General features: G+C 55.6%; 51 protein-coding genes and 1 rRNA gene. 26 read left to right on the top strand and 26 right to left on the bottom strand.

What is annotated here, in order from left to right; genetic code table 11:
* The first annotated feature begins 31 nt into the window (after positions 1 to 31).
* Positions 32 to 147 (top strand): 5S ribosomal RNA (rrf, locus tag FHC48_RS20160).
* Positions 148 to 244: 97 nt separating this feature from the next.
* On the opposite strand, the gene mobB is transcribed toward rrf, so the two are convergent.
* Together mobB and mobA are read right to left on the bottom strand one after the other, a co-directional pair.
* Positions 245 to 748 carry a molybdopterin-guanine dinucleotide biosynthesis protein MobB gene (mobB, locus tag FHC48_RS20155; protein ID WP_220420575.1) on the bottom strand — a complete coding sequence of 168 codons (504 nt, stop codon included), beginning with the start codon at positions 746 to 748 and terminating at the stop codon, positions 245 to 247.
* Positions 745 to 1,329 carry a molybdenum cofactor guanylyltransferase MobA gene (mobA, locus tag FHC48_RS20150; protein ID WP_045408670.1) on the bottom strand — a complete coding sequence of 195 codons (585 nt, stop codon included), beginning with the start codon at positions 1,327 to 1,329 and terminating at the stop codon, positions 745 to 747. Before mobA ends, mobB begins: the two co-directional genes overlap by 4 nt.
* Positions 1,330 to 1,397: 68 nt before the next feature.
* Between mobA and FHC48_RS20145 the strand changes: the two genes are divergently transcribed.
* From FHC48_RS20145 to dsbA, 3 genes are all read left to right on the top strand, one after another.
* Positions 1,398 to 1,667, top strand: a complete 270-nt coding sequence (locus FHC48_RS20145; RefSeq protein WP_008501866.1) for a YihD family protein — start codon at positions 1,398 to 1,400, stop codon at positions 1,665 to 1,667.
* A 75-nt stretch (positions 1,668 to 1,742) separates the two neighbouring features.
* Positions 1,743 to 2,729 carry a serine/threonine protein kinase gene (locus FHC48_RS20140; RefSeq protein ID WP_023326350.1) on the top strand — a complete coding sequence of 329 codons (987 nt, stop codon included), beginning with the start codon at positions 1,743 to 1,745 and terminating at the stop codon, positions 2,727 to 2,729.
* A gap of 26 nt (positions 2,730 to 2,755) precedes the next feature.
* Positions 2,756 to 3,379, top strand: coding sequence for a thiol:disulfide interchange protein DsbA (dsbA, locus tag FHC48_RS20135; protein WP_008501864.1), 624 nt, complete (start codon positions 2,756 to 2,758; stop codon positions 3,377 to 3,379).
* A gap of 23 nt (positions 3,380 to 3,402) precedes the next feature.
* On the opposite strand, the gene FHC48_RS20130 is transcribed toward dsbA, so the two are convergent.
* Complete coding sequence (locus FHC48_RS20130; protein ID WP_261308048.1) at positions 3,403 to 4,254, bottom strand: acyltransferase; 852 nt, start codon at positions 4,252 to 4,254, stop codon at positions 3,403 to 3,405.
* Between FHC48_RS20130 and FHC48_RS23550 the strand changes: the two genes are divergently transcribed.
* Both FHC48_RS23550 and polA read left to right on the top strand, forming a co-directional pair.
* Positions 4,151 to 4,417, top strand: a complete 267-nt coding sequence (locus FHC48_RS23550; RefSeq protein ID WP_227028285.1) for a hypothetical protein — start codon at positions 4,151 to 4,153, stop codon at positions 4,415 to 4,417. The genes FHC48_RS20130 and FHC48_RS23550 overlap by 104 nt on opposite strands.
* A gap of 334 nt (positions 4,418 to 4,751) precedes the next feature.
* On the top strand, positions 4,752 to 7,544 hold the full coding sequence (polA, locus tag FHC48_RS20125; protein WP_220420574.1) for a DNA polymerase I: 2,793 nt from the start codon (positions 4,752 to 4,754) through the stop codon (positions 7,542 to 7,544).
* A gap of 311 nt (positions 7,545 to 7,855) precedes the next feature.
* Here polA and yihA read toward each other — a convergent pair whose 3' ends face one another.
* Entirely contained in the window at positions 7,856 to 8,485 is a 630-nt protein-coding gene (yihA, locus tag FHC48_RS20120) for a ribosome biogenesis GTP-binding protein YihA/YsxC (protein ID WP_008501861.1), read from the bottom strand.
* A 580-nt stretch (positions 8,486 to 9,065) separates the two neighbouring features.
* On the opposite strand from yihA, the gene yihI reads away from it, so the two are divergent.
* Positions 9,066 to 9,581 carry a Der GTPase-activating protein YihI gene (gene yihI, locus FHC48_RS20115; protein ID WP_059362757.1) on the top strand — a complete coding sequence of 172 codons (516 nt, stop codon included), beginning with the start codon at positions 9,066 to 9,068 and terminating at the stop codon, positions 9,579 to 9,581.
* 188 nt (positions 9,582 to 9,769) lie between these two features.
* Entirely contained in the window at positions 9,770 to 11,143 is a 1,374-nt protein-coding gene (gene hemN, locus FHC48_RS20110; protein WP_048962883.1) for an oxygen-independent coproporphyrinogen III oxidase, read from the top strand.
* Between the two features lie 100 nt (positions 11,144 to 11,243).
* Here hemN and FHC48_RS20105 read toward each other — a convergent pair whose 3' ends face one another.
* From FHC48_RS20105 to glnA, 4 genes are all read right to left on the bottom strand, one after another.
* Complete coding sequence (locus tag FHC48_RS20105; protein WP_059363897.1) at positions 11,244 to 11,354, bottom strand: YshB family small membrane protein; 111 nt, start codon at positions 11,352 to 11,354, stop codon at positions 11,244 to 11,246.
* 110 nt (positions 11,355 to 11,464) lie between these two features.
* Complete coding sequence (glnG, locus tag FHC48_RS20100) at positions 11,465 to 12,877, bottom strand: nitrogen regulation protein NR(I) (protein ID WP_008501858.1); 1,413 nt, start codon at positions 12,875 to 12,877, stop codon at positions 11,465 to 11,467.
* An 11-nt stretch (positions 12,878 to 12,888) separates the two neighbouring features.
* A complete protein-coding gene (gene glnL / locus FHC48_RS20095) occupies positions 12,889 to 13,938 on the bottom strand; it encodes a nitrogen regulation protein NR(II) (protein ID WP_008501857.1) in 1,050 nt (349 codons plus the stop codon).
* Between the two features lie 170 nt (positions 13,939 to 14,108).
* Positions 14,109 to 15,518, bottom strand: coding sequence for a glutamate--ammonia ligase (gene glnA / locus FHC48_RS20090; protein ID WP_008501856.1), 1,410 nt, complete (start codon positions 15,516 to 15,518; stop codon positions 14,109 to 14,111).
* A gap of 376 nt (positions 15,519 to 15,894) precedes the next feature.
* On the opposite strand from glnA, the gene typA reads away from it, so the two are divergent.
* On the top strand, positions 15,895 to 17,718 hold the full coding sequence (gene typA / locus FHC48_RS20085) for a ribosome-dependent GTPase TypA (protein ID WP_008501854.1): 1,824 nt from the start codon (positions 15,895 to 15,897) through the stop codon (positions 17,716 to 17,718).
* A gap of 80 nt (positions 17,719 to 17,798) precedes the next feature.
* Here the strand turns inward: typA and ompL are convergent, their stop codons facing one another.
* From ompL to yihU, 7 genes are all read right to left on the bottom strand, one after another.
* Positions 17,799 to 18,485 carry a porin OmpL gene (gene ompL / locus FHC48_RS20080; protein ID WP_032637905.1) on the bottom strand — a complete coding sequence of 229 codons (687 nt, stop codon included), beginning with the start codon at positions 18,483 to 18,485 and terminating at the stop codon, positions 17,799 to 17,801.
* Positions 18,486 to 18,559: 74 nt separating this feature from the next.
* Positions 18,560 to 19,984, bottom strand: coding sequence for an MFS transporter (locus tag FHC48_RS20075; RefSeq protein ID WP_059363872.1), 1,425 nt, complete (start codon positions 19,982 to 19,984; stop codon positions 18,560 to 18,562).
* A 43-nt stretch (positions 19,985 to 20,027) separates the two neighbouring features.
* A complete protein-coding gene (locus FHC48_RS20070) occupies positions 20,028 to 21,410 on the bottom strand; it encodes an MFS transporter (protein ID WP_059363874.1) in 1,383 nt (460 codons plus the stop codon).
* A 45-nt stretch (positions 21,411 to 21,455) separates the two neighbouring features.
* Positions 21,456 to 23,480, bottom strand: coding sequence for an alpha-glucosidase (locus tag FHC48_RS20065; RefSeq protein ID WP_059363877.1), 2,025 nt, complete (start codon positions 23,478 to 23,480; stop codon positions 21,456 to 21,458).
* Between the two features lie 16 nt (positions 23,481 to 23,496).
* The gene (gene yihS, locus FHC48_RS20060; RefSeq protein WP_021242782.1) at positions 23,497 to 24,738 is read right to left on the bottom strand and encodes a sulfoquinovose isomerase; all 1,242 of its coding nucleotides are present in this window, start codon (positions 24,736 to 24,738) and stop codon (positions 23,497 to 23,499) included.
* Between the two features lie 14 nt (positions 24,739 to 24,752).
* Positions 24,753 to 25,628: a sulfofructosephosphate aldolase gene (yihT, locus tag FHC48_RS20055; protein ID WP_008501848.1), complete on the bottom strand. Its 876-nt coding sequence runs from the start codon at positions 25,626 to 25,628 to the stop codon at positions 24,753 to 24,755.
* A 17-nt stretch (positions 25,629 to 25,645) separates the two neighbouring features.
* Positions 25,646 to 26,536, bottom strand: coding sequence for a sulfolactaldehyde 3-reductase (yihU, locus tag FHC48_RS20050; RefSeq protein WP_059363881.1), 891 nt, complete (start codon positions 26,534 to 26,536; stop codon positions 25,646 to 25,648).
* A 155-nt stretch (positions 26,537 to 26,691) separates the two neighbouring features.
* Between yihU and FHC48_RS20045 the strand changes: the two genes are divergently transcribed.
* Positions 26,692 to 27,588, top strand: coding sequence for a sugar kinase (locus FHC48_RS20045; RefSeq protein WP_023326340.1), 897 nt, complete (start codon positions 26,692 to 26,694; stop codon positions 27,586 to 27,588).
* Between the two features lie 34 nt (positions 27,589 to 27,622).
* Complete coding sequence (locus tag FHC48_RS20040; RefSeq protein WP_021242785.1) at positions 27,623 to 28,417, top strand: DeoR/GlpR family DNA-binding transcription regulator; 795 nt, start codon at positions 27,623 to 27,625, stop codon at positions 28,415 to 28,417.
* 40 nt (positions 28,418 to 28,457) lie between these two features.
* On the opposite strand, the gene FHC48_RS20035 is transcribed toward FHC48_RS20040, so the two are convergent.
* Positions 28,458 to 31,322 carry an autotransporter outer membrane beta-barrel domain-containing protein gene (locus FHC48_RS20035; RefSeq protein ID WP_119312266.1) on the bottom strand — a complete coding sequence of 955 codons (2,865 nt, stop codon included), beginning with the start codon at positions 31,320 to 31,322 and terminating at the stop codon, positions 28,458 to 28,460.
* A gap of 71 nt (positions 31,323 to 31,393) precedes the next feature.
* Positions 31,394 to 32,011, bottom strand: coding sequence for a hypothetical protein (locus FHC48_RS20030; RefSeq protein WP_023326338.1), 618 nt, complete (start codon positions 32,009 to 32,011; stop codon positions 31,394 to 31,396).
* Positions 32,012 to 32,558: 547 nt separating this feature from the next.
* Here FHC48_RS20030 and FHC48_RS20025 point away from each other — a divergent pair.
* The 6 genes from FHC48_RS20025 (at position 32,559) to fabY (ending at position 36,752) form a co-directional block, all read left to right on the top strand.
* On the top strand, positions 32,559 to 33,302 hold the full coding sequence (locus tag FHC48_RS20025) for a winged helix-turn-helix domain-containing protein (protein WP_059363885.1): 744 nt from the start codon (positions 32,559 to 32,561) through the stop codon (positions 33,300 to 33,302).
* Entirely contained in the window at positions 33,266 to 33,769 is a 504-nt protein-coding gene (locus tag FHC48_RS20020; RefSeq protein WP_227028236.1) for a hypothetical protein, read from the top strand. The genes FHC48_RS20025 and FHC48_RS20020 overlap by 37 nt, the downstream gene beginning before the upstream one ends.
* 88 nt (positions 33,770 to 33,857) lie before the next feature.
* The gene (yihX, locus tag FHC48_RS20015) at positions 33,858 to 34,457 is read left to right on the top strand and encodes a glucose-1-phosphatase (RefSeq protein ID WP_008501839.1); all 600 of its coding nucleotides are present in this window, start codon (positions 33,858 to 33,860) and stop codon (positions 34,455 to 34,457) included.
* Entirely contained in the window at positions 34,451 to 35,332 is an 882-nt protein-coding gene (locus FHC48_RS20010) for a virulence factor BrkB family protein (RefSeq protein ID WP_023326335.1), read from the top strand. The genes yihX and FHC48_RS20010 overlap by 7 nt, the downstream gene beginning before the upstream one ends.
* On the top strand, positions 35,329 to 35,766 hold the full coding sequence (gene dtd, locus FHC48_RS20005) for a D-aminoacyl-tRNA deacylase (protein ID WP_008501836.1): 438 nt from the start codon (positions 35,329 to 35,331) through the stop codon (positions 35,764 to 35,766). Before FHC48_RS20010 ends, dtd begins: the two co-directional genes overlap by 4 nt.
* A gap of 44 nt (positions 35,767 to 35,810) precedes the next feature.
* Positions 35,811 to 36,752: a fatty acid biosynthesis protein FabY gene (fabY, locus tag FHC48_RS20000; RefSeq protein WP_023326334.1), complete on the top strand. Its 942-nt coding sequence runs from the start codon at positions 35,811 to 35,813 to the stop codon at positions 36,750 to 36,752.
* An 8-nt stretch (positions 36,753 to 36,760) separates the two neighbouring features.
* Here fabY and FHC48_RS19995 read toward each other — a convergent pair whose 3' ends face one another.
* From FHC48_RS19995 to fdnG, 5 genes are all read right to left on the bottom strand, one after another.
* Positions 36,761 to 37,681: an alpha/beta hydrolase gene (locus FHC48_RS19995; RefSeq protein WP_059363888.1), complete on the bottom strand. Its 921-nt coding sequence runs from the start codon at positions 37,679 to 37,681 to the stop codon at positions 36,761 to 36,763.
* Between the two features lie 219 nt (positions 37,682 to 37,900).
* Positions 37,901 to 38,830: a formate dehydrogenase accessory protein FdhE gene (fdhE, locus tag FHC48_RS19990; protein WP_025912306.1), complete on the bottom strand. Its 930-nt coding sequence runs from the start codon at positions 38,828 to 38,830 to the stop codon at positions 37,901 to 37,903.
* Positions 38,827 to 39,462, bottom strand: coding sequence for a formate dehydrogenase cytochrome b556 subunit (gene fdoI, locus FHC48_RS19985; protein WP_008501832.1), 636 nt, complete (start codon positions 39,460 to 39,462; stop codon positions 38,827 to 38,829). The genes fdhE and fdoI overlap by 4 nt, the downstream gene beginning before the upstream one ends.
* Positions 39,459 to 40,361 carry a formate dehydrogenase subunit beta gene (gene fdxH / locus FHC48_RS19980; protein ID WP_008501831.1) on the bottom strand — a complete coding sequence of 301 codons (903 nt, stop codon included), beginning with the start codon at positions 40,359 to 40,361 and terminating at the stop codon, positions 39,459 to 39,461. The genes fdoI and fdxH overlap by 4 nt, the downstream gene beginning before the upstream one ends.
* 12 nt (positions 40,362 to 40,373) lie before the next feature.
* A complete protein-coding gene (fdnG, locus tag FHC48_RS19975; RefSeq protein WP_088728449.1) occupies positions 40,374 to 43,424 on the bottom strand; it encodes a formate dehydrogenase-N subunit alpha in 3,051 nt (1,016 codons plus the stop codon).
* A gap of 371 nt (positions 43,425 to 43,795) precedes the next feature.
* Here fdnG and fdhD point away from each other — a divergent pair, with 371 nt between their 5' ends.
* Together fdhD and FHC48_RS19965 are read left to right on the top strand one after the other, a co-directional pair.
* On the top strand, positions 43,796 to 44,632 hold the full coding sequence (gene fdhD, locus FHC48_RS19970; protein ID WP_023326326.1) for a formate dehydrogenase accessory sulfurtransferase FdhD: 837 nt from the start codon (positions 43,796 to 43,798) through the stop codon (positions 44,630 to 44,632).
* Between the two features lie 114 nt (positions 44,633 to 44,746).
* Positions 44,747 to 44,965 carry a YdgH/BhsA/McbA-like domain containing protein gene (locus FHC48_RS19965; RefSeq protein WP_220418926.1) on the top strand — a complete coding sequence of 73 codons (219 nt, stop codon included), beginning with the start codon at positions 44,747 to 44,749 and terminating at the stop codon, positions 44,963 to 44,965.
* A gap of 40 nt (positions 44,966 to 45,005) precedes the next feature.
* On the opposite strand, the gene FHC48_RS19960 is transcribed toward FHC48_RS19965, so the two are convergent.
* Both FHC48_RS19960 and FHC48_RS19955 read right to left on the bottom strand, forming a co-directional pair.
* Positions 45,006 to 45,329 carry an AzlD domain-containing protein gene (locus FHC48_RS19960; RefSeq protein WP_023618141.1) on the bottom strand — a complete coding sequence of 108 codons (324 nt, stop codon included), beginning with the start codon at positions 45,327 to 45,329 and terminating at the stop codon, positions 45,006 to 45,008.
* Positions 45,329 to 45,988 carry an AzlC family ABC transporter permease gene (locus tag FHC48_RS19955; protein WP_023293608.1) on the bottom strand — a complete coding sequence of 220 codons (660 nt, stop codon included), beginning with the start codon at positions 45,986 to 45,988 and terminating at the stop codon, positions 45,329 to 45,331. The genes FHC48_RS19960 and FHC48_RS19955 overlap by 1 nt, the downstream gene beginning before the upstream one ends.
* 102 nt (positions 45,989 to 46,090) lie before the next feature.
* On the opposite strand from FHC48_RS19955, the gene FHC48_RS19950 reads away from it, so the two are divergent.
* The 6 genes from FHC48_RS19950 (at position 46,091) to yiiM (ending at position 52,718) form a co-directional block, all read left to right on the top strand.
* Positions 46,091 to 46,639 (top strand): helix-turn-helix domain-containing protein, encoded by a 549-nt coding sequence (locus FHC48_RS19950; protein WP_059363890.1) that lies wholly within the window; start codon positions 46,091 to 46,093, stop codon positions 46,637 to 46,639.
* A 17-nt stretch (positions 46,640 to 46,656) separates the two neighbouring features.
* Complete coding sequence (locus FHC48_RS19945; protein WP_059363892.1) at positions 46,657 to 47,652, top strand: LacI family DNA-binding transcriptional regulator; 996 nt, start codon at positions 46,657 to 46,659, stop codon at positions 47,650 to 47,652.
* 103 nt (positions 47,653 to 47,755) lie between these two features.
* The gene (locus tag FHC48_RS19940; protein ID WP_059363894.1) at positions 47,756 to 49,879 is read left to right on the top strand and encodes an alpha-galactosidase; all 2,124 of its coding nucleotides are present in this window, start codon (positions 47,756 to 47,758) and stop codon (positions 49,877 to 49,879) included.
* Positions 49,880 to 49,923: 44 nt separating this feature from the next.
* Positions 49,924 to 51,189: an MFS transporter gene (locus tag FHC48_RS19935; RefSeq protein ID WP_044597445.1), complete on the top strand. Its 1,266-nt coding sequence runs from the start codon at positions 49,924 to 49,926 to the stop codon at positions 51,187 to 51,189.
* Between the two features lie 162 nt (positions 51,190 to 51,351).
* Positions 51,352 to 51,972: a superoxide dismutase [Mn] gene (gene sodA, locus FHC48_RS19930; RefSeq protein ID WP_003861999.1), complete on the top strand. Its 621-nt coding sequence runs from the start codon at positions 51,352 to 51,354 to the stop codon at positions 51,970 to 51,972.
* Between the two features lie 71 nt (positions 51,973 to 52,043).
* The gene (gene yiiM, locus FHC48_RS19925) at positions 52,044 to 52,718 is read left to right on the top strand and encodes a 6-hydroxyaminopurine reductase (protein ID WP_008501820.1); all 675 of its coding nucleotides are present in this window, start codon (positions 52,044 to 52,046) and stop codon (positions 52,716 to 52,718) included.
* Positions 52,719 to 52,771: 53 nt separating this feature from the next.
* On the opposite strand, the gene cpxA is transcribed toward yiiM, so the two are convergent.
* Both cpxA and cpxR read right to left on the bottom strand, forming a co-directional pair.
* Positions 52,772 to 54,145 (bottom strand): envelope stress sensor histidine kinase CpxA, encoded by a 1,374-nt coding sequence (cpxA, locus tag FHC48_RS19920; protein ID WP_003862003.1) that lies wholly within the window; start codon positions 54,143 to 54,145, stop codon positions 52,772 to 52,774.
* Positions 54,142 to 54,840: an envelope stress response regulator transcription factor CpxR gene (cpxR, locus tag FHC48_RS19915; RefSeq protein ID WP_006179159.1), complete on the bottom strand. Its 699-nt coding sequence runs from the start codon at positions 54,838 to 54,840 to the stop codon at positions 54,142 to 54,144. The genes cpxA and cpxR overlap by 4 nt, the downstream gene beginning before the upstream one ends.
* A 150-nt stretch (positions 54,841 to 54,990) precedes the next feature.
* On the opposite strand from cpxR, the gene cpxP reads away from it, so the two are divergent.
* Complete coding sequence (gene cpxP / locus FHC48_RS19910) at positions 54,991 to 55,497, top strand: cell-envelope stress modulator CpxP (RefSeq protein ID WP_059363895.1); 507 nt, start codon at positions 54,991 to 54,993, stop codon at positions 55,495 to 55,497.
* Positions 55,498 to 55,750 lie beyond the last annotated feature (253 nt).

Raw genomic sequence — 55,750 nt, 5'->3', positions numbered from 1 at the left:
TTTTCAGCCTGATACAGATTAACAGAATTTGCCTGGCGGCTTTAGCGCGGTGGTCCCACCTGACCCCATGCCGAACTCAGAAGTGAAACGCCGTAGCGCCGATGGTAGTGTGGGGACTCCCCATGTGAGAGTAGGGAACTGCCAGGCATCAAACAAGTGAAGAGGCCATCCGGAAGGATGGCCTTTTTGCGTTTCTGCGCCAAAAAACGGTAGGTCGGTTAAGGCAAAGCCGCCACCCGGCAAGTCAGACCGCACTCCACGCCACAATAAACTGCGCAATCCCGTCCACATCATTTAAATCCAGCATTGGAACCTCAAGTTCCACTGCCACATCGCTAGCCACCGCAATGACATGCTCATCCAGCGTTAACTCGCTCAAATCATGCCCGGCATCGCTTCTGAAAAGTAGGATCTTAGGCACAGCCTCATGCTTAAACCCCTCAACCAGCACCAGATCCAGCGTGGAGTGATCCATCCGGTTAACCAGATAAGCGAGATTCAGCGGCGCCTCATCCGGCGTTTCTGTCATTAACGCCCAGCGCTGAGGACTTGCTACCATCGTTTGTGCTGCTCCGGCCTTACGCAGCTCATAGCTGTCTTTTCCGGGCGTATCAATGTCCATGTTGTGATGACTATGCTTAATCAAACCAGGGCGAAGCCCTCTGGCACAAAGCGCAGGAATGAGCTTTTTCAGCAGCGTGGTTTTCCCGGTCCCACTCCATGCGGAAATGGCTAAAAGGGGTATCATTTTTTCTCCTGCATCATCTGCAAATCTTCACTCGTATTCACGTTCACAAACGCTGATTTCACATCGCTAAAATCAACGGAATGGCCGCCAGACTCACGCATAAAGACCATCACCCTGCGCTCTCCCGCAGCCAGGTAGGCCAGCAGAGCAGGTGCAAGCGATCGATGCATCAACGCGACAGCAGGATGGTCACGTTCGCCGTCATGCACCCAAACCACAGGCGCTGTACCACGAAGCAGGAACAGACGCTCGACAAGACAGGACGGAATAAACGGGGTATCGCAGGGGCAGAAGATAAACCACTCACCCTGCGACTGTTGCATGACCGAAAGCATACCGGCAAGCGGGCCCGGGTAATTCTCAAGGCTATCCTGATAAACGGCGTAGCCGCTGCGCCGGTAAGTGTCGATATGCCGGTTAGCGCTGATGGCTATAGTCGTCACCTGACCTGCGAGCGTATCGGCGACATGCTGCCACAAGGGTTTTCCATTAAGAAGCTGAAGCCCCTTATCTTTTCCGCCCATTCGCGTTGCTCTGCCGCCTGCCAGAACGACCCCGATGATTTCCTGGCTAACATTCACGAATATCGCCTCTTTTATTGTGGGATTGACCCTGCTAACGTGTCACTCTAAATGAAAGGAGCACCACCATGAAATGTAAACGTCTGAATGAAGTTATTGAACTCCTCCAGCCCGCCTGGCAAAAAGAGCCAGAGCTCAATCTGATGCAATTTTTACAGAAACTGGCAAAAGAGTCAGGTTTTGACGGCGATCTGGCGGACCTTTCTGACGACATCCTGATCTACCACCTTAAAATGCGCGACTCTGCCAAAGATGCTGTTATTCCTGGTATTCAGAAAGATTATGAGGAAGATTTTAAGACTGCATTGCTGCGCGCCCGAGGCGTAATTAAAGAGTAAAAGCTTGTAAGCGGCGGCACCGAAATCGCCACAAGATGATATCCTGAATCATTCGTATAATTTCCGGATGATCGGATGAACGACCAGGCTTTTACTTTCCAGACATTACACCCGGACACCATTATGGATGCCCTGTTTGAACAGGGTATTCGGGTGGATTCCGGGCTAACACCGTTAAACAGCTACGAAAACCGCGTCTATCAATTTCAGGACGAGGATCGTCAGCGCTATGTCGTAAAATTCTATCGTCCTGAACGCTGGTCCGCTGAACAAATTCAGGAAGAGCATCAGTTCGCTCACGATCTGCTGGATGACGATGTCCCCGTTGCCGCACCGCTGAAATTCAATAACCAAACGCTCCTTACGCACGAAGGGTATTACTACGCAGTATTCCCAAGTCTGGGTGGCCGTCAGTTTGAAGCGGATAATATCGATCAGATGGAGTGGGTTGCCCGCTATCTTGGGCGTATACACCAGACGGGACGCAAAAAAGCCTTTATTGCCCGCCCGACTATGGGGATTCAGGAATACCTTCTTGAACCGCGCACATTATTCGAAACGTCTGCAATGATCCCCGCAGCGCTAAAGGATGATTTCCTCAACGCCACCGATAAGCTTATTGCTGCAGTGAAAACCTGCTGGCGCGATGATATTTCCGTCCTGCGCCTGCATGGCGATTGTCACGCCGGGAATATTCTCTGGCGTGACGGCCCGCTGTTTGTCGATCTTGATGATGCGCGTATGGGGCCAGCGGTTCAGGACCTGTGGATGTTGCTCAATGGCGACAAAGCCGAGCAACGCATGCAGCTTGAAACCATTATTGAAGCTTATGAAGAATTTAGCCCGTTTAATTCAGACGAAATTGCCCTGATTGAGCCTTTACGTGCGATGCGTTTTGTTTATTATCTCGCATGGTTAATCAGGCGTTGGGACGATCCGGCATTTCCTCGTAATTTCCCGTGGCTTACCGGAGAGGATTACTGGCGTAGCCAGATATCTACATTTACTGAGCAGGTTAAGGTTCTTCAGGAGCCCCCTCTGCAATTAACGCCGATGTATTAATGGACACACCCAGGAGAGAGTTAATCATGAAAAAAATTTGGCTGGCGCTGGCAGGTATGATTCTGGCATTTAGCGCTTCTGCTGCACAGTTTACCGACGGCAAACAGTACATCACGCTGGAGAAGCCGGTCGCTGGCGAGCCACAGGTACTGGAGTTCTTCTCGTTCTATTGCCCACACTGTTACCAGTTCGAGCAGGTGCTGCATGTCTCTGACAACGTGAAGAAAAAGCTGCCGGAAGGCACCAAAATGACCAAGTACCACGTCGAGTTCCTGGGCCCATTGGGTAAAGACCTGACTCAGGCATGGGCGGTGGCGATGGCACTGGGCGTAGAAGATAAGATCACTTCGCCAATGTTTGAAGCCGTACAGAAAACCCAGACCGTTCAGACCACTGCGGATATCCGTAAAGTGTTCGTTGATGCCGGCGTGAAAGGTGAAGAGTACGATGCCGCATGGAACAGCTTCGTGGTGAAATCACTGGTTGCCCAGCAGGAAAAAGCGGCTGCTGACCTCCAGCTTCAGGGCGTTCCGGCGATGTTTGTTAACGGCAAATATCAGCTGAACATGCAGGGCATGGACACCAGCAGCATGGATATTTTCGTACAGCAGTATGCAGATACCGTGAAATACCTGGTTGAGAAGAAGTAATTTCGCTGATGTAAAAACGCCGGTCACTGACCGGCGTTTTTGTATGAAGATTTTATCTTGTCTATCTGTTCGTCTTTCTCTTTCCAGAGCGTATTAAGCCACTGCTGGAAACGACGTTTGAAGTTCTTATCGTTTACGTAATCACCGTGCAGTTCAGCGTCAATCGGAACCAGGTCGACGTGCACGACAATACGCGTCAGTTTGCCGCTGAGCATATCGAAGAACGGCGTCTTATCGTTTTCCGGATAGCAGAGCGTGACGTTAAGAAGTTTATCGAACTGTGCTCCCAGCACGTTAAGCGCCATCGCAATCCCCGCTGCCTTTGGCGGCAACAGATGCTGATACGGAGAGCGAGTTTGCTGGCGCTTCTCTTCCGTAAACCGGGAGCCTTCAACAAAGTTCACGATGGTCGTCGGATGCGCACGAAACTTTTCACAGGAGCGGCGCGTGGTCTCCACATCCTTACCGCGACGTTCCGGATGACGAATCAAATAGCTGCGCGAATAGCGTTTCATAAACGGCATATCGAGCGCCCAGCAGGCCAGCCCGATAAAAGGCACCCAGGCGAGCTGCTGTTTCAGGAAATATTTGTTCATCGGGATGTGTTTGCGAAAAAGAACGCATAACACCACGATGTCCGCCCAGCTGTGGTGATTGCAGATCAGCAGGTACCAGTTCTTTTTGTTAAGGTTCTCCAGCCCTTTGACATCCCACTCCAGGTGCGGGTTAAGGCGCAACAGGATCGCCAGTCCTTCGCACCAGCAATACATCATGAAATTACAAAATGCGGACACGGCTCGCCACACCACGGGTACAGGCAGCAGCAGTTTAATGATCCCGGCGAGAATGATCGGTACGGAACAGGCGATCGTCACCAGGATAGTTAAAATGATGCTTAGCAGTAATGTTATTGCAGCGAGCAATCTCGACATGATGAGCTTTTTCAGGTGGTTAGCTGTAAGTGAGCGACCGGATAGTCGACGCTGGGCGCTGATTTTACCAGAAAACAGTCAAATGAATGGCGCTTTCACAGGGTGATTTGGCGGCTTTTACCCCGGCGCAGAAGATTTCGCTGTTGTTCTGCGTAAATCAAGGCTTATATCCACATAGACTAAATTGCCATCAGTTGGCCATATAGAGGCGATCTCATAACATAACAATCTGATAATTAAGATCTAAATATTGCCTTATATGTATTTTTTACGTCTGTTATTCATATGAAGTGAAAATACTCACAAACTTATCCACAGTTTGATTTTTACGAGCGATCCTCACGATCGCAAAATCTTTTCCTGTATCGGGCCTGAATAACTGATGTTTTCATCCTTCTGTGGCATCCTTTACGCATAAATTGATTAAAGGCACGGACATTATGGTTCAGATCCCAGAAAACCCTCTTATTCTCGTCGATGGCTCTTCTTACCTGTATCGGGCGTACCATGCGTTTCCTCCTCTGACCAACAGCGCAGGGGAACCTACCGGCGCAATGTATGGCGTGCTGAATATGCTGCGCAGCCTGATCCTTCAGTATCAGCCAACCCATGCGGCCGTCGTGTTTGATGCGAAAGGCAAAACGTTCCGCGACGAGTTGTTTGAACATTACAAATCCCACCGTCCGCCAATGCCTGACGATCTGCGTGCGCAGATAGAGCCGCTGCATGCGATGGTGAAAGCGATGGGTCTGCCGCTGCTGGCCGTTTCTGGGGTTGAAGCGGATGACGTCATCGGTACGCTGGCGCGTGAAGCCGAAAAGATGGGTCGTCCGGTACTGATTAGCACCGGTGATAAAGATATGGCGCAGCTGGTGACGCCAGGGATTACCCTGATTAACACCATGACCAACACCATTCTTGGGCCGGAAGAGGTGGTCGCAAAATATGGCGTGCCGCCAGAGCTGATTATCGACTTCCTCGCGTTGATGGGCGACTCCTCGGATAACATTCCTGGTGTCCCTGGCGTCGGTGAGAAAACCGCGCAGGCGCTGCTTCAGGGGCTGGGCGGGCTGGATACGCTCTACGCGGAATCAGACAAAATCGCCAGTCTCTCCTTCCGTGGTGCCAAAACCATGGCTGGGAAGCTGGAAGAGAACAAAGAGGTGGCTTATCTCTCTTATAAGCTGGCCACAATCAAAACCGATGTCGAGCTCGAACTGGGCTGTGAACAGCTGGAAGTGCAGCAGCCTTCTGCGGACGAGCTTCTAAGCCTGTTTAAGAAATACGAATTTAAGCGCTGGACCACTGACGTGGAAGCCGGTAAATGGCTGCAGGCAAAAGGGGCAAAACCTTCCACAAAGCCGAAGGAGACGATTGTCGTTGATGCAGAAGAGCAGGCGGAAGAAGAAGCCGTGGCGCTTTCCTTCGACAATTATGAAACTCTTCTTGAAGAGTCACAGCTCATTGCCTGGATCGAGAAACTGAAAAAGGCGCCGGTCTTTGCCTTTGACACCGAAACGGACAGTCTCGATAACATCTCTGCCAATATGGTAGGCCTGTCATTTGCGACAGAGCCAGGTCATGCGGCCTATGTTCCCGTGGCGCACGATTACCTGGACGCGCCGGAACAGATCTCCCGTGAACGCGTGCTTGAGCTGCTGAAGCCGATTCTGGAAGATGAAAAGGCGCTTAAGGTTGGGCAAAACCTCAAGTACGACCGCGGCATTCTGCAAAACTACGGCATTGAACTGCGCGGGATCGCCTTCGACACCATGCTTGAATCTTACATTCTGGACAGCGTCGCGGGCCGCCATGATATGGATTCCTTATCTGACCGCTGGCTCAAGCACAAAACGATCACCTTCGAAGAGATTGCCGGCAAAGGGAAAAATCAGCTCTCCTTTAACCAGATTGCTCTCGAAGAGGCAGGACGCTACGCGGCGGAAGACGCTGACGTTACGCTGCAGCTCCACCTGAAGATGTGGCCAAAACTGCAAAAGCACGAAGGTCCGCTGAATGTGTTCCAGCATATTGAGATGCCGCTGGTACCCGTGCTGTCCCGCATTGAACGCAACGGCGTGAAAATCGATCCAACGGTGCTGCATAACCACTCCGGGGAGCTGGCGCAGCGCCTGACCGAGCTGGAGCAAAAAGCGCATGAGCTTGCAGGCGAGCCGTTTAACCTCTCTTCACCGAAGCAGCTGCAAACCATTTTGTTTGAAAAGCAGGGCATCAAGCCGCTGAAGAAAACCCCTGGCGGTGCGCCTTCCACCTCTGAAGAGGTGCTGGAAGAGCTGGCGCTGGACTACCCGCTGCCAAAAGTGATTCTGCAGTACCGTGGTCTCGCGAAGCTGAAGTCTACCTACACTGATAAGCTTCCGCTGATGATCAACCCGAAAACGGGCCGCGTGCACACCTCATATCATCAGGCTGTCGCGGCGACCGGTCGTCTCTCGTCAACCGATCCCAACCTGCAGAACATCCCGGTACGTAACGAAGAGGGCCGCCGTATTCGCCAGGCTTTCATCGCACCAGAGGATTATCTGATTGTCTCTGCTGACTACTCGCAAATTGAGCTGCGCATTATGGCGCATCTGTCCCGCGACAAAGGCCTGCTGACCGCGTTTGCCGAAGGGAAAGATATTCACCGGGCAACCGCGGCGGAAGTCTTCGGCTTGCCGCTGGACAGCGTGACCAACGAACAGCGCCGCAGTGCTAAAGCGATCAACTTCGGTCTGATCTACGGCATGAGCGCGTTCGGCCTTTCACGCCAGCTCAATATTCCACGTAAAGAGTCGCAGAAGTATATGGATCTCTACTTCGAGCGCTACCCGGGCGTGCTGGAATATATGGAACGTACCCGCGCGCAGGCGAAAGAGAAAGGCTACGTTGAAACGCTGGACGGCCGCCGTCTCTACTTACCGGACATCAAATCCAGCAACGCGGCGCGCCGCGCGGGCGCAGAACGTGCCGCGATCAACGCCCCCATGCAGGGGACCGCGGCGGACATTATTAAACGTGCAATGATCGCCGTGGATGCCTGGCTCGAGAAAGAGAAACCGCGTGTGAAAATGATCATGCAGGTACACGATGAACTGGTATTTGAAGTGCACAAGGACGACCTCGACGCCGTGTCGAAGAAGATCCACGAACTGATGGAAAGCAGCATGACGCTGGACGTGCCGTTGCTGGTGGAAGTGGGAAGTGGTGAAAACTGGGATCAGGCTCACTAAGGGTTCTTCGCATAACGCGCTTTTTATGTAAGTTTGCAACATGGCAACGCGCGTTTTGTGACGATCATTAGAATTCCCTATGTAAAGAATGAAAAAAAACTACAAAAAGTGCTTTTTCTGCAACACAAAAAGGGGTAGAGTTATCGGCGTAGGGTACAGAGGTAAGATGTTCTATCTTTCAGACCTTTTACTTCACGTAATCGGATTTGGCTGAATATTTTAGCCGCCCCAGTCAGTAATGACTGGGGCGTTTTTTATTGCGGCAAAGAAATGTTCAGGCAAAAAAAGCGCGGCCATTGCCGCGCTCGGTATTACTCTTCTTCCGCTTCCGTCGCGGGTTCCAGCTCGCTAAACCAGGTGTCGAGCTTCTGACGCAGCTTGTCCACGCCCTGCTTTTTCAGCGAGGAGAACGGCTCAACCTGCACATCGCCGTTGAACGCCAGCACCGCTTCACGAACCATATTCACCTGCGCTTTACGCGCGCCGCTTGCCAGCTTATCGGCTTTCGTCAGCAGCACCAGCACGGCGATATCGCTTGCCACCGCCCAGTCGATCATCTGCTGATCGAGATCTTTCAGCGGGTGGCGAATATCCATCAATACCACCAGACCTTTCAGGCACATGCGTTTTTCGAGGTATTCACCCAGCGCACGCTGCCATTTGATTTTCATCTCTTCGGGTACCTGCGCATAACCGTACCCCGGTAAGTCGACCAGGCGTTTGCCCTCTGCGACTTCAAACAGGTTGATCAGCTGGGTACGGCCAGGTGTTTTTGAGGTACGCGCCAGGTTCTTCTGATTGGTCAGCGTATTCAGGGCGCTGGATTTCCCCGCATTAGAGCGGCCAGCAAAGGCCACTTCAATACCGGTATCAGAGGGGAGGTGGCGAATATCGGGCGCACTGGTGACAAAATGCGTCTGTTGGTAGTTCCAGGTAGTCACGTGGTCGTCTCCAAAAATCGTAATCTGAGGGGGATTATACCTGAATGCGGGCAAAAGACTTTTTTCATTGCACTCAGCCTGTAGGCTTAAGCCCTGGCCGCTGTGAGAGATTGGCTATACGTACTATGGGAGATTTCAGAGAAATCGCAGGAGCAAGAAAAAGGCAAACTGTTTTAAATCATCATCTTATTTCCAGGTAATTATCTGAAAATCCGTTTTTGTACCGTTTCGTTGCTTGTTAGTTTAAGCGAACACGGTAAAGTATGCGGCAAGGCGAGGAAGCCAACAGGATAATGACTTAAGGATAAGGGTCAGGAGCGCCAGGAGGCGAAGACGCAGGATTGTCAGGACGACCAGCGCCTGGAGGCGTTTTAACAGGAAATGGAACCGTATCACGGACGGTATTAGCCAAGGGATAAACAGGGTTTGTTGTTGGCAAACATGGAATGTCTGACCCGTTAAGGGTTGTGAGTCAGGAAAAAAGGCGACAGATTGCTCTGTCGCCTTTTTTCTTTGCTTGCTTTCTGCTAGATTTCGCCGCAATTCTATACTGAAGAAAACGACTTAAAGATAAAACATCATGAAAAAACCAACCTCCGCTGCGGGCGCGAAACGCCCTGCAAAAGCACGCCGCAAAACGCGCGAAGAACTGAACCAGGAAGCGCGCGACCGCAAACGCGACAAGAAACATCGCGGTCATGCTGCGGGTAGCCGTGCCAACGGTGGTGGTGCAGCGGGCGCTTCTGCAAAAAGCAAGCAGCAGAAAGATCCTCGTATCGGCAGTAAAACTCCCATTCCACTGGGCGTGACAGACACCCCGGTCACTAAGCAGCACAAACCAAAGAGCGAGAAACCTATGCTTTCACCGCAGGCTGAGCTGGATTTGCTGGAGAACGATGAGCGCCTGGACGCGCTGCTGGAACGTCTTGAAGAGGGTGAAACCCTGACCGCCGAAGAGCAGTCATGGGTGGATGCCAAACTGGATCGCATCGACGAGCTGATGCAGAAGCTGGGTCTGTCTTACGATGACGAAGACGACGAAGAAGAAGACGAAAAGAAGGAAGATATGATGCGTCTTCTGAAGGGTGGAAACTAACATTTGCACCCGGCAGGCTCGATAGTCCTGCTTATAACCCTTCCGGTTATATGTTATCTGGTGTGGTTATTCGTTAAACTACGGCGGTTGTCGCGGCGACAGAAGTGGCTGCGCACCCGAATGATGGCCCGCAATGGGGTCAGAACGGGCCGCCGTATACGAACGCGACACCAACGGAAGGAGTGAGCATGTCAGCACCAACTATCGACTGGGATTTGGCCCTAATCCAGAAATATAACTATTCCGGGCCGCGTTATACGTCATACCCCACCGCGCTGGAGTTCTCCGATGCCTTCGGCGAGGAGGATTTTCAGCAGGCTGTCGCGCGCTATCCTGAGCGTCCGCTGTCGCTCTACGTCCATATTCCGTTCTGCCACAAGCTTTGCTACTTCTGCGGCTGCAATAAAATCGTGACCCGCCAGCAGCATAAAGCCGACCAGTATCTTGACGCGCTCGAACAGGAAATTGTGCATCGCGCGCCGCTGTTTAAAGGCCGTCACGTCAGCCAGCTTCACTGGGGCGGCGGTACGCCAACCTATCTGAACAAAGCGCAAATAAGCCGCCTGATGACCCTGCTGCGCGGCAATTTCAGTTTTAACGACGATGCTGAAATCTCGATCGAAGTCGATCCGCGCGAAATTGAGCTGGATGTGCTGGATCACTTACGCGCAGAAGGCTTCAACCGCCTGAGCATGGGCGTGCAGGACTTCAATAAAGAGGTTCAGCGTCTGGTGAACCGCGAGCAGGACGAAGACTTTATTTTTGCCTTACTCAACCATGCGCGTGACATCGGTTTTACGTCGACCAATATTGACCTGATTTACGGTCTGCCAAAGCAGACGCCGGAAAGCTTCGCCTTTACGCTGAAGCGCGTGGCTGAACTTAGTCCGGACCGCCTGAGCGTCTTTAACTACGCGCATCTGCCGACGCTCTTTGCCGCCCAGCGCAAAATCAAAGATGCCGATCTGCCTTCTGCCCAGCAGAAGCTGGATATCCTGCAGGAAACCATCACCTCGCTGACCGACACCGGCTATCAGTTTATCGGCATGGATCACTTTGCCCGTCCTGATGACGAGCTGGCCGTTGCTCAGCGCGAAGGGGTACTGCACCGCAACTTCCAGGGCTACACGACCCAGGGCGATACCGATCTGCTCGGCATGGGCGTCTCCGCCATCAGCATGATTGGCGACTGCTACGCGCAGAACCAGAAAGAGCTAAAGCTGTATTACCAGCAGGTGGATGAGACCGGCAACGCGCTGTGGCGCGGCATCGCATTAACCCGTGACGACTGCATCCGTCGCGATGTGATTAAGGCGCTTATCTGCAACTTCCGTCTCGATTTCAGGGACGTGGAAGCGCAGTGGGCGCTGAACTTCAGCGATTATTTCGCGGAAGACCTGAAGCTGCTGGCGCCGCTGGCGAAAGACGGGCTGGTGGATGTGTCGGAGAGCGCGATTGAGGTCACGCCGAAAGGGCGTCTGTTGATCCGCAATATCTGCATGTGCTTCGACGCGTATCTGCGTCAGAAAGCGCGTATGCAGCAGTTCTCGCGGGTGATTTAAACTGCAATGCCGGGTGGCGGCTTCGCCTTACCCGGCCTACAAAAGTGCGAAATGTAGGCCGGGTAAGCGAAGCGCCACCCGGCTTTTCATCGCCAACTCGCTAGCTAAACAGCCCAACCAGCGCCGCACACAGCACCGCCGCAACGGCGGTTTGTGGCGTGTGGCCTTCAGCGGCTCCGCTAGAGAGCATATTCACGAATGTTTCCAGCATGATGTTCACCCCCAATTTCCGGGCACGATCATACAAAACTCATCGGAACAGTAAAGCGCAAAATAACGGCAATTTGCGCTCAATTAATAACCTTTACACAAGCGCGGATATTACTCCATTCCCAGCTCTTTCAGCTTGCGCGTCAGGGTATTGCGTCCCCATCCTAACAGGCGAGCGGCTTCCTGCTTATGACCCTGGGTATGACGAAGCGCGGTGGTCAACAGCGTACGCTCCATCTCAGGCTGAGCCTCTGACAGCAGGTTTTGATGACCGGAACGCAGCGCGCGGTCAGCCCACTGCGCCAGCAGCGTCGCCCAGCTGTCCGGCAGCGCGTGTCCGCTACTGCTTTCCGGCGCGGTCGCCTCAAACAGCTCGGCCGGTAAATCCTGAATCAGCACTTCCTGACCGGCAGCCATCACGGTTAACCAGCGGCAGGTGTTTTCCAGCTGACGCACGTTGCCTGGCCACGCCAGACGCGTCAGAGCGGCATCGGTTTCGGGATGAAGCTGCTTAGCTTCCACACCCAGCTCGCGGGCAGCCACCTGCAGGAAATGACGCGCCAGGCGGGGAATATCTTCCCGGCGTTCACGCAGCGGCGGCAGATGAACGCGAATGACGTTCAGACGATGGAATAAATCCTCCCGGAATTTGCCTTCCTGCACGCGCTGCTCCAGGTTCTGGTGGGTTGCGGCGATGATGCGCACGTCCACCTTCACCGGCGCATAACCGCCCACGCGATAAAACTGCCCGTCGGCCAGCACGCGCAGCAGACGGGTCTGAACGTCCAGCGGCATATCGCCGATCTCATCCAGGAACAGCGTGCCGCCGTCAGCCTGTTCGAAGCGCCCCTGGCGAATGGTATTTGCGCCAGTAAACGCCCCTTTTTCGTGGCCGAACAGTTCGGATTCAATCAAGTCCTTCGGGATCGCCGCCATATTCAGGGCGATAAACGGCGCTTTTGCCCGCGGGCTGTGGCGATGCAGCGCATGCGCCACAAGCTCTTTACCGGTGCCCGATTCGCCGTTAATTAAGACGCTGATGGACGAGCGGGACAGACGGCCAATAATGCGAAACACGTCCTGCATCGCCGGCGCTTCGCCGATGATGTCGGTGGTTGGCCCAAAATCGGGCGCGTGGCGCGGCTGTTGCTGCTCCTGGTAATGGCTAATCGCGCGCTCAACCAGCGCCACCGCTTCGTCGATATCAAACGGTTTGGGCAGATAATCGAATGCCCCTTGCTGGTAAGCGCTCACCGCGGCATCCAGATCGGAATGAGCCGTCATTATGATGACCGGAAGCATAGGGTGGCGTTGTTTGATCTGCTTTAACAGCGCCAGCCCGTCCATGCCCGGCATACGGATATCCGACAGCAGAACATCGGGCGTTTTAGTGGTGAGTGCGTCGAGCACTTCGCTGCCGCTCTCAAACGTCGTGCAGCTTAATCCTGCCCCTGTGAGCGCGCGTTCAAGCACCCAACGGATGGAGCTATCGTCATCGACTACCCAGACTATCCCTCGTTGCATAAACGTCACCTTTATTTTTTAATCGGCAGGAAAACCGAAAACTCGGTATGTCCCGGCCAACTGGTAAATTCAATTTTTCCAGAGTGTTGGTCGATCAAACTGCGGGCAATGGATAAGCCCAGGCCGGTACCGCCTTCACGGCCGCTGACCATCGGGTAGAACAGGGTGTCCTGAAGATGCGATGGAATACCGGGGCCGTTATCCTCGACGTCGATACGGGCCGCAAGCCGATAGCGCACGCCGTGTAACGTGAGCTGGAAGGCGGTACGGGTGCGTAAAATAATCTCGCCCCCTTCCGGTCCCAGCGCCTGCAGGGCATTGCGCACAATGTTCAACAGGACCTGCTCAATCTGATCCGGGTCATGGGCCAGTTCCGGCAGGCTTGGGTCGTAATCACGCACCAGCGTGACGTTCTCTGGCAGCTCCATCGAGACGAGCTTCACCACCCGCTCGGCCACTTTATGGATGCTTTCTGTGACGTGCATTCCCGGCTGCTGTGGCCCGAGAAGACGGTCAACCAGATTCCGCAGGCGGTCCGCCTGCTCGATGATGACGTTGGTATACTCCGCCAGCGCAGGGTCGGGCAGCGCCTTGGTCAGAAGCTGCGCCGCGCCGCGTAACCCACCCAACGGGTTTTTGATTTCATGCGCCAGGCCGCGCACCAGGTCTCGGGCGGCAATTTGCTGCGCATGCTGAAGCTGCTCCTGGCTCAGGCGACGCTGATTATCCATCGGCGCCATTTCCAGCAGGATCAAGCCTTCGGGAAGACGTTGTGCGGTCAGCGACAGAATGTGCGAGCGCCCGTCGATCACCAGCGTCACTTCGTTATCGGTGAAACCCTGGCCCGCCTGTAAACTTTCCTGCATCAGGCCAATATTCAGCGAAAAATAGCTCAGAAGTTCCGGAAGCGGGGTGCCGAACAGTTTGCGTGCGCTTTGGGCGAGCAGCTGCTGTGCCGCCGGGTTGGCGTAATGAACGGCCAGCTCGTCATCCACCAGCAAAATGCTGTTAATCAAAGAATTGAGGATCTGCCCAGCATCGGGCAGCGTGCCAGTTGCCATTCAGCAGTCTCCTGGAGTCGTTTGCACTAATTTAGTGCAGTATAGCGTTTTCGGCGTCAAAAGCGCGTGAGATCAGGTTGTTGGTGGAGAAAAAAGCCCATCCGGAGATGGGCTAAAAGTTTCCACGGCAACTACTCCCGGCGCTTGTCACGCCGGGTAAAACAACTTAATTAAACGCTGTAGTACAGTTCGAACTCAACCGGATGCGGAGTCATGCGCACGCGGTCGTTCTCTTCAGTACGCAGGGCGATGTAGGCATCGATAGCGTCGTCAGTGAATACGCCACCTGCGGTCAGGAACTCACGGTCTGCGTCCAGCGCCTGCAGGGCTTCTTCCAGAGAGCCAGCAACCTGTGGGATCTCTTTCGCTTCTTCTGGCGGCAGGTCGTACAGGTTTTTGTCCATCGCTTCGCCTGGGTGGATCTTGTTCTTGATACCGTCCAGACCGGCCATCAGCAGTGCTGCGAAGCACAGGTATGGGTTAGCCGCTGGATCCGGGAAGCGAACTTCGATACGACGCGCTTTAGGAGACGCCACCACCGGGATACGGATAGAAGCAGAACGGTTACGCGCAGAGTAGGCCAGCATCACTGGCGCTTCGTAGCCCGGGACCAGACGCTTATAGGAGTTGGTGGTTGGGTTCGCCAGGGCGTTGATCGCTTTAGCGTGTTTGATTACGCCGCCAATGTAGTACAGCGCCTGCTCGGACAGACCGGCATATTTGTCACCAGAGAACAGGTTGGTACCGTTCTTGGACAGAGACATGTGGCAGTGCATACCGGAACCGTTGTCGCCAAACATTGGTTTTGGCATGAAGGTCGCAGTTTTACCGAAACGGTGCGCAACGTTGTGCACAACGTATTTGTAGATCTGAATTTCGTCCGCTTTTTTGGTCATGGTGTTGAAGCGGGTAGCCACTTCGTTCTGACCCGCAGTCGCCACTTCGTGGTGGTGCGCTTCAACAACCAGGCCCATCTCTTCCATCACCAGACACATGGTGGAACGAATGTCCTGTGCAGAGTCGACCGGAGGAACCGGGAAGTAACCGCCTTTCACGCCTGGACGGTGACCTTTGTTACCGCCTTCGTATTTGGTGGAGGAGTTCCATGCGCCTTCGATGTCGTCGATAGCCACGTGGGAGCCAGAGATAGAGGCACCAAAACGGATGTCATCGAACAGGAAGAACTCTGGCTCTGGCCCGAACAGAACGGTGTCCGCGATGCCGGTAGAACGCAGGTACTCTTCAGCGCGTTTCGCGATAGAACGTGGGTCGCGGTCGTAGCCCTGCAGCGTGCCTGGCTCGAGGATGTCGCAACGGATGATCAGGGTAGGTTCTTCGAAGAACGGATCAATGACCGCAGTGGTTGCATCTGGCATCAGAACCATGTCGGATTCGTTAATGCCTTTCCAGCCACCAATGGAGGAGCCGTCAAACATTTTGCCTTCTTCAAAGAATTCGGCGTTCACCTGATGAGCAGGGATTGTGACGTGCTGTTCTTTACCTTTGGTGTCGGTGAAGCGGAGATCAACAAACTTCACTTCATGTTCGTTCAGCATCGTCAAAACGTGTTCAGCGGACATACTTAACTCTCCAGATTGGTCATTGTCGTCGTGGTAACGAGGTCTTCAGTTTCTGTTTGTACTGGCTGTTGCCATGTAATTTTTATAAAGCGAAATCTGTGCCAACTTTTAAAACACCCCAAAAAGGCGTTATCATGCGCACCATAGTGCAAAAGGGCTGCACCACAATGGTAATGTTGCACCAGTATAGTGCTTCAGTGTGAACACCGAGCACCATATTGGTGCAATTTTCGTTAAAGTGCCCTTTTTCGCTCCGTGAAAGCGATCACAAAGCATCTCTGCGATACTTGTTTGCGGAGGATGTTTGTGATCCTGTTTTGTAGTGCGATTAATCCGTGTACAATAACGCGCTATTTCTAATGCCTGAGGCAAAGTTGTGATCGAAAATTTGCGTAACATCGCCATCATCGCGCACGTTGACCATGGTAAAACTACCCTGGTTGATAAGCTGCTGCAGCAATCCGGTACGTTTGATGCACGTGCCGAAACTCAAGAGCGTGTGATGGACTCCAACGATTTGGAGAAAGAGCGTGGGATTACTATCCTCGCGAAAAACACCGCTATTAAATGGAATGACTACCGTATCAACATCGTTGATACCCCAGGGCACGCCGACTTCGGTGGTGAAGTTGAGCGCGTGATGTCCATGGTGGATTCCGTGCTGCTGGTGGTTGACGCATTTGACGGCCCAATGCCGCAAACGCGCTTCGTGACCAAAAAAGCATTTGCCCATGGCCTGAAACCAATTGTTGTTATCAACAAGGTTGACCGTCCTGGCGCACGTCCTGACTGGGTTGTTGATCAGGTATTCGACCTGTTCGTTAACCTCGACGCGACCGACGAACAGCTGGACTTCCCTATCATTTACGCTTCGGCGCTGAATGGTATCGCGGGTCTGGACCACGAAGATATGGCGGAAGACATGACCCCGCTGTATCAGGCGATTGTCGATCACGTACCGGCACCGGATGTTGATCTGGATGGTCCACTGCAGATGCAGATCTCCCAGCTGGACTACAACAACTACGTTGGCGTCATCGGTATCGGTCGTATCAAACGCGGTAAAGTGAAGCCAAACCAGCAGGTTACTATCATCGATAGCGAAGGCAAAACCCGCAACGGTAAAGTGGGCAAAGTGCTGACTCACCTGGGTCTGGAGCGTATCGACAGCGATCTGGCTGAAGCGGGCGACATCATCGCGATCACCGGTCTGGGCGAGCTGAACATCTCTGACACCATCTGCGACCCGCAGAACGTGGAAGCGCTGCCAGCCCTGTCTGTTGATGAACCAACCGTTACCATGTTCTTCAACGTCAACACCTCTCCGTTCTGTGGTAAAGAAGGTAAGTTCGTTACCTCTCGTCAGATCCTTGACCGCCTGAACAAAGAGCTGGTGCACAACGTTGCGCTGCGCGTTGAAGAAACCGAAGACGCTGATGCCTTCCGCGTTTCTGGTCGTGGTGAGCTGCACCTGTCTGTTCTGATCGAAAACATGCGTCGTGAAGGTTTCGAGATGGCGGTTTCCCGTCCGAAAGTTATCTTCCGCGAAATCGACGGCCGTAAACAAGAGCCGTTCGAAAACGTGACGCTGGACGTTGAAGAGCAGCACCAGGGTTCTGTGATGCAGGCGCTGGGCGAGCGTAAAGGCGACCTGAAAAACATGAATCCAGACGGCAAAGGCCGCGTACGTCTCGACTACGTGATCCCAAGCCGTGGCCTGATCGGCTTCCGTTCTGAGTTCATGACCATGACCTCTGGTACCGGTCTGCTGTACTCCACCTTCAGCCACTACGACGACGTGCGTCCGGGCGAAGTGGGCCAGCGTAACAACGGCGTACTGATCTCCAACGGTCAGGGTAAAGCGGTTGCGTTTGCGCTGTTCGGCCTGCAGGATCGCGGTAAGCTGTTCCTGGGTCACGGTGCAGAAGTTTACGAAGGCCAGATCATCGGTATTCACAGCCGTTCTAACGACCTGACCGTAAACTGCCTGACCGGTAAGAAACTGACCAACATGCGTGCGTCCGGTACTGACGAAGCAACGGTTCTGGTTCCGCCGATCAAGATGACCCTGGAGCAGGCTCTGGAATTCATCGATGACGACGAACTGGTAGAAGTGACTCCGCTGTCTATCCGTATCCGTAAACGTCACCTGACCGAGAACGATCGTAAACGTGCTATGCGCGGTGCGAAAGAAGAGTAATTCGGTTATGCCGTAGGCCGGGTATGCGCATGCGCCACCCGGCAACGAAAAAGCCGCTGAGCGATCAGCGGCTTTTTTTATTAGAACGAATACCGTAGCCCTAAACGGATCCGGTACTGCTCCCGGTTGTAATCATTCCATCTGTCCAGCCACTGCAGTTCGAGGTACGGCAGCCAGTTTCTGTCGATCTTATAGCTAAACTTATTGGTAATTTCCCAGTGATGGTCTTTGCCATTTTTGCTGTGGTAGTCATTCACCCGCTGGAAAAAGTGCGGTTCAAAGGTGTAGAAAAATGCATCCGTTACTTTGAAATTCCAGTAGTTGGCAAATTCGTGCGTGTCGTTTTTATCCATCTGCCCGTTATAGTCCGGCGTATCGTAGTTGTTATGGTTATAGCGATAGCGGAACGTCAGATTAAACCAGTCTGTAAATTTGTAGTTGGTATCTAAATACACCGCGCCACCCGAACCGGCGCTGCTGTCGTTAATCAACCCGCCGGGCTGGAAGGTGAGTTTATCGGTCGGCTTAAAGAGCGGATACCACCCCTCGATTTCGTTATAGCTGTGCTTAAGTTCATCCCATTTACCCACGTTATAGGCGTTGGTGAACATCAGTCCCGCGCCCATATCGAAGTTATAGCCCGCACGCAGGATCACCTCGTGCATCTCTGAGGCCGTATTGTAGGCTTCACGCGTTTCGACATAGGCTCCGGCAAATACCGGGCAGGACACAGACGACACGATCAGTACAGTGATGATTCTTTTCATAATTTGTCCATGTATCAGGTACAGAAAGGCCTCCCTCCTGATAAACAGGAAGGACATAGTGGCCGGATTTATTGTTATAAAGTGACTGCTGACGCTTTATTGTTGGCGGTTATCTCAGGGGTATTCGCGGTTTGTTTCTTCCGTTTTCCAATCTCCTCGATAATAAAGGCGAAGCGCGCTTCGTTGAGTTTATAAAACAGCCCCATGGTCACGGCAGCAACAATCGCCAGGCCGCACGGCCAGAGGAAAATCAGCTGACGCAACCCAAGCAGCGTGCCCGCGCTCTGCACGGCATGGGGAACGTAGCCAATCTGGGTCAGCATGATGCCGGGCAGGAAACCGGCGAGCGCGGCGGAGATTTTGCGCGAGAAGGTATAGCCGGTATACACCGACCCTTCGGCGCGAATGCCGGTTTTCCACTCGCCGTAATCGACGGTATCCGGCACCAGCGCCCAGTTCAGGCTGTTCACAAACGCCGTGCCGAAGAAGGCCATGCAGGAAAACAGCACGAACAGCAGGGAGCTGGTCCCCCAGAAGAAATTCAGCACGTCGCCCACCGCCCACAGCGCCAGCCCGCCCAGATAGACCGGTTTCTTGCCAAAGCGCTTTACCGCGCCGGGCACCAGAAACACGCCAATCAGAATGCAGCCCATGCTGAAAAAGCCCATCCACGACAGCAGATGCAGATCGTTCAGCACGTACTGGGTGTAATAGACCTGAATCGCCAGCTTGATGTTAAACGCGGCGAGAGTGCACAGGTTGGCGATGCACAGCACCAGCAGCGGCGGATTGCGGAAAATCGCGCAGAATGATTTCAGAATGCCGGGCTTATGGTGATCGGGCGTAAGCTCGACGTAGCGTTCTTTCACCCCGCTGTAGCACCACCACATGCAGAACAGGCCGCCGGTAACGAACACCAGCGCGGCCACCAGATAGCCGAGTGAGGGCTGGTGGACGAACAGCGCCTGAATGGGCATAAAGCCGACGGTGCAGAGCAACAGCCCCACCGTAGCGCCGCCCTGACGCCACGCCGCCAGCTGCGCGCGCTCGTTCGGGTTTTTGGTGATGGCCGGGACCATCGCACCGTAGGCGCAGTTCATCAGGCTATAGCAGAGGCCAAACATCATGAAGAGCACGGTGGCGAGAGCCGTTTTCACCGTCAGGCTAAAGTCGTTGGCCATAAACTGCGCCGTCGCCACCAGCGCCACCGGAACGGAGGCGTAAAGAATGAACGGCCTGAATTTTCCCCGCGCGCCGATGTTACGTCGGGAGTCCAGCAGCACCCCGGTCAGCATGTCGGTAAAGGCGGTGAAAAACTTCGCGACGAGGAAAATAATGCCGCCGTAGAACGCCGGCATGCCCAGTTCATCGGTGTAAAACTTCAGCAGATACAGCGTGCCAATACACAGCATCAGGTTCGAGCCAAAATCGCCCATCCCGTAGGCGCACTTCTCTCGCAGGCTCAATTTGAGGGTTAACGGATCAGTATTATGTGTCATGGTCGATCCTCAAAGCGCCCCGCAGGGCGCTCAATCACGTCATTTATGCCGTACGTTTGCGCAGTTCGATCTCTTCGACGATGCGCACATACATCTTCTCGTTGAGGTTGTAGAAGCAGCCCATCGCCACGATGGTGATGACCGCCAGCAGGCTCGGGTAGATAAATATCAGCTGCCGCAGCCCTTCAACCGTGCCACTGGATTGCACCACGTTGGGCACATAGCCGATCTGCGTGAGCATGATCCCCGGGAAGAAGCCCGCCAGCGCCTGGGAGACCTTCCTGAAGAAGGTAAAACCGGTATAGACCGTCCCCTCTGAGCGCACGCCGGTGCGCCACTCGCCGTACTCCACGGTATCGGACACCAGCGCCCAGTTCAGGCTGTTCACAAACGCGGAGCCGAAGAACGCCAGGCAGGAGAACGCCACAAAGCTCACCGAGCCGCCGCCGAAGAAGTAGTTGAGCAGATCGCCCGCCACCCAAATCATCAGCCCGCTGATGTAGACCTTTTTCTTGCCGAAGCGCCGCACCGCGCCGGGCATCATAAAGACGCCGATAAAAATGCAGCCCATGCTGAAGAAGCCCATGTACGACAGCAGGATCGGGTCGTTCAGCACGTACTGCGTGTAGTAGACCTGAATGGCGAGTTTGACGTTAAAGGCGCCCAGCGTGCACAGGTTGGCGATGCACAGGATAAACAGCGGACGGTTCCCAGCGATGGCGCGAAACGACTGCAGCAGCCCCGGTTTTTGCGCCGGATTAGCGGGCTGCGCCTCGACGTAGCGTTCGGTCACCCCCTTGTAGCACCACCACATAAAAAACAGTCCGAACAGCGAGAAGAGGGTGGCGGCAAAGATATAGCCAAGCTGGTCATTGCCTTCAATCAGGTTCATCACCGGAACAAAACCCACGGTACAGAGCAGCAGGCCCAGCGTAGCGCCGCCCTGGCGCCAGGCGGCCAGCGAGGCGCGCTCGTCCGGGTTTTTGGTAATGGCGGGCACCATCGCGCCGTAGGAGCAGTTCATCATGCTGAAGAACAGGCCGTACAGCATGAACAGCACCGTCGCCATCACCGTTTTACCGGTGATTTCAAACGGCGTGCCAACGAAGTTGGCAATCGCCAGTAAGGTCACCGGGAACGCCGCATAGAGCACGAACGGGCGGAATTTCCCTTTCGGGCCGATCCTGCGCCGGGAGTCGAGCATGATCCCGGTGCCCATATCGGTGAAGGCGGTAAAGAACTTCGCAATCAGGAAGATAATTCCGCCGTAGGTGCCCGGCAGGCCCAGCACGTCGGTGTAAAACTTCAGCAGATAAAGCGTGCCGATATCCAGCAGGATGTTTGAGCCGAGATCGCCCATCCCGTAGGCGAGTTTTTCTTTAAACGGCAGGCGTAGGGTTGCCGGATCGGAAGTATGTTGACTCATTATTGTTCTCCGTCTGCCCGCAGGTTGCCCCGCGGGCGAGCCTTATCAGATATGACGTAAGGTGCTAAACAGATCTGCCCATTCGCTGTGCTGGCGGTAGAAGACCGGCGGCTTGCCGAGCGGGGCATCTACGGTCACGTCACCGCCCCGGCAGATTTCCCCGGTCCACGCATTCACCCAGCTGTCCTGCGGCAGATAGAGCGACCAGTCGCGGCGCCCCTCTTCATGAACCGGCGCCACCAGCAGATCGCGGCCAAACAGGTACTGGTATTTCAGCGTGTAGGCGCGCGCGTCGTCTTCATAGTGCAGGAACAGCGGGCGCATCACCGGCAGGCCGCTTTTCGCGTTCTGCGCGACCGCGGCTTTGATGTACGGCTTCAGGGTGGTGAAGACGGTGGTCATGCGCGCGAAGTGCGCGATGGTTTCCGCGTCGCCGTCGAACTGCCAGTTATCGCCTGGACGGTTGCCCTCATGGGTACGCATCATCGGCGTAAAGGCGCTGAAGTCGCACCAGCGCAGCAGCAGCTCCTTGCTGCGCTTCATCTCGAACAGGGTCGTATAGCCGCCGATGTCGCTGTGGTGCAGGCCGTGCCCGGTCATCGCCAGCGACAGCGCCGCAGGGATGACGGACGCCAGACCGTCGTCCAGGCTCCAGTCGACGTTCTGATCTCCCGCCCACATCATCACCGAGTGCTTCTGGCTGCCGGTATAGCCCGCGCGCATGAAGAACAGGATCTCGCCGAGCTTGCCGGTCTCCTGAAGCGCCTCGTAGTTACATTTGGCCCACAGGGCAGGCCAGGCGTTATGCATGATCTCCGCGCTCACGCCGTTATGCAGGAAGGTGTCGGTCGGCAGGTACTCCCCGAAATCGGCCATCCAGCCGCCGCAGCCCAGTTCGATCAGGTTCTTTTTAATGACCTCTTTGTACCAGTCGTAGGCTGCCGGGTTGGTCAGGTCGATAACGCCCGCGTAGAACTCGCCGAACTCGACGTGGTAGTCCTCGCCGTTGGCGTTTTTGGTCAGATAGCCGCGTTTCGCGGCCTCTTCGCAGAGATCTTTATCGCTGGCGACGTACGGGTTGATATAGGAGAGGAACTGCACGCCTTCCTCTTTCCACTTCGCAATCCGCGCATCAAGCTGCGGATAGAGCGCGCTGTTCCACTTCCAGTTCCACATCACGCGCTTGCCGAAGGAGGTCATGCGAATGCCGGACCAGTCCTGCGCCCAGATGCCGTTGACCTTCACGCCGCCCTCGCGCATGGCGTCGAGCTTCTGCTGACACACCTCGGTGCCGCCCTGAATGCCCAGCGTCACGCCGTCGTACACCCAGTCCGGCAGCTCCGGCTGACGCCCCAGCAGGCCGGTCAGTTTTTCCAGCAGATCGACGTAGGTTTCTGCGCATTCGAAGCGCAGCGTGGCGTTATCTTCCCAGAACGCCAGCTCGTGGAAATCCGGCGCGCTGAAATCAAAGTTCATGTAGCAGCTGTTATCCACGTGGCAGTAGTACTTCTGGGTGCTCACGAAGGTAGGCTGCGGGAAGAAGGTCCAGTAGTAGTCGCCGCCCGCGTTCTCTTTGCAGTCGGCCTGCCAGGTGACGTAGGTTTGCTTATTGCGGCCCACGCCCTGCTCGCTGGTCCACAGCGGGAACGGCTTGCCGCGCAAATCGAAATACGAGAACTGCTCGCCGCAGCCGTAAATATGATCGTCTGGCTGCGCCGCCAGCCGCAGCCAGATGCGGTTATGGCTGGCGGCGTCATTTTTCAGCTTCAGCTCGAGACGGCCTTCCGCATCCACGCCCACCAGCAGCGTCGCGCTTACCGCATCGCCGCGGGTAAAGCGGATCGCCCAGCCCGCGCTTTGCTGCGTGACGGTCGCGTCCGTCAGGGCAATCTTTTCGTTGAGCTTGTCTTTGATGCTGAAGTTGCCGCGAAACATCTCGATATCCGCCTCGCCTGCGCCAATCCACAGGCAAGGGGCATCCGCGGTGTGGGATAAAATCAGACGGTCCTGCCAGCGCAGGGTGAAGCCACTTTCGTTATTTTTCAGGTCAATATTGTGTAGGGTACGCATAAACACTCCGTCTTAATTATTTGGCCTGGCTATCCAGTAATCCGGCGGCGACGGCAGGGGCTAAGCCCGGGGCCAGCGGCAGGCGGGGGATCACCAGGCAGTGCAGCAGGTGGTAAATATCCTGCTTGCCGTCCCAGACTTTGGTGGTCACTTCGTTATTGGTGTCCAGCTCCTGCCACCACGAACCGTTTTCGTAGTCCATCAGGTATTTGATGCAGTAATCCCACCACTTCTGATACCAGGCTTCGTACTGCGCCTCGCCGGTGACGGTATAGAGGGCATAGGCCGTGCCCATCGCCTCGACGATTGGCCAGCGCACGCGTTCGCGGACGATTGGCTTGCCGTCCCAGCCCACGGAATAGACAAACCCGTCGGCGCCGTCGGGTGCCCAGGCGTCGCGGATGGTGGCGTGGAACAGGCCTTTCGCATCTTCCAGCAGCCATTCCGGCGGGGTTTCAAAGCGCGCTTCCAGGGCGGCGCGCAGGTGCAGCATCAGGCGGCCCCATTCAATCCAGTGTCCCGGCGTGCCGCCGTAGGCGCGGAAGCGGTGAGCAGGGTTATCGATGTTGTAATCGCGGATCGGGTTCCAGCTGGTGTCGAAATGCTCGTTAACGCGATACTCCCCTTTGCGCGCCACGTCATGAATAATTACCGACGCGATGCGCAGGGCGCGGTCGAGCCATTTACGGTCGTGGGTCACGTCATAGACGATCAGGAAGGCTTCCACGGCGTGCATGTTGGCGTTACCGCCGCGATAGTCTTCCGTTTTGCTGAAGGCTTCATCCCAGGACTCCAGGCACATCTGCTCCTGTTCGCTCCAGAAGTAGCGCTCAATCACCTCGATGGCATCGTCCAGCAGCTTACGTGCCTGCGGGTGACCCGTGGTCACGGCGCTCGCCGCGCCCAGCAGGACGAAGAAGTGCTGATAGCCCTGCTTGGACGCATCAATCACGCCTTCATCGTTAACGCAGGCGTACCAGCCGCCGTGCTGTTTGTCGCGCAGCGGGCCGTTCAGGGCGTTAATGCCGTGCTCAACCAGCGCATATGCACCGGGGCGTCCCATGTTCGCCGCCACCGCGTAAACGTGCAGCATACGCGCGGTGATCCACAGATGCGTGCCCATATCGCTGCGCACCTGCCCGTTATTGCCCAGCCAGCCAAAGCCGGTCGGCACGGCGGCATTTTTGCCGAAATCAAGAATGCGGTCGGTCTCTTGTTCGAGCCAGCGGTTATGGCTCAGGGTGTTAAACCATTTCATGTTCGGGTCCTTTCTTAACGGCGAGCCATCATTTCGTCGACGATCTCACCCAGACGCTGAAGTTTGGGGACGGAGATATCACGCAGCATCAGCTCGGTGTCCGGCAGGCCAATCACAGAGGACCAGACGGCGCGACCGGCTAAAAAGCCCGATGCCCCCGCCTGCATGGCGACGCTCACGGCGCGCGGGAAGAGCTTATCGTCCACGCCGGAGGAGAGGATCACCCACGGCATGGCGATGTTCTCGTTAAGCTTTTGCGAGGCCGCCAGCAGCTCTTGCTGCGTGCCCTTGCCAAACAGCGGCATCTCCACTTTGTAGAGGTCGGCACCGCTGTCGCCCAGCTCTTTGGCCGCGTCGATAATCGCCTGTTCGCGGTTAAACGCGGCACCGCGACGTGGCGGACGCACCACCGGCTCGATAATGCTCAGCAGCCCGTTGTCGTGGCAGAGCGTATTGAACGCTTTCACCATCTCCAGGCGCTGCTGCGGATCTTCATCGCTGCGCCACAGCACCAGCAGCTTCAGTGCTTTGCCGCCATCGCGTTTGACCGCCTGCGCGTCGACGTTCTTGTCGATCGCCACGCTGTCGACCGGAATACCGTTCCCCGGAATAAACTCGTCGGCGGCCACAATCATCGCGCAGCTGTTGGCCACGGCCTGCTGCTCGACAATCTGGCGATAGCAGAACTGCTGGTCGACGAGAATGGCAGAGGCGTACGGCGACAGAATTTTTGCCGCGTTGACCTTAAAATCGGTCAGGTGCTGGTCGGTTACCGGCACCGGCGCGCCTGCGGCAGCAAACATCAGGCGCATCGCTTCGCGCTGATCCACGGCCAGCATCGCAAAACCGCCGGAAGGTCGGGTGATATCTTTCAGGGTGTACATCGTCATTCCTCAGTCCTTTCGTATCAGTGTGTTTTTTTCAGCCCGGCAGATGCGCGAACCTGTTCAAGAATGGCCGTCCAGTCTTCGCGCCCGCGCCCGGCGGCGCGTGCCTGGTTGTAAACTTCGCGGGAAGCCGCGCCCAGCGGCATCGGAACGTGGAGCTGGTTGGCCACGTCGAGGGCGATCCCCAGATCTTTATGCGCAAGGTCGATCATGAAGGCGGGAGAAAGATCCCCTTTCAGCACCTTGTTCGGCCAGGATGTCGTGAAGTGGCCTTTACCCGCAGGCGTACCGCTCATGACCTTGAGCGCCACGTCAAAGGAGAGGCCAAGCGCTTCGCACAGCACGGCGGCCTCGGCGGAAAGGGCGTTCAGGGCGATGCTCATGTAGTTATTGATAAGCTTCACGCGGATGCCCATGCCTGGCCCGCCGGCGTTAATCAGCTCATTGCCCATCGCCATTAAGACCGGGGTGGCGCGCTCAACCTGCTGCGCCGTGCCGCCTGCCAGCAGGAGCAGCGTGCCGGCGATGGCATGGTCAGAGGTGCGCCCGACGGGCACGTCCATCAGGCTGAAGCCTTGCTCAGCCATGTCGCGGATCAGCGCGTCGGTTTGCAGCGGGTGAATGGTGGACATATCAATGACCAGCGCGTCGCGGGATAACCCTTCGCACACGCCGTGCTCGCCGAACAGGACGCTGCGTACCAGGTCGCCGTTTGGCAGCATGGTGATGACGAATTCCGCGTCCGTTGCTGCCTGCGCGGGCGTTGCCGCCGCCCGAGCGCCGCTTTCAACCAGCGCCTGAATCGCCTGCGGGTTCACGTCAAAGACGTTAAGCTGGTGGCCTTGCTTCAACAGATTCATCGCCATTGGCGCGCCCATCTGCCCTAAACCGATAAATGCGATTGCTGACATGCCTTTCTCCTGTCACATCGTGTCAATTTTTGCGCGTTTATGTTGTCTGTTTTTGATCGTATTTGTAATTTATAGTCAAAAAATTGACACGGGTCACTTTTTAAACATTTGGTGAAATTAAAATGAAGGCATCAGAAATCGCAGAAGGAATCACCATGACTCGCATCGTTTGTGTCGGCATTACCGTGCTGGATCGCATCTGGTATCTCGATGATTTACCAAAAGAAGGTGGGAAATATGTCGCAAAAGACTATACGGAGGTGGGCGGCGGCCCGGCGGCAACGGCGGCAGTGGCGGCGGCGAAACTGGGCGCGGAAGTGGATTTTATTGGCCGGGTGGGTGATGACGATACCGGCAGACGGCTGCTCGCGGAGCTGGAATCCCTGGGGGTGAACACCCGCTATACGCGCATAGTTAAGGGAGCCCGATCGTCACAATCGGCGGTGCTGGTGGACGCAGGCGGAGAGCGCGTGATTGCCAACTACCCCAGCCCCGATCTCCCTGCGGCGGCAGACTGGCTGCATGAAATCGACTTCTCTCAATGGGATATTGTCTTAGCCGATGTGCGCTGGCATGACGGGGCAAAACAGGCATTTACCCTGGCCCGTCAGCAGGGCGTACCGACGTTGCTTGATGCGGATGTCACCCCGCAGGACATCGCGGAGCTGATCGCCCTAAGCGACCACGCGGCCTTCTCCGCGCCGGGATTGCGGCGTTTAACGCAGCGGGATGACACCGAAGACGCGCTGAAAAAAGCACAAACGCTCACAAATGGACATGTGTATGTTACGCAGGGGCGAGACGGCTGCTTCTGGCTGGAAAACGGCGCATTGTGTCATCAGCCCGGCTTTGAGGTGAACGTGGTGGATACCACGGGGGCGGGCGACGTGTTCCACGGTGCGCTGGCGGTCAGCCTGGGGCAGCAATTGCCCGCCGCAGACGCCGTGCGTTTTGCCAGCGCCGTCGCAGCGCTGAAATGCACGAAGCCCGGCGGGCGCGCGGGTATACCTGACTGTGATCAAACCCGCTCTTTTTTGTCACTTTTTGTATAAAATGCGGGGCGTGATGGTTTTCAGAGGACAGCCCATGAGCCTTACCGAACTGACCGGCAACCCGCGTCACGATCAGCTGCTGACGCTGATTGCCGATCGCGGCTATATGAACATTGATGAACTGGCGCAGCTGCTGGATGTCTCCACGCAAACCGTGCGCCGTGATATCCGTAAGCTCAGCGAGCAGGGGCTGATCACGCGTCATCATGGCGGGGCGGGCAGGGCATCCAGCGTGGTGAACACGGCGTTCGAGCAGCGTGAAGTCTCGCTTACCGAAGAGAAGCGGGCGATTGCCGAAGCCATTGCGGACTATATTCCCGATGGCTCGACTATTTTCATCACCATCGGCACGACCGTGGAGCACGTTGCCCGGGCGCTGCTCAACCATAACCACCTGCGCATTATCACCAACAGCCTGCGGGTGGCGCATATTCTGTATAAGAATCCGCGTTTTGAAGTGATGGTGCCAGGCGGCACGCTGCGCCCGCACAATGGCGGGATTATCGGGCCTGCGGCAACGGCGTTTGTGTCTGGTTTTCGGGCGGATTATCTCGTGACCAGCGTGGGGGCAATTGAGCACGACGGCGCGATGATGGAGTTTGACGTCAATGAAGCCAGCGTGGTGAAAACCATGATCGCCCACGCTCGCCACATTCTGCTCGCGGCCGATCATACGAAATTTACCGCATCCGCGGCGGTAGAGATTGGCAACGTGGCGCAGGCCACGGCACTCTTCACCGATGAGATGCCTGGCTCGGCTCTGCAAACTCACCTGAAATCCAGTAAGGTTGAAATCATCCTGGCCAGTACCAGCGATGATATTGCCTGAAGCAAAAAAAGCCGCTGAGCAAACAGCGGCTTAAATATTGTTATTTAAAGCTGTATTTCACCCCTAACATCCCCTGCGTATCGCTGTAGCCTTTATCGCCTATCTGCTGAGCCACGTTGCCCCATACGCTAAGCTGCGGCGTAATCTGCCCCTCTACGCCGGTCTTAAGTTCACCGATATTGCGCGAACCACGCATGTCATTGCTGACGTCATCCATGCGGATACGCGTGGGCTGGGTGTTGTGGATCCAGTTCGCTTCGATAAACGGCTGGAAGGTCCGTGATTTACCGTCGTCAATCGCGTTATGTCCGCTGATGTAGGCCTTCACGCCGAGACGTGTCATCAGGTTGCCCTGAGTCTCGTCTTTCACCCGCGTGCCGTTGCGCTCGCGATGATCGTCAGCCTGCACGTCCATCCAAACGGCCTGCGCTTTCGGCTGGATCCAGTAGCTTTTGCGGCTGCTTTCGCCCACCTTAACGCTATAGCCCGCTTCGACAGAGGCGGTCACGCCGCTGGAACGATAACTCTCAGTGGCCTGATCCTGTCCCATTACCTTATTGTCGAACCAGTTATACAGCACCCAGCTATCAACGTAGGTGCCACTTTTATCCGCCTCGTTTGCGTACCAGGTACCGTACAGACCGACGCTATAGCCATTCACTTCACCGCGTGAGCGGTAGCCGGTCAGGCTGGAAGCGCTCCGGCTCTGGCTGTTGCCGTAGCCTGCCATCAGGCCAAGATGCCAACGGTCCAGGCCATCGGTGCTCCACTGGGCGACATCGCCACCCAGCTGCAGCACGTAGCGATTGGCGGTCGTTTTTAGCTGGCCGCTGCCGTCGTTAAAACGCGTATGACCGCCGACGTTACGCATCCACAGGCTCGTCACTTTCTGCTCGCCCGTAAGCATGTCGGTGTACTGCGTTTCACCTAGGCGATCGTGCAGACGGGTCATAAACAGCGTATTGGCCGCATAGCTGTTTGCCAGATAGCTGCCAAATTCCGGACGATACTGGTGCTCGCTTTTCGGTGGTGCGGCTGGGGGAACCGGCTCTTGCGGCGGGATCACCGGGTCAACGGGCGGATCTACCGGGTCCACTGGGTCAACAGGTGGATCTACGGGGTCGACCGGTGGGTCTACAGGATCAACGGGCTCGACCAGGCTGGTCAAAAACCAGTTTTTACCTTTTTGCACCACGTTATAGTCATAGCCCCCCGCCACGATACGGCTAGCCTTCTCAAACGTCCCCTCAGAGTTGCCGCCAACGCTGACAATTTCAATCCCTTCTACGGTTTGCGCGCCGGCACCGCCAATGTTGTTCACTTCCACCCCGGTATGACCGGAGGTGTTGCCTTCAACGATCAGTTTGTCCGTTTCCGAAGTGTCGTCAAACAGCACGGTATTGAAAACCAGCTTGCCGCCGTTGCCGATAAAATCATCCTTGATGGTCAGCGTTTGCCACGCCGCGTCCTCTGCATGCTGGAAATTAATCGTGCCGCCCGCATTCAGCGTCAGGCTGGTCAGCGTGGAGCTGTCGCGCAGATTCCAGACGGCATCATTCATCGTCAGTGCGATAGTACCGGTACCCGCGGCGTTGCTCTCAATGAAGGACGCTCCGTTCCACAGGGAGTTGTCATCCATAGTCAGCGTAATGGTACTGTTTTGTGCCGGAAGCGTGCTGGTGGCCGCGACGCCGCCTGCGGAAAGGATATCGCCGTTGAGGATGAACTTGCCTCCTGCGGACGCATCAATCACCCCGCCGTTACTGGCGTTCAGGGCATAGCTACCGCCGTCGCGCTGGCCTGCGGTGGTAATGGTTGCACCACCCGCGAGCGCTATCACGCCGCGCGACCAGGCATACATCCCGTGCGGCGCCTGCGCGGAGCTGCTGGTTTTCTCGCTGCTGTTTACCGCAATGGTGACGTTATCTCCCAGATTCACCGCACCGGTGTAAGCGTAGACGCCATGCGCACTGGCACCGTTGGTCGTAATGGTGGCGCCTTCATCAAGGGTGATGGTTGACGAGCCGGTGGAATAAACCCCGGAGGCACTGGCCGCGTCGGTGGTAATCGTCGCGCTTTTGCCTAGCTCAATTTTTGACGCAGAGCCCGCATACAGGCCATAGGCCGATGTGCCGTACGTTTCGATGGTCGCCTCATCGCCCAGCCGGACGTAAGAGCCGCTCTGGTTGGTACGAATTCCCTCAGCGTAAGTCCCGCGCGTCACAATATGCGCACGATCGCCGACGATAACGTTATTTTTTGCCTTTGAGGCATCATTCAGTGCATAAGCGCTAATCCCGCGCCCGGTGCTGCCCGTGGTTTCGATATAGAGATCGTCACCCACATAAATATTGGCGGAGCCGAGAGAACCCTGACTGAAGGAGCTGTACCCGGCATTGATGCCGTCACCGCTTTGGCCATTAACGTAGATGTGGGTGCGGTCGCCGGTAATGATAAATACCGGGTTGGCCGGCGTGTTCATCCCGTGGGTACGAATACCGTCGACGTCTTTACCATTATTGGCAGCCACTTTTGACTGGGTGCGAATAGTCAGATCGTCACCAAATATCACCCCCGGGCTGCCGGATGTGGAGTTCTGAATAACGGTAACGGAATGCTCAAAGGCTTCCGCCCCAGGCCCTTCGAGGGTGATCCCATCTCCGTAAATCGGGATATTCCCCGGGCTGTACTGGTAGACATAGTTAGGATCGCCGGTATTTTTGCTAAAGTTCGCGTTTGCCGTTGCAGGTATCAGCGCCTGTATTTCTGCAGGCAAATCCGTTACCGCTCCGGAGGCAGGTAAATTAGCAAAATCTATTACCGCTGCATGTGCGGTAAATAGCGCTGACGTTAACGCCAGCGAAATCGCAGCGGCGACTGGTGAGTGTTTCATTAAATATGGCATGACTGCCCCCTTTCTTTCAGGCGTAGAACATCCTCCACACCATTAAATGTGGGTAGGTAAACAGGTTGAAATTACAAAATAGAAACGAGAATCTTATGAATACTGGTGCCTAACTTCCTCTCAAGTCGTATTTTATGAACATAAATTTTTTTAACATCAATGCCGTCTGATTTTATAATCTCCTGGAGGCAAGCACCTGACAAAAATCTGTTCAGTAACGTAAATTCAACAGCGTTCAACATGCTGCCGCGTCTGCTATTTAACCGTCTCCCGGAGAAAAGATGGCTGATTTTTTCCTTTAATATAATGTCGTTATCATTCGAATAAATAATTCCCTTTATTTCACTGCGCTGCATGAAAAAATAATTGGCCAATGCTTCCAGCTTGCGGTCTGTGATAATCACGATGTTCATGTTAGTTCTCACCAGACGTTCAATCCATTGCGGATCGGCAAGTACGCGCAGGTTGCAAAACGAAAAGTCTACAAATATAAAACCGCGTAATAAGTGATTCTTGTTTCCTTGCAATATTTTATTTTCTACTGCAATCTGCAGGAAATGGTTACCACCAGGCCAAACTGCGAATGAGGCATTTCCACAATATTGTGAACGTACTGCGTTATCTGGAAATAACTGACAGGACAATTCACAGCTCATACAGCGGACAACCTTATGCGACGATGTCATCATCCAGTCCACTCCTGTCTTATTTTCACTGTCAATATTTCACTGCCATCCAAATGTGTCAATCTTGAAACATATCTCGTGCCCCTATCTTGTTTATGATAAATAGTGATGAAGAATATAAATTCCTGGTGATGTCTATTTTGTCAGGCCGTAGCCATAGCGAAAGGACATACTTTGGCCATCGTATTCCAGGACTATTCTTCAGCCCCTTAAGATTATTCGACAAAAAAAATCCCGGAGGATGATTTACGAAATAGCACTAATAGCTAAAGATTCGTTTCTTAAATCGGCCGTAACGACAGTCTTTTCGCGACTTGGGGCTCAATATAATGAGTGGGCCGGGCGAAGTGTAATGAAATCTCATTATGTCGTTTTAGATGAGAGAAACCTAAGAAAACTGTCTTTTAACTGATTGAAAAACAATGTGTTATTCTTAATCTTAGTTGGGGTGGTATCGCGTCCTGATCCTTCTGACCTATACTGTTGTTAAATATACGTATATCTTTCTGGTGTATATAGTTAAGGGTTGTTATTGCTGAGGAAAGGAAAATTGTATCTTATTAACAAATTGGTCGAGTATGATCCAGAAAACAAAAACCTGGTAAATCATATTACCGGGCGCTCGATACAATTGCAGCTTCCTGCCAACCTCTGTTTTCTTTATCTCATCACCCATCCCGGAGAAATAATTTCGCAAAACCAGTTAATGCTGGTGGGATGGGGGGAGCGCAATGACGTCACTACGCCGAATACCTTTTACCAGGCTATTTTGACATTACGCAATGCCCTCGCTGAGGTGGGCTTACCGCGCGATACGGTAAAAACGATTTCGCGTCGCGGGCTTATGCTTTCCGAGGCTACCGAGGTTGAATTATTTGTCCCAACCGCTGAGCCAGTCATAGCCAATAAAGACGTGCTCGTTGCCAAGGGCGCCGCGAGGCAGAGGCCAGCCTGGCTGATAATAACGACCGCAACGCTTTTGTTGATCGCGCTTATCAACGGGGGAATATTATATAAAAAGCACCAGAACATGCCGTTTAGTCACTACATTCCCCTTTCAACGGGCAGCACGACCCAGGCCTGCCAACTTTTTTATGCACCTAACGAACATATTCAGGATCATTACGTGCGCCTGCTAAACAATAATCCCGGTCTGTGTGCCGAAAAACGATACGTTTTTCTCGTCGGCTATAGTAAAACGGAGCGAATCGCGGCGTTTGTCTGTAATAACGATGCGCGAAGGGACGCGACGGCGTTATGTACCACCCATTATTTTTGGGCGCACGAAAAATGATCACTCTCCGGAACCGTATCATTTTGCTGGCGGCATTTCTGGCGGCCGCTGTCAGCAGTGGCTGGTTAGCTTATTCGCATTTATCGAGTACGCCGATACGCTGTACGGGAGATGTGGAATGGACGATTGGTAAAAACCGATTTGTGGGTACGGTTTCCTGGCGGATGCAGCATCGGGAGGGGTCTACGGTTATTAACGGTAAATTATTTGGTCAAACGGTTACTGAAGTTAATCGTACCATCTATTTTCACTACAGTGACCATGAGAACGCGCGCGTGTTAAATAACAATCGTATTGTTAAAACCTTTGCCGATAATGCGGATGAGGCTGATATCAACGCAACGCTACCGGGTTTTTACCGCACGCCGGGTAGGGAGCTGAGCCTGATGATCGATGAGTATCGGGGGGCCTGGATTTTTGCCGCGTCAAACGTCCCTTCGCTTTACTGTCGTAAAAACGCGCCGTAAAAATCGATCGCACACCTTAGACCGCATCCATAGTCAAATCTCTTTATTCCCGCTACAGTTACCTCTCCACGGCGAGCAGGAGATAAACATGCTTTATATCTTTGATTTAGGAAACGTCATCGTCGATATCGATTTTAATCGCGTGTTGGGTGCATGGAGTGATTTTAGCCGCGTGCCGCTGGCGACCTTAAAGCAGAACTTCGCGATGGGCGAGACCTTCCACCAGCATGAGCGCGGTGAAATCAGCGATGAAGCATTCGCTGAACGTTTCTGCCAGGAGATGGGGCTTTCGTTAAGCTATGAACAGTTTTCCCACGGCTGGCAGGCGGTATTTGTGGCGGTTCGCCCTGAGGTGATCGACATCATGCACAAACTGCGCGAGCAGGGGCATCGGGTCGTTGTGCTGTCAAACACCAACCGTCTGCACACCACGTTCTGGCCTGAGGAGTACCCTGAAGTTAAGGCGGCGGCAGATAAGATCTACCTCTCGCAGGAGATGGGGATGCGTAAGCCTGAAGCGCGAATTTATCAGGCTGTTCTGCAGGCAGAGGGATTCACCGCGGCCGATGCGGTCTTTTTCGACGACAACGCCGATAATATAGAGGGAGCTAACCAGTTGGGTATTACGTCAATTCTGGTGACCGGAAAAGAGACGATACCAGACTACTTTGCGAAGCAGCTATGCTAAAAACCGTTCATCAAAAAGCCACGCACCATACTCGCCCGCTGCGGGCCTGGCTGAAACTGCTCTGGCACCGGATTGATGAGGACAATATGACCACGCTGGCGGGTAACCTCGCCTACGTGTCGCTGCTCTCATTGGTGCCGCTGGTGGCGGTCATCTTTGCCCTGTTCTCCGCCTTTCCGATGTTTGCGGACGTCAGCGTGCAGCTTCGTCATTTTGTCTTCGCGAATTTCATTCCGGCAACCGGGGATGTCATCCAGAACTACATTGAGCAGTTTGTTGCTAACTCCAGCAAGATGACGGCAGTGGGGGCATGCGGTCTTATTGTCACCGCGCTGCTGTTGATGTACGCCATCGATAACGCGCTGAACACGATCTGGCGGAGTAAAAAAGCGCGGCCAAAGGTCTATTCCTTTGCCGTGTACTGGATGATCCTCACGCTGGGGCCGCTGCTGGCCGGGGCGAGCCTCGCGATCAGTTCATATCTGCTTTCCCTGCGCTGGGCGAGTGATTTAAACGGCGTGATTGATAATGTGCTTCGCATCTTTCCATTGATCCTGTCGTGGCTCTCGTTCTGGTTGCTCTATAGCGTGGTGCCGACCACGCGCGTGCCTAACCGCGATGCGGTCGTGGGGGCGCTGGTGGCGGCGTTGCTCTTTGAGCTCGGTAAGAAAGGGTTTGCCCTTTACATCACCATGTTTCCGTCCTATCAGCTGATTTACGGCGTGCTGGCGGTGATCCCCATTTTGTTTGTCTGGGTCTACTGGACCTGGTGTATCGTCTTGCTTGGTGCTGAAATAACTGTCACTCTCGGTGTATACCGCGAACTTAAAAAAGCAGCAGAAGCTGAAAAACAACAAGAAGCAGACCAACCATGATTGCATTGATACAGCGCGTAACCCGTGCCAGCGTCACCGTGGAGGGAGAGGTGACGGGTGAAATTGGCCCAGGACTTTTGGTGTTGTTAGGTGTCGAAAAGGATGATGACGAACAAAAAGCCAACCGCTTGTGTGAGCGCGTGCTTGGCTACCGTATTTTCAGCGATGCGGAAGGCAAGATGAACCTGAACGTCCAGCAGGCGGGCGGCAGCGTGCTGGTGGTTTCCCAGTTTACGCTGGCAGCGGATACCGAGCGCGGCATGCGCCCGAGTTTCTCGAAAGGCGCCGCGCCGGATCGTGCAGAAGCGCTTTACGAGTACTTTGTTGAGCGTTGTCGCCAGCAGGAAATGAATACGCAAACCGGACGATTCGCTGCAGATATGCAGGTATCGCTGGTGAACGATGGCCCCGTCACATTCTGGCTCCAGGTATGAGCATACTTACGGCGTGGCCGCGGGTAACAAGAGAGAGTACAGCTATGTATCACCTTCGAGTACCGCAAACGGAAGAAGAGTTAGAAGCCTATTACCAGTTCCGCTGGGAAATGCTACGCAAGCCATTACATCAGCCAAAAGGCTCTGAGCGAGACGCCTGGGACGCGATGGCCCACCATCAGATGGTGATGGACGAAGAGGGCAACCTTGTGGCCGTCGGGCGTTTGTATATCAACGCCGATAACGAAGCGTCTATTCGCTTTATGGCGGTTCATCCCTCCGTGCAGGACAAAGGTCTGGGGACGCTAATGGCGATGACCCTGGAATCCGTCGCCCGCCAGGAAGGCGTTAAGCGCGTCACCTGTAGCGCCCGCGAAGATGCCGTGGAGTTCTTCGCTAAACTCGGTTTTGTGAATCAGGGTGAAATCACAACCCCGCAAACCACCCCGATTCGTCATTTTTTGATGATCAAACCCATCGCCACGCTGGACGATATTCTGCATCGCGCCGACTGGTGCGGACAGCTGCAGCAGGCCTGGTATCAGCACATTCCGCTCAGCGAAAAAATGGGCGTACGCATTCAGCAGTACACCGGACAAAAATTTATTACCACCATGCCGGAAACCGGCAACCAGAATCCGCACCACACCCTGTTTGCCGGAAGTCTTTTCTCACTGGCCACGCTCACCGGCTGGGGGCTTATCTGGCTGATGCTGCGCGAGCGCCATCTGGGCGGGACCATCATTCTGGCCGATGCCCACATTCGCTATAGCGCGCCGATAAGCGGCAAGCCGACCGCCGTGGCCGATCTGGGATCACTGGGTGGCGATCTTGACCGTCTGGCACGCGGCCGCAAGGCGCGCGTACAAATGCAGGTCGAACTGTTTGGCGATAAAACGCCGGGCGCGGTGTTTGAAGGCACCTACATTGTTCTTCCGGCGAAGCCTTTTGGCGCGTATGAAGAGGGCGGGAACGAGGAGGAGTAATCTCCTGTTTACGCTCCCCGGGCGTGCTGAATCCGCCCGGCGATATCCCGCATAATATCTCGCGCTGATTGGCTAATTCCACCAAGCTGGAAGAAGCCATGTATTACTCCCAGCCATCGCTGAGCGGTACATGTCACTCCTTGCTCCGTGAGGCGTTGAAACAGCGCCTCTCCTTCATCGCATAACGGATCGTACTCAGCGGTAACGATATGGACAGCTGGCAGGCCGCTGAAGTCTTCTCGCCACAGCGGGCTAACCTCAGGATGCTTACGGTCGGCTCCAGCCAGATATATTTCATAGCCGCTCAGCAGGGTATCGCGAGTAATTACGTAATCCATGCCGTTGAGGGTATAGCTTTCAAAACTGGCCGTGGCGTCGAGCATGGGGTAGATAAGAATAAGCTGTACAGGCTGCCAGAGCCCTTTAGCCTTAAGCCGCAGCGCCGTTACCAGCGCCAGATGTCCCCCCGCGCTGTCTCCGCAAAAGGTGATCCGGTTTTTATCCACGCCCAGTTTGTCCGCATATTGCCAGACCAGATCTGCACCTCTTTCCGCATCGTCATGTGCGGCGGGGAAGCTATGCTCCGGCGCCAGCCTGTATTGAATCGCAACCACCCGGCAATTGCCGTAGCAGGCTAACTGACGGAGCTGGTTGTCATGGGTATCAAAGCCGCCGCTGATAAAGCATCCGCCGTGGTAGTAGATGGCAGCAGGCAATAGTTCAGGCGCATTGAGAGGTGAAAATACCCGAATGGTAAGACCCTCAAGAACAAGCGTCTCCACCTGAACGCGCGTTTCGGTCTCCCCGGCAAGCCCTGTGCTGGCAATATAGCCTGCTCGTCGCACCTCAATGCTTTGGCGACGTGACGAGGGCCGCCCTGCAGCGATAAATCCCTGAACCAGCTGTGCAATACCCTTTTCCAGCGCCATGAATAATCCCTTTTACTGTATGGATGAACAGTTTTATAGCCTGGTTTGATTCAAAAGAAAACAAGAATAGTGTTGAGGGCAACAACCTGGAAAGCGGCTCGCAAAGGCGATAACGCGTCTCTCAACGAGAATGGAGAGTATCTGGCATGAAAGGCGGCGGGTATTGCTGTCGAATTACAGGCCGGGCAAGCACGCGCTGCCCGGCACTGTCACAGGGAATTACTCCCCTTCACCCGGGAACAGGAACGGGTTGATCGAGCTGCGGGCAAAGCCCTCCTGCTCCATCTTTGCGTCCAGAATCAGCGAGGCGAGATCGTCGGCCACCGCTTCGACTTTCGGGTCCTTTTCCTGATAGAGAATCTTCAGGTAGGTGCCGCAGTCGCCGCAGCTTTCGGCTTTCACCGCCGCGTCTTCATTTTCCAGCGACCAGTAGTTGAGATCGCGGGTCTGCTCGCAGTTGCTGCACTTGATGCGCACCACGTGCCACTCGGTTTCACACAGGTTGCAGTGCAGGTAGCGCAGCCCCTGAGTGGTGCCGATTTGCACCATGCTGGAGACCGGCATAGAGCCGCATACCGGGCAGAACTGGCGCGCCTCGCCGTATTCGGCGCGAGCTTTGCCCGGGATCAGGCTTGCCATTTGTGCCCAGTAGAGCGACAGGGCTGCCCAGATAAACGGCGCCTTATCGCTGCTGACCAGCGAGAAGTCGGACGCAAACAGCGCGCTCGCCATCTCTTCTAGCTCCAGATCGGACGCTTTTTCCAGATTCTCAATGACCGCCAGCGCGGTTCCGCTCATTTCCGGCTTCAGCTCGGCAATCAGCGAATGCAGCAGCTTTTGCCAGTGCTTGTCGCGCGGCAGGACGTGAATGTCCAGCGGCGGCTTACCCTGCGCGTTGGCTTCTTTGATCCGCGCGGTCAGGTCCATTTGCAGCGGGTGGTCGTACAGCACCACTTCCTGCGCGTGGGCGACCAGCGCGGCAAAGCGCAGAAAATCACCCAGCGGGTTGTTCTCTGCCAGCTCGCGCAGACGCTCTGCGCGGCGGTTGTAGAGGTTCTTGAGTCTGGGGAATAACAACGGCGGAATATAATCCGCCGTGCGTTTCTCGCTCGACCCCAGCTCATCTTGCGGGATTATGCGAATACTCATTCAGATGACTTTTCCTGTTTCTGGCGGACTTCACGGTACCAACGCGGGTGATGTTTCTTCGCCCACGTGCTGGTGACCCATCCCTCCACCATCGCGGTAATGGTGCCTTTCACCCAGAGGGCGGCGTAGATATGCACCATGATAACCACAATTAACGCCACTGCGGCAAATGAATGCAGCATCAGCGCGAATCGGATCACCGGGATTGAGAAAGCAGGCGCAAAGTACGGACGCCAGATGATCACGCCGCTGACCAGCAGCAGGACCAGGAAGATAATCGCCGCCCAGAATACGCATTTCTGGCCGAAGTTATAACGCCCGGTGTCACCCACCTCCTCGTTGACGACGATCTTACGAATATTCTTCGCCCAAAAGATATCATCCCGATTGATTAGGTTATGGTGCCAGTAGCGGAAAAACATGATGATGAACGACGCGAACATGATGACGCCCACAAACGGGTGCAGGATGCGCGCCAGCTGTGGTGTCCCCATGATCTGCATCAGCCAGTTGAAGGACGGGAAGAAGAACCCCAGCCCGCTTATCGCCGCCAGCATGAAGCAGAAGGCGGTGACCCAGTGGTTGATGCGTTCCGGCGCGGTGTAGCGCACGATGGTGTCACGTTTTCTCATTTGCGCACCTCGTCTTTCTCTTCATGCAGGTTGTCGTCTTCCTCTTCCGCGCGGTTCGGACCGACGCCGACGTAATGGAAGATGCTCGCTGCGAAGGTGGCAGCAAAGCCCACCGCTGCCAGCGGTTTCCAGATGCCTTTCCAGAACTTCACGGTGGCGCTGATTTCCGGGTTCTCCGGCAGGCCGTGATACAGGTTCGGCTTGTCGGCGTGGTGCAGCACGTACATCACGTGCGTACCGCCCACCCCGGCCGGATCGTACAGGCCCGCGTTGTCATAACCACGGGTTTTCAGCTCGCCCACTCGCTCTGCCGCCAGCGTTTTCATATCCTCTTTAGAACCAAAGTGGATGGCGCCGGTTGGGCAGGTCTTCACACAGGCAGGCTCCTGGCCGACGGTAACGCGGTCCACGCACAGGGTGCATTTGTAGACGCGGTTGTCTTCCGGGTTCAGGCGCGGTACGTCGAACGGACAGCCCGCGATGCAGTAGCCGCAGCCAATGCACTGCTCGGACTGGAAGTCGACGATGCCGTTGGCATACTGAATGATAGCCCCTTCTGACGGACATGCCTTCAGGCAGCCCGGATCCGCACAGTGCATACAGCCGTCTTTGCGGATAAGCCATTCCAGCTTGTCGTTCTGCTCCACTTCCGAGAAACGCATCACCGTCCAGGACTTGGCGGTCAGGTCCGCCGGGTTGTCGTACACCCCGACGTTGTGGCCCACTTCGTCACGCAGATCGTTCCACTCAGAGCAGGCCACCTGACAGGCTTTACAGCCGATACAGGTGGTCACGTCGATAAGCTTCGCCACTTCCTGCTGGTGGTCCCGCGCCTGAGGCGCGGGCGTGAAACCGTTAGTCGCGGAACGACGGATAATGTCTTGAGATTGATAAGCCATAAGTCGTCTCCGTTACACCTTTTCCACGTTCACGAGGAAGGCCTTAAACTCCGGCGTCTGCGTATTCGCATCACCGACGAATGGCGTCAGGGTGTTCGCAATGAACCCTTTCTTCGCCACGCCCTCATAGCCCCAGTGAATTGGGATGCCGATGGTATCCACCTGCTGACCGTGAACGTTCAGCGTGCGAATACGCTTGGTCACCACCGCCTTGGCTTTGATATAGCCACGGTTAGAGGAGACCTTCACGGTATCGCCATGGGCAATGCCGAGCTTGTTCGCCAGCTTCTCGCCGATCTCCACAAACTGTTCCGGCTGAGCGATGGCGTTAAGCAGCGCGTGTTTGGTCCAGTAGTGGAAGTGCTCGGTCAGACGGTAAGTGGTGCCCACGTACGGGAACTTGTCCTTTTTACCCAGCGCTTCAAAATCGCTCTTGAAGATACGGGCTGCCGGGTTAGAAACCACGTTCGGGTGCAGCGGGTTGGTGCCCAGCGGCGTCTCAAACGGCTCATAGTGTTCCGGGAACGGACCTTCCGCCATCTTATCGATAGCGAACAGACGCCCCATCCCTTCAGGCTGCATGATAAACGGCCCGACGTCGCTGCCTGGTGCGGCAGTGCTGTAGTCCGGAATATCCACGCCGCCCCATTTCGCGCCGTCCCATTTCAGAAGCTGACGCTTCGGATCCCACGGGTTACCCTGCGGGTCAGCGGAGGCACGGTTATAGAGGATACGGCGGTTGAGCGGCCATGCCCATGCCCAGCCCAGCGTATTGCCCAGACCCGACGGGTCGGCGTTATCGCGGTTGGCCATCTGGTTGCCTTTCGGCGTCCAGCTACCGGCAAAGATCCAGCAGCCGCTGGAGGTGGTGCCGTCGTCACGCAGGTGCGCGAAGGTACTGAGCTGATCGCCTTTCTTCGCCAGCACGGTGCCGGTGGCCGGGTCGATAACGTCCGCCAGCGCCTTACCGTTGCTCTCCATCGCCACTTCTTCCGGCGCTGGGTTTTCCGGCGTCGAGTAGTTCCAGGTCATGTTCAGCACAGGCTCAGGGTTCGCGCCGCCTTCAGCCGCATACATCTTACGCAGGCGTAAGAAGATACCGGCCAGGATCTCGCCGTCGTTCATGGCGATGCCCGGGGCGTCCGCGCCTTTCCAGTGCCACTGCAGCCAGCGCCCGGAGTTGACGATAGAGCCGTTTTCTTCCGCAAAGCAGGTCGATGGCAGACGGAACACTTCGGTCTGAATCTTCGACGGATCGACGTCGTTCGATTCACCGTGGTTCTGCCAGAAGGTCGAGGTTTCGGTATTGAGCGGGTCAATCGTCACCAGGAACTTCAGTTTCGACAGCGACTCAACAACCTTGTTCTTGTTCGGGAACGAGGCAACCGGGTTAAAGCCCTGGCACAGATAGCCGTTCACTTTGCCCTGGTGCATCATCTCGAAATACTGCAGAACGTCGTAACCTTTATCCCACTTCGGCAGCCAGTCAAAGCCCCAGCTGTTTTCCGCCGTTGCCTTGTCGCCGAAGAACGCTTTCATCATCGAGACGAAGAACTTCGGATAGTTGCCCCAGTAGTTCACCTGGCCTTCAAGCAGCGGTTTAGGCGTGCTGGCCGTCAGGTAGGTCTGCAGGTCGGTCTGTTTCTCGCTTGGCAGGTTCATGTAGCCCGGCAGGCTTTGGGACAGCAGGCCGAGGTCGGTCAGACCCTGAATGTTGGAGTGACCGCGCAGGGCGTTCACGCCGCCGCCTGCCATCCCCATGTTGCCGAGCAGCAGCTGCACCATCGCCATGGTGCGGATGTTCTGCGCGCCGATGGAGTGTTGCGTCCAGCCGAGGGCGTACAGGAACGACGCGGTTTTGTCTTTCGCGCTGGTTTCGGCGATCAGCTCGCACACCTTCAGGAAGTCCGCCTTCGGCGTACCGCAGATGTTTTCGACAACCTCCGGCGTGTAGCGGGAGACGTGCTCTTTCAGCAGGTTCCACACGCAGCGCGGGTGTTGCAACGTGGTGTCACGCTTCGCAAAACCTTTCTCATCCAGCTCGTAGTTCCAGCTGGTTTTGTCGTACTTGCGTTTTTCGGCGTCGTAACCGCTAAACAGACCATCTTCGAAGTGGTAATCCTCACGCACGATCAGGCTGGCGTTGGTATAGGCTTCGGTGTATTCGCGGTTGTATTTTTCGTTGGTCATCAGGTACAGCAGTACGCCTGACAGGAAAGTGATGTCAGTACCTGAACGAATAGGGGTGTAGAAATCCGCCACTGACGCAGTACGCGTGAAGCGGGGATCGATCACAATCAGTTTCGCACCGTTGTGGATTTTGGCTTCCATCGCCCAGCGGAACCCGACAGGGTGCGCTTCAGCGGCGTTACCGCCCATCACCACAATGAGGTTGGCGTTCTTGATGTCGACCCAGTGGTTGGTCATCGCACCGCGACCAAATGTTGGAGCAAGACTTGCTACCGTTGGTCCGTGTCAGACACGCGCCTGGTTGTCGACCGCGAGCATACCGAGTGCGCGCGTAAATTTCTGGGTTAAATAACCGGTTTCGTTGCTGGAAGCAGAGGCACACAGCATCCCGGTGGAGAGCCAGCGGTTGACCGTGACGCCGTCGGCGTTTTTCTCAACAAAGTTGGCATCGCGGTCTTCTTTAATCAGTTTAGCGATGCGGTCAAACGCCTCTTCCCAGCTGATTTGCTGCCATTTGTCGGAACCCGGCGCGCGGTATTCAGGGAATTTCAGGCGGCTTTCGGAGTGGATAAAGTCCACCAGACCGGCCCCTTTCGGGCACAATGCGCCGCGGTTAACCGGGTGATCCGGGTCGCCTTCGATATGGAAAATAGACGCTTTGGCGTTTTTAGCACCGTCGCCGAGGCTATACATCAACAGCCCGCAACCGACAGAGCAGTACGTACAGGTATTACGGGTTTCACGGGTGCGCAGCAGTTTATACTGCCGCGTTTCCGCCAGCGCTACGCCGGGCGCAAAGCCCAGTGCCGCTGCCGTGGTGCCTGCCATACCGCCAGCGCAGATCTTAAAGAACTGCCTTCTGCTGACCTGCATGGGTCACTCCTTGTTTCGACATTGCTTACATATGTAGTTTTGACTTCGCGGTTGAAGAATGACCGCAAAGGAAAAAATTTGCGTTAATCCCTCAATTCCACGAGGGATATCATCAGAATACCACATTGTCGGTACAGCTGTTCTAATGGCGTTAATACAAAGTGAACGTATTATCACCATGTTGATTATAAAGTGTGATATTGATCACGTTAACAGCTCTGCATGTTAAAGCGGTGTAGCCGGTGGCAGGTTGCACCCCTGCTAAATGAGTAGGAGAATGGTTGTCGAAAAGTTGATCCATACTATGCGTACAGCCTGTGGTTTATGCTGCAATAGCACGCTCGCTTCCGTGGTTGTTCAGGAATACCGCTGTGTCTAAACAAAACCGTGATCCCCACTCGTCACCCCTGCCTGCCGGCATTGTGGAACTGTCGGTACACCGACCGCCCCACATAACCGATGCCATACCCGATTTTCTGGCCGAAGAAGTGCCCGTTGCGCTCGTTTACAACGGCATATCGCATGTGGTGATGATGGCGTCTCCGAAAGATCTTGAGCTGTTCGCCATCGGTTTTTCCCTCTCGGAAGGCATCATCGAGCATCCGCAAGATATCTATGGCATGGACGTGGTGCAGGCCTGCAACGGCCTGGAAGTGCAAATCGAGCTCTCCAGCCGCCGCTTTATGGGGCTGAAAGAGCGTCGACGCGCGCTGGCCGGGCGTACCGGCTGCGGCGTGTGCGGCGTTGAGCAGCTCAACGATATTGGCAAACCTGTTTCACCACTGCCGTTTACTCAGACCTTTAATCTGGCGCACCTCGACCCTGCGCTTGAGCACCTCAACGATGTACAGCCTATCGGCCAGCTCAGCGGCTGCACGCACGCGGCGGCGTGGGTATTGCCGTCGGGAGAGATTGCCGGTGGGCATGAAGACGTGGGCCGCCACGTGGCGCTGGATAAGCTGCTCGGTCGTCGTGCGCGTGAAAGTGAGGTTTGGCAGCAGGGCGCCGCACTCGTTTCCAGCCGCGCCAGCTATGAGATGGTGCAAAAATCGGCGATGTGCGGGGTGGAGATCCTGTTTGCCGTGTCGGCGGCAACGACGCTGGCGGTGGAGGTGGCCGAGCGCTGCAACCTGACGCTGGTGGGTTTCTGCAAGCCGGGAAGGGCAACCATTTATACCCATCCACAGCGATTAATAGTTAATCAGTAATTTTGAATGATAATAGCAAATCCTTCCGCTTTTAGTTGTTCGCGATGAGGTCTAGTATTTATCTCATCAAGGCATGGTGCCTTACCTAAACAACTTAATGAAAGGGTTTATATTATGAAAAGCATCAAAACTTTTGTCGCTGTAATCGCTCTGGCTACTTCTTTTGGTTCTTTCGCTGCGCAGACCGTAACCGCAACCGCCTCTACCATTGATGGTGCAGAAGCGAAAATCGCGGCTCAGGCTCAGGCTCAGGAAGCGGGCGCGTCTTCGTACAAAATTACCCAGGCATTCACCGGTAACCGCGTACACATGACTGCTGAACTGAACAAATAAGCGAGTCACACCGTCGAAAGAGCGCCCCCGGGGCGCTTTTTTAGTTTATGCCCGCCACACGCAGCAATGCCGTCACCACCGCCGCAGCCACAATGACCACGATTAACGGCATTTTCCGCCAGGCTAAAAACACCGCAAACGCCACGCCCAGCACGCGCGCCATGCCCGCGAAGTGTTCTCCCTCATAAAAGGTGGTCGCCAGCGCCACGGAGAACAGCAATACCGTTGCCGCATCTGACAGCAGCGCCTGAGAACGCTCCGACAGCGCCAGCCGGTTGCCGAGTTTGGCGCCGCCAAGGCGCATTAAATAGGTTCCGGCAGAAAGAATGGCGATGCCGAGAATAAAGATCGTCATGTTTTCCATTATTTTTTCCTCGCGGCAAGACCGAGTAAAGAGAGCAGTACCGGTAATCCCACCGGGGCAAACGGCACGGCGGCGAGCGATAACACGGCGCCGCTGCAGGCGCGGATCAGCGTGGTACGGTTTTTAAATGCGGGAACCACTAACGCCAGCAGTATCGCCGGGAATACCGCATCCAGCCCGATGGTCTCCGGGTCGGGCAGCAGCTTGCCGACCATAGCCCCCAACAGCGCGCCAAGCGGCCAGACGAGGGCGACGCCTAAGCCGCACAGCCAGTAGGCGGCTTTACGCTGCTCGGCGGTTTTTTGCGACAGGCCAAACACCACGCTTTCATCGTTCATGATGTGGCAGCCCAGCAGGCTCAGACCGCGCTTGCCCACCAGCTCACGCACCGTCACGCCAAACGGCACGTGGCGCGCGTTGACCAGCAAACCTGCCGCCGCGGCCGCCAGCGGATTGCCGCCGCTCGCCACGATGCCGATAAACATGAACTCAGACGCGCCCGCCAGCACGGTAATGGAGAGCACAAACGGCACCCAGACCGGGAAACCGTAGGCCATCGCCAGCGAGCCGTAGGACATCCCGACCACGCCCACCGCCAGGCAGACCAGAATGATTGCTTTTATGGTGTCGCCTTTCAGACAAGAGAGATGATGCTTCATACAATTTTAGCCATATCGAACGTGTATCCATTATAATGAACGCAACGAAACTGATTTTCAAGGCGAACGATTCGTTCGTTTTATAGAACAAGAGGCCGTTATATGACGCAGCCGATCAGCCTGATCGCCAAAAGTCTGGTGCGAGAACGCCTGCGAACCGGGCTTTCACTGGCGGAAATTGCCCGCCGTGCCGGGATCGCAAAATCCACGCTTTCCCAGCTGGAGTCCGGCAACGGTAACCCTAGCCTGGAAACGCTGTGGTCGCTCTGCGTGGCGCTGGATATTCCTTTCGCCCGTTTGCTTGAGCCGCAGCTACCGACCACGCAGGTGATACGCCGTGGTGAAGGGACGAAAGTGGTCGCCGGAGAGGCTAATTATGAAGCCATTTTGCTGGCGGCATGCCCTCCCGGCGCGCGCCGCGATATCTATCTTCTGATGACCCAACCGGGCGCAGACCGTCTTTCTCAGCCGCATCCGCCGGGCTCGGTGGAACATATTATTGTGACGCAGGGGCGGGCGCTGGTCGGCCTGCTCGACGCGGCGGAAGAGCTCGGCGCAGGGGATTACATTTGTTATCCCGCCGACCAGCCGCACATCTTCAAGGCCCTGGAGCCAGACACTTACGCGCTGCTGGTGGCGGAACAAAACTAACAGAGATACGGAAACTCATGTCGCTTAAAGCCATTGCCAAAGAACTGGGGCTGTCGGTCACCACCGTCAGCCGCGCCCTCAACGGATATGACGACGTCTCCGCCGAGACGCGCGCACGCGTGGAAGCAGAGGCCCAGCGCCGTGGTTACCGACCGAACACCTTCGCCCGCCGCCTGAAGATGGGCAAAATTGACGCCGTTGGGCTGGTGTTCCCGGTCCATCCTGTTCCGCTCAATAACAGCGTATTTATGGACATGGTCGGCGAAATTAGCCACGAACTGGCGCGACATGAAATCGATTTGTTGCTGATTGCCGATGACGATCTGGCCGATAAACACAGCTATATGCGCATGGTGCAAAGCCGCCGCGTGGATGCGCTGATCGTGGCCCACACGCTGGATCGCGATCCCCGTCTTGAGCAACTGCAGGCGGCCGGTTTTCCTTTCCTGGCGCTCGGGCGCAGCCATCTCCCGCAGCCGTACGCGTGGTTCGACTTCGACAACTATGCCGGTACGTACAATGCGACCCGCTGGCTGATCGGAAAAGGCCATCAGCGCATTGCCCTGCTGGGCGAAAGCAACAATCAGGCATTCATCACCCAGCGCCGTCAGGGCTATCTGGACGCGTTGCGGGAAGCCGGGCTTTCCAGCGAATGGCTGCGCGCCATGCCCCCTTCACGCCGGGTGGGGTATGCCACCACGAAAGAGCTTCTCTCGCTGTCGCAGCCGCCCACGGCCATCATTACCGACTGCAACACTCACGGCGACGGCGCGGCGATGGCGCTGGCGGAGCTGGGCCGCCTGACCGGCGAGAACGCCGTTGCGCTGGTGGTTTATGACGGGCTTCCGCAGGATAGCATCGTCGATGCTGACGTGGCGGCAGTGATCCAGTCCACCCGTCAGGGCGTCGGGAAACAGATTGCCGATATGGTTCGCCAGCTGATCAACGGCGAGGCGATCGAGCAGCTCCAGGTGCTCTGGCAGCCCGAATTCTCTCCCGGCCAGACGGCCTGAATCTCTCCATTTTCTAAACCCGATCACAAATCCGAAACGTTTTGGTTTGTATCCGAAACGTTTCGGATCAAAACTCAAGGCATCCCATGACAGGAGATGTCTGATGCAAGATTCCATTTTACGACTCGAAAGCGCGACGGTGGATGTGGTGATAAAAACGTACCCGTTCGCCGAAATTATTTACTGGGGGCCGCATCTTCAGCACTTTTCGCCGCAGAATGCTGAAACCCTTTCCCGGCCAGTTGCCAACGGCAGGCTGGATGTGGATTCTCCGGTCACGCTGATGGCCGAGCTGGGGCACGGCCTGTTTGGGTCGCCCGGTATTGAAGGGCATCGTCTGGGCCTGGACGGTTCACCTCTCTTTAGCACCACAGACGTCCAGCAGCAGGGGCAAACCCTGACGATTACGGCAGAAGATGAACATGCGGGCCTGCGGCTGACCAGCGAGCTGGCGCTGGACGCCAGCGGTGTGCTGGCGGTGCGTCACGGCTTAACCAACCTGAAAGCGCAGGCGTGGCAGGTGGACCGTTTTGCCATAACGCTACCCGTGGCCGAACGCGCACGGGAGGTGATGGCCTTCCACGGACGCTGGATCCGGGAATTTCAGCCGCACCGCGTGACGCTTGAGCACGACAGCTTTGTGATTGAAAACCGCCGGGGTAAAACCTCCCATGAACACTTCCCGGCGCTGATTGCCGGTACGCCGTCGTTCAGCGAAATGCACGGCGACGTCTGGGGCGTGCATCTGGGCTGGAGCGGCAACCACCGCCTGCGTGCGGAAGCCAAAACCGACGGCCGCCGCTATCTGCAGGCTGAAGCCCTCTACCTGCCGGGCGAAATGGCGATTGAGGAGGGCGACACGCTCTGGACGCCGCGCCTGTATGCAAGCTACTCCGCGCAGGGCCTGAACGGCATGAGCCAGCAGTTTCACCATTACCTTCGCGACAACGTTATCCGCTTCCCCGAAAACAAACCGCGCCCGGTTCACCTCAATACCTGGGAAGGCATCTACTTTAACCACGACCCGGACTACATCATGCGCATGGCCGACGAGGCGGCCGAGCTGGGCGTGGAGCGCTTTATCATCGACGACGGCTGGTTCAAAGGTCGCAACGACGACTACGCCGCGCTGGGTGACTGGTATCTGGACGAGAAGAAGTACCCGAACGGCCTCACGCCGGTCATCAGCCATGTGAAACAGCTCGGCATGGCGTTTGGCATCTGGGTTGAGCCGGAGATGATTAACCCGGATTCCGATCTTTATCGTGCGCATCCCGACTGGGTGCTGGCGTTGCCCGGCTACAGGCAACATACCGGGCGGCACCAGCTGGTGCTTAACCTGAACATTCCGCAGGCGTTTGATTACCTGGTGGAGCGCATGAGCTGGCTTCTGGGTGAACATGAGGTCGACTACGTGAAGTGGGACATGAACCGTGAGCTGGTGCAGCCGGGTCACGACGGAAAGGCCGCCGCCGACGCGCAAACCCGCCAGTTTTATCGTCTGCTGGACGTGCTGGGCAAGCGTTTCCCGCACGTCGAATTTGAATCCTGCTCCTCCGGCGGGGGGCGAATTGATTATGAGGTGCTGACGCGCTGCCACCGCTTCTGGGCCTCGGACAACAACGATGCGCTGGAGCGCAACGCTATCCAGCGCGGCATGAGCTACTTCTTTCCGCCGGAGGTGATGGGGGCGCATATCGGTCATCATAAATGTCACGCCACCTTCCGCCAGCACAGCATTGAATTTCGCGGTCTGACGGCGCTGTTTGGCCATATGGGGCTGGAACTGGATCCCCTCACCGTTGATGAGCAGGAGCGCGAAGGTTATCGCCGTTACGCCGCGCTGTATAAGCAGTGGCGCGAGGTTATCCATCAGGGCACCCACTGGCGCGTGGATATGCCGGATGCCACTACGCTGGCACAGGGTATTGTGAGCGAAGATAAAACGCAGGGACTGTTTATCGTCAGCCAGCTTGCCATGCCGGACTACACGTTGATGATGCCGCTGCGCATGCCGGGGCTTGAGGCCAGCGCGCAGTATCGTATTTCGCTGCTCGATCACCCTGATATTCACATCACCGGTGAAGGAGGCCATACCATGCGCAAGCTGCCGGCGTGGATGGAAACGCCGCAAACGGCGAGCGGTGAGTGGCTGATGCAGGCGGGCATTGCGCTGCCGATTCTCGATCCGGAAAGCGCCATCCTGATTGGCGTGGAACGCGTGTAAAGGTGACGGGCCGGGAAACTGGCCCTCCGTTGAGGATAAAAATAATGAACACAACAACCTGTACCCACAAAGACAACCCTAATTTCTGGATTTTCGGGCTGTTCTTCTTTCTCTACTTTTTCATCATGGCCACCTGCTTTCCGTTCCTGCCGATCTGGCTGTCGGATATCATCGGCCTCAATAAAACCCATACCGGCATCGTCTTCTCCTGCATCTCACTCTCGGCCATTGCCTTCCAGCCGGTGCTTGGGGTGATCTCGGATAAACTGGGGCTGAAAAAACACCTGCTGTGGATCATCTCCGTGCTGCTGTTCCTGTTTGCCCCTTTCTTCCTCTACGTCTTTGCGCCGTTACTGAAAGCCAGCATCTGGCTGGGCGCGCTGAGCGGCGGCATTTATATCGGCTTTGTCTTTTCGGCGGGCTCAGGAGCCATTGAGGCCTACATTGAACGCGTGAGCCGTAACAGTTTCTTTGAGTACGGCAAGGCGCGCATGTTTGGCTGCCTCGGCTGGGGGCTGTGCGCCTCCACGGGCGGGATCCTGTTCGGCATCGATCCGTCGTATGTTTTCTGGATGGGGTCGGGGGCGGCGCTGCTGTTGATGCTATTGCTGGTGGTCGCAAAGCCAAGACCCAACCAGACGGCGCAGGTGATGAATGCGCTGGGTGCCAACCAGCCGCAGATCACCGCGAAAACGGTCTTTAGCCTGTTCCGTCAGCGCAGAATGTGGATGTTTATTCTGTACGTGATTGGTGTGGCCTGCGTCTACGACGTCTTCGACCAGCAGTTTGCTACCTTCTTCAAAACGTTCTTCACCACGCCGCAGGAGGGCACTCGCGCCTTTGGTTTTGCGACCACTGCCGGGGAAATCTGCAATGCGATCATCATGTTTTGTTCGCCGTGGATCATTAACCGCATCGGCGCGAAAAACACGCTGCTGATCGCCGGGGTGATTATGGCGACGCGCATTATCGGCTCGTCGTTTGCCACCACCGCCGTAGAAGTGATTGCCCTGAAGATGCTGCACGCACTGGAGGTCCCGTTCCTGCTGGTGGGGGCCTTCAAGTACATCACCGGGGTGTTTGATACGCGTCTTTCGGCGACTATCTATCTGATTGGCTTCCAGTTCGCGAAACAGTCGGCGGCGATTTTTCTCTCCGCGTTTGCCGGGAATATGTATGACCGGATCGGTTTCCAGGAGACATACCTGATGCTGGGCTGTTTCGTGCTGGCGATTACGGTGGTGTCGGCGTTTACGCTCAGCAGCAGGGAGGAGATAGCGGCGGGCAATAAGGCGCTAGAAGTCCATTAACACCCTGAACCCATTCACTATTCCGGCGTTGGTCAAAAAATGAATAACCTTATAAAAACTACGGCATTGATAATCATTTTCAATATCATTTAATTAACTATAATGAACCAACTGCTTACGCGGCATTAACAGCTGTGCCGCCCGACAATAATGGAGAGGATTATGAGTTATACACTGCCATCCCTGCCGTATGCCTACGACGCACTGGAACCGCATTTCGACAAGCAGACGATGGAAATCCATCATACTAAACACCACCAGACCTACGTGAACAACGCGAACGCCGCGCTGGAAAGCCTGCCTGAGTTCGCTAACCTGCCTGTTGAAGAGCTGATCACCAAGCTGGACCAGCTGCCAGCGGACAAGAAAACCGTGCTGCGCAACAACGCGGGCGGTCACGCTAACCACAGCCTGTTCTGGAAAGGCCTGAAAACCGGTACTACCCTGCAGGGCGACCTGAAAGCGGCTATCGAGCGCGACTTCGGTTCCGTTGACAACTTCAAAGCGGAGTTCGAGAAAGCCGCTGCAACCCGCTTCGGCTCTGGCTGGGCGTGGCTGGTACTGAAAGGTGACAAACTGGCCGTGGTTTCTACCGCGAACCAGGACTCCCCGCTGATGGGTGAAGCGATCTCTGGCGCATCCGGCTTCCCAATCCTGGGTCTGGACGTGTGGGAACACGCTTACTACCTGAAATTCCAGAACCGTCGCCCGGACTACATTAAAGCGTTCTGGGACGTGGTGAACTGGGACGAAGCAGCAGCGCGTTTCGCCGCTAAAAAATAAGGTTGCATTGACGCCTGTGAGAAGCGAGTCTGATGGCTCGCTTTTTTTGTATCTGCGTAATGGAGGCAGCGATGCATTATCCGGTGAATGTATTTACAGGCAAGGTAAGGGAGTACGACGGCAGCCGCCCGAGCGCCATCGCCAAAATTCAGGTCGACGGTGAGCTGACGTTAACCGACCTCGGGCTTGCGGGTGACGAGCAGGCCGAAAAGAAGATCCACGGCGGGCCGGAGCGCGCGCTGTGCCACTATCCGCGCGAGCACTATCAGCACTGGAAGGCGGAGTTCCCCGAGCAGGCGGATCTCTTCGTTGCTCCCGCGTTTGGTGAAAATCTCTCCACTGAAGGGCTCACCGAAAAGAACGTGTTTATTGGTGATATCTACCGCTGGGGCGATGCCCTGATTCAGGTGACGCAGCCGCGCTCGCCGTGCTTCAAGCTCAACTACCATTTCGGCATTCATGACATGTCGGCTCAGATGCAAAGCGCGGGTAAAACCGGCTGGCTGTACCGGGTGGTGTTGGCTGGGCAGGTTTCAGCGGATGCGCCGCTTGAGCTGGTATCACGCCTGAGTGAGGTGTCTGTTTACGACGCCTGCGCCATTGCGTGGCATATGCCGTTTGATGACGAGCAGTATCATCGCCTGCTGTCGGCGGCGGGGCTGTCGACCAGCTGGACAAGAACGATGCAGAAACGGCGTTTAAGCAGCAAGATCGAGGATAATTCCCGGAGATTGTGGGGTAAATAGACCTCCGTAAAAAGTAGGCCGGGTAAGGCGAAGCCGCCACCCGGCACTAACAGCTACGAACGCTTATACAACGGTAGCCACAGCGTTAACCGCAGACCACCCAGCGGGCTGTCGTCGGCTTTCACCCAGCCGCGGTGCTGCTGCATGGCGGTTTCCACAATCGCCAGCCCCAGTCCCGTACCGCCCGATTCCCGGTCGCGCGCCTCGTCGGTGCGGTAGAACGGACGGAAGATCTGCTCGCGGTCTTCCGGGCTGACGCCAGGACCGTCGTCGTCGACGATGACGGTGATCCCGTCTTTATCCACCGAGAACGCCACCTCAATCTTCGTGTGCGAGTAGCGCAGGGCGTTACGCACGATATTTTCCAGCGCGCTTTCCAGCGCGTTGGGGTTACCGTACAGCGGCCATGGACCCGGCGGGAAGTTAACGGTGAAGGATTTGCCCATCTGCTCCGCTTCGAACGCCGCGTTATCCAGCACTTCATGCCACAGATGATTGGCTTTCACCGTTTCGCTCACCAGCGCGTTTTTCTGCTGATTGCGCGACATGACCAGCAGATCGTTGATCATGCTGTCCAGACGATGCGCTTCGGTTTCGATGCGCTCCAGCTCTTTGCTTTCTCCGCTGCGGCGACGCAGCAGGGCGGTACCCAGCTGTAAGCGCGTGAGCGGGGTACGCAGTTCGTGCGAGATATCCGACAGCAGGCGCTGCTGGGCCGTCATCATGCGATCGAGCGCGCTCACCATCTGGTTAAAACTGGTCCCGGCGGCCAGGAACTCCTGCGGTCCGGACTCCAGTTCAGGGTGCTGCCTCAGGTTGCCCTGCGCCACTTCGTCGGCGGCGTTTTTCAGCTTACGTGCGGGTTTTGCCAGGCTCCACGCCAGCCATAACAGCAGCGGCGAGCTGACCAGCATCGTGACAATCAGCAGCAGGAGAGGGCGGTCAAACAGCAGGTTGATAAAATCGGACTGGGAGCTGCTCGCGGGGCGAATCAGGTAGAGCTGATAGTTATCCTCGCCATCTCTGACGGAGAACGGCCCCACCATCTCTACGCGGCCATATTTTTTCTTCTGGGGGTGATCGGCATTATCTGCCTGGCCAATGAAGTTGCGGATGATCTGCATTTCATTGCGATCGGCGCCAATCACGCGGCCTTCGCTGGTCACCAGCAGCAGGCGTTGTCCGGGCGGCGCCCACTTGTCGATAGCGCGAAACAGTCTGCGCCACCACATCAAATCGTTTGGCGGATCGTTTGCCAGCTCGGCTTCCACGTGCTGCTCGATCATCACGCCCTGACGTTGCTCGCTGTCGAGCAGCTCCGTCATCTGGCGTGAGTCGAGTTTTGGCAACATCAGTACGAGCATTAAAACCAGTGCCAGCGTCAACCAGAAGATGGCGAAGATGCGGGCGGTTAAGCTTCCTATCATGAAGCGGAAACCATCAGATAACCGCGACCACGCAGGGTTTTAAACCATGGGTGACCGTCTTTACGCTCCGGCAGCTTACGGCGCAGGTTAGAGATGTGCATGTCGATGGCGCGGTCAAACGGGGTAAGACGCTTGCCCAGCACTTCCTGACTTAAATGTTCACGCGATACCACCTGGCCGAGGTGCTGTGCCAGCAGATACAGCAGGGTGAACTCGGTGCCGGTGAGTTCGAGCGTCTGGCCATCAAAGCTCGCTTCCTGGCGGCCCGGATTCAGGCTCAGGGAGTCGACTTCAAGGGTAGGCGAGCTGTTGTCGGTATTCTGCTGCTGCTCGCTCCAGTGGGAACGACGCAGGATCGCGCGAATACGGGCGACCAGTTCGCGGTCGTTAAACGGCTTCGGTAAATAGTCATCCGCACCCAGCTCAAGGCCGAGTACGCGGTCGAGTTCGCTGCCGCGCGCGGTCAGCATGATAACGGGAGTCTGGTGTGTCTGGCGAAGCTCTTTCAGCGTATCAATGCCGTTTTTCTTCGGCATCATCACGTCGAGCAAAAGTAAATCGATGCTGTCGTCAAGGAGACTCAGCGCCTGCTCGCCATCATGGGCAACCAGGACGTTGAAACCTTCCATGTCGAGCAACTCCTTTAAAAGGGATGTGAGCTCTCGGTCATCATCAACTAACAGGATTTTATTCATTGTTTAAATACCTCCGAGGCAGAAATTACGACATCAAGGCTGTCTAATCCATGACTTTACGTTGTTTTACACCCCCTGACGCATGTTTGCAGCCTGAATCGTAGACTGTCTCTCGTTGAATCGCGACACGAAAGATTTTGGGAGCAAGTGATGCGCAAAGTTACCGCTGCCGTCATGGCCTCAACGCTGGCGTTCAGTGCGTTTAGCCAGGCTGCTGTAGCTATCATCAGCGATAACGGTTCCTCACAAGAGGACACAACGCAGCACAGTAGCCAAAGCCATATGTTTGACGGCATAAGTTTAACCGAACATCAGCGTCAACAGATGCGAGATCTGATGCAGAGGGCGAGACACTACCAGCCCCCTGTTAATGTTAGCGAAATGGAGACAATGCATCGCCTTGTCACCGCAGAAAATTTTGACGAAAGCGCTGTGCGCGCTCAGGCCGAAAAAATGGCACAGGAACAGGTTGCTCGCCAGGTAGAGATGGCGAAGGTCCGCAACCAGATGTTCCACCTGCTAACGCCGGAGCAGCAAGCGGTTTTGAACACCAAACATCAGCAGCGTATGGATCAGCTGCGTGAGGTTGCACGGATGCAGCGAAGCTCAGAAACCTCGTTTTTCAGTAGCAATAGCAGTACCCGTAGTAACCAGTAAACCCTGTTTTCCTTGCCATAGACACCATCCCTGTCTTCCCCCACATGATGTGGGGGTTTTTTTTATCATTAGCCGATATAATAAGTTAGGTTATTGATTAGCGTTGAGGCTTTTTTTGGATTTCAGTGAGGGTAGATAGTATTAGGGAAGGTGCGAACAAGTTCCTGATATGAGATCATCATATTCATCCGGAGCGCATCCCAGAGGGACATCATGAGCCATCAACTCACCTTCGCCGATAGTGAATTCAGCA

This window comes from Enterobacter sp. EC_50 (genome assembly GCF_019584525.1).
GTDB lineage: Bacteria > Pseudomonadota > Gammaproteobacteria > Enterobacterales > Enterobacteriaceae > Enterobacter > Enterobacter roggenkampii.
Note: the sequence above shows the minus strand (reverse complement) of the source record. Positions and strands in the feature narration are given on the sequence as shown.

Excerpts from the sequence above, each read along its gene's own strand:
- FHC48_RS20105 (WP_059363897.1), bottom strand. The coding sequence starts at position 11,354 with ATGCTGGAAACATTCGTGAATATGCTCTCTAGCGGAGCCGCTGAAGGC.
- FHC48_RS19950 (WP_059363890.1), top strand. The coding sequence starts at position 46,091 with ATGACGCAGCCGATCAGCCTGATCGCCAAAAGTCTGGTGCGAGAACGC.
- FHC48_RS19935 (WP_044597445.1), top strand. The coding sequence starts at position 49,924 with ATGAACACAACAACCTGTACCCACAAAGACAACCCTAATTTCTGGATT.
- yihX (WP_008501839.1), top strand. The coding sequence starts at position 33,858 with ATGCTTTATATCTTTGATTTAGGAAACGTCATCGTCGATATCGATTTT.
- yihT (WP_008501848.1), bottom strand. The coding sequence starts at position 25,628 with ATGACGATGTACACCCTGAAAGATATCACCCGACCTTCCGGCGGTTTT.
- FHC48_RS20030 (WP_023326338.1), bottom strand. The coding sequence starts at position 32,011 with ATGATGACATCGTCGCATAAGGTTGTCCGCTGTATGAGCTGTGAATTG.
- cpxR (WP_006179159.1), bottom strand. The coding sequence starts at position 54,840 with ATGAATAAAATCCTGTTAGTTGATGATGACCGAGAGCTCACATCCCTT.
- fdoI (WP_008501832.1), bottom strand. The coding sequence starts at position 39,462 with ATGAGAAAACGTGACACCATCGTGCGCTACACCGCGCCGGAACGCATC.
- glnG (WP_008501858.1), bottom strand. The coding sequence starts at position 12,877 with ATGCAACGAGGGATAGTCTGGGTAGTCGATGACGATAGCTCCATCCGT.
- FHC48_RS20045 (WP_023326340.1), top strand. The coding sequence starts at position 26,692 with ATGACTCGCATCGTTTGTGTCGGCATTACCGTGCTGGATCGCATCTGG.
- fabY (WP_023326334.1), top strand. The coding sequence starts at position 35,811 with ATGTATCACCTTCGAGTACCGCAAACGGAAGAAGAGTTAGAAGCCTAT.
- mobB (WP_220420575.1), bottom strand. The coding sequence starts at position 748 with ATGATACCCCTTTTAGCCATTTCCGCATGGAGTGGGACCGGGAAAACC.
- FHC48_RS20035 (WP_119312266.1), bottom strand. The coding sequence starts at position 31,322 with ATGCCATATTTAATGAAACACTCACCAGTCGCCGCTGCGATTTCGCTG.
- FHC48_RS19955 (WP_023293608.1), bottom strand. The coding sequence starts at position 45,988 with ATGAAGCATCATCTCTCTTGTCTGAAAGGCGACACCATAAAAGCAATC.
- dsbA (WP_008501864.1), top strand. The coding sequence starts at position 2,756 with ATGAAAAAAATTTGGCTGGCGCTGGCAGGTATGATTCTGGCATTTAGC.
- FHC48_RS20010 (WP_023326335.1), top strand. The coding sequence starts at position 34,451 with ATGCTAAAAACCGTTCATCAAAAAGCCACGCACCATACTCGCCCGCTG.
- FHC48_RS20145 (WP_008501866.1), top strand. The coding sequence starts at position 1,398 with ATGAAATGTAAACGTCTGAATGAAGTTATTGAACTCCTCCAGCCCGCC.
- glnL (WP_008501857.1), bottom strand. The coding sequence starts at position 13,938 with ATGGCAACTGGCACGCTGCCCGATGCTGGGCAGATCCTCAATTCTTTG.
- sodA (WP_003861999.1), top strand. The coding sequence starts at position 51,352 with ATGAGTTATACACTGCCATCCCTGCCGTATGCCTACGACGCACTGGAA.
- FHC48_RS19945 (WP_059363892.1), top strand. The coding sequence starts at position 46,657 with ATGTCGCTTAAAGCCATTGCCAAAGAACTGGGGCTGTCGGTCACCACC.
- FHC48_RS20020 (WP_227028236.1), top strand. The coding sequence starts at position 33,266 with ATGTACCACCCATTATTTTTGGGCGCACGAAAAATGATCACTCTCCGG.
- FHC48_RS20070 (WP_059363874.1), bottom strand. The coding sequence starts at position 21,410 with ATGAGTCAACATACTTCCGATCCGGCAACCCTACGCCTGCCGTTTAAA.
- dtd (WP_008501836.1), top strand. The coding sequence starts at position 35,329 with ATGATTGCATTGATACAGCGCGTAACCCGTGCCAGCGTCACCGTGGAG.
- FHC48_RS20040 (WP_021242785.1), top strand. The coding sequence starts at position 27,623 with ATGAGCCTTACCGAACTGACCGGCAACCCGCGTCACGATCAGCTGCTG.
- yiiM (WP_008501820.1), top strand. The coding sequence starts at position 52,044 with ATGCATTATCCGGTGAATGTATTTACAGGCAAGGTAAGGGAGTACGAC.
- FHC48_RS20075 (WP_059363872.1), bottom strand. The coding sequence starts at position 19,984 with ATGACACATAATACTGATCCGTTAACCCTCAAATTGAGCCTGCGAGAG.
- FHC48_RS19940 (WP_059363894.1), top strand. The coding sequence starts at position 47,756 with ATGCAAGATTCCATTTTACGACTCGAAAGCGCGACGGTGGATGTGGTG.
- hemN (WP_048962883.1), top strand. The coding sequence starts at position 9,770 with ATGTCAGCACCAACTATCGACTGGGATTTGGCCCTAATCCAGAAATAT.
- FHC48_RS20065 (WP_059363877.1), bottom strand. The coding sequence starts at position 23,480 with ATGCGTACCCTACACAATATTGACCTGAAAAATAACGAAAGTGGCTTC.
- fdxH (WP_008501831.1), bottom strand. The coding sequence starts at position 40,361 with ATGGCTTATCAATCTCAAGACATTATCCGTCGTTCCGCGACTAACGGT.
- yihU (WP_059363881.1), bottom strand. The coding sequence starts at position 26,536 with ATGTCAGCAATCGCATTTATCGGTTTAGGGCAGATGGGCGCGCCAATG.
- fdhE (WP_025912306.1), bottom strand. The coding sequence starts at position 38,830 with ATGAGTATTCGCATAATCCCGCAAGATGAGCTGGGGTCGAGCGAGAAA.
- polA (WP_220420574.1), top strand. The coding sequence starts at position 4,752 with ATGGTTCAGATCCCAGAAAACCCTCTTATTCTCGTCGATGGCTCTTCT.
- FHC48_RS19995 (WP_059363888.1), bottom strand. The coding sequence starts at position 37,681 with ATGGCGCTGGAAAAGGGTATTGCACAGCTGGTTCAGGGATTTATCGCT.
- cpxP (WP_059363895.1), top strand. The coding sequence starts at position 54,991 with ATGCGCAAAGTTACCGCTGCCGTCATGGCCTCAACGCTGGCGTTCAGT.
- yihS (WP_021242782.1), bottom strand. The coding sequence starts at position 24,738 with ATGAAATGGTTTAACACCCTGAGCCATAACCGCTGGCTCGAACAAGAG.
- FHC48_RS19965 (WP_220418926.1), top strand. The coding sequence starts at position 44,747 with ATGAAAAGCATCAAAACTTTTGTCGCTGTAATCGCTCTGGCTACTTCT.
- FHC48_RS23550 (WP_227028285.1), top strand. The coding sequence starts at position 4,151 with ATGAAATTACAAAATGCGGACACGGCTCGCCACACCACGGGTACAGGC.
- yihI (WP_059362757.1), top strand. The coding sequence starts at position 9,066 with ATGAAAAAACCAACCTCCGCTGCGGGCGCGAAACGCCCTGCAAAAGCA.
- FHC48_RS20140 (WP_023326350.1), top strand. The coding sequence starts at position 1,743 with ATGAACGACCAGGCTTTTACTTTCCAGACATTACACCCGGACACCATT.
- FHC48_RS19960 (WP_023618141.1), bottom strand. The coding sequence starts at position 45,329 with ATGGAAAACATGACGATCTTTATTCTCGGCATCGCCATTCTTTCTGCC.
- glnA (WP_008501856.1), bottom strand. The coding sequence starts at position 15,518 with ATGTCCGCTGAACACGTTTTGACGATGCTGAACGAACATGAAGTGAAG.
- cpxA (WP_003862003.1), bottom strand. The coding sequence starts at position 54,145 with ATGATAGGAAGCTTAACCGCCCGCATCTTCGCCATCTTCTGGTTGACG.
- ompL (WP_032637905.1), bottom strand. The coding sequence starts at position 18,485 with ATGAAAAGAATCATCACTGTACTGATCGTGTCGTCTGTGTCCTGCCCG.